Genomic DNA, 55396 nt, shown 5'->3' on the forward strand with positions numbered 1-55396 from the left:
GAGTACCGGGTCGGCGGCACCTGCGTGATCCGCGGCTGCGTGCCCAAGAAGCTGATGGTCTATGCCGGCCGCTTCGCGGACGAGTTCGAGGATGCGGCCGGCTTCGGCTGGAGCGTCGAGGCGCCGCGCTTCGACTGGTCGGTCCTGAAGGCGCGCCGCGACGCCGAGGTGACCCGGCTCGAGGGCATCTACGACGCCAACCTGATCCGTTCCGGCGTCGAGATCGTGCCGGAGCGCGCGGTAATCGAGGATGCGCAGACCGTGCGCCTCGTCGGCTCGGACCGGCGGGTGCGGGCCCGGTATATTCTCGTCGCGGTGGGCGCGATGCCGGTGAAGGAGCCGCTCATTCCCGGCGCGGAGCTCGCCATCACCTCGAACGAGGTGTTCGAATTGGAGACGCAGCCCGAGCGCATCCTCGTGGTCGGCGGCGGCTACATCGCCGTGGAATTCGCGGGCGTGTTCGCAGGTCTCGGCTCGAAGACCACGCTGCTCCACCGCGGCGACAGGCTCCTGCGCGGCTTCGACGACGAGATCCGTGACGCGCTGGGCCAGGCCTATGCCGAGCGCATGGACCTGCGCCTCGGGCGCACCGTGCAGCGCCTGGAGCGGGCAGGGGAGGGCATCCGGGCGCATCTCGACGACGGCGCCAGCCTCGATGTCGATCAGGTGCTGGTGGCGACCGGGCGGCGCCCGAACGTCGCGGGCCTCGGCTTGGAGGGCGTGGGTATCGCGCTCGACGGCGCGGGCGCGATTCCCGTCGACGCCTATTCCCAGACCGCGGTCCCCTCGATCTACGCGGTCGGCGACGTCACCAACCGGGCGAACCTGACCCCCGTCGCCATTCGCGAGGGCCACGCCTTCGCCGATACGGTGTTCGGCAAGAGGCCGGCCTGCGTCGATCACCGTCTGATCCCGACCGCGGTGTTCTCGACACCCGAGATCGGCGTCGTCGGCCACAACGAGGATGTGGCCCGGCAGGTCTACGGCGAGATCGACGTCTACAAGGCGGCCTTCCGCCCGATGAAGGCGACGCTCTCGGGCCGGAACGAGCGTACGCTGATGAAGGTCATCGTCGATTGCGCCAGCGACAAGGTGGTCGGTGTCCACGTCTTCGGCCACGATGCGGGCGAGATCATCCAGGCGGTCGGCATCGCGGTGACCATGGGCGCGACCAAGGCCGATTTCGACCGGACCATCGCGGTCCACCCGACCGCGTCGGAGGAACTGGTGACCATGCGCGTCCCCGCGGTCACCAAGGCGCCGGTCGGGGTTGGTTAGAGCTTCAGCGTCGGGGCTCGACGCGGCGCATCCTCGGTCCATATCAGGCACATGGGCAAGCGGGCATCAGGCAAGGGGCAGCCGGGGCGGGATGACGGCGCGCATGCGCGCCGGCAGGCCATCATCGACGGCATGCTGGCCGATGCCCTGCGCCCGGCCTTCAGCTACCGCCTGCCGAGCCAGGAGGCATTGCCCGCCGACATCCGGCGCGCGATCGACACGCTGCTCGCCAAGGCCGCGGCCCAGCGCAGCCGCTGCCTGACCTACGAGGACCTCGAGGAGGCCCTGCCGCCGCGCGACGTCTCGGCGGAGGATCTGGAGGCGATCTTCTGGATCCTGGCCGAGCACGGCATCGAGGTCGAGGACGGGGATCTCTGATCCGGCCCCCGCTGTCGGCGCTGCTTGCGCCGGTCGCAGGTCGGACCCGGCAAGGTCGCACTCGCGCGCGCCCGGAAAGCTCTCTATAAGCGCCGCTTCGCGCGATTCCGCGCGCGATGAAGCCGCAGAGAGGTGCGGGGAGTTTCGTGATGGCCGAGCGTTGGACACCGAAGACGTGGCGCAACCTGCCGATCCAGCAGGTCCCCGCCTATCCGGACGCTGCGGCCCTCCAGGCGGTCGAGGCGCAGATCACGAGCTTTCCACCGTTGGTCTTTGCAGGTGAGGCGCGCAAGCTGAAGGCGTCGCTCGCCCGCGTCGCCACCGGCGAGGCCTTCCTCCTGCAGGGCGGCGACTGCGCCGAGAGCTTCGACGAGCACTCCGCCGACAACATCCGCGACTTCTTCCGCGTCTTCCTGCAGATGGCGCTGGTGCTCACCTTCGCGGGCAGCTCGCCCGTGGTGAAGGTCGGCCGCATCGCGGGCCAGTTCGCCAAGCCCCGGTCCTCGCCGACCGAGACCCTCGACGGGGTCGCGCTGCCGAGCTACCGCGGCGACATCGTCAACGGCATCGGCTTCACGGAAGAGGCCCGCGTGCCTGATCCGCGCCGCCAGCTCGAGGCCTACCGGCAGTCGGCGGCGACGCTGAACCTGCTGCGCGCCTTCGCGACCGGCGGCTACGCCAATCTCGAGAACGCGCATCGCTGGATGCTGGGCTTCGTGAAGGACAGCCCCCAATCCTCGCGCTACCAGGACGTGGCCGGCCGCATGTCGGACGCGCTGCACTTCATGCGCGCCATCGGGATCAATCCCGAGACGCACCAGGAGGTGCGCACCACCGACTTCTACACCAGCCACGAGGCCCTGCTGCTCGGCTACGAGGAGGCGCTGACCCGCGTCGATTCGACGAGCGGCGACTGGTACGCCACCTCGGGCCACATGCTCTGGATCGGCGACCGCACCCGCCAGCCGGACCACGCGCATGTGGAATACGCCCGCGGCATCCGGAACCCGATCGGCCTCAAATGCGGGCCCTCGATGACGCCGGAGGGGCTGCTCGGCCTGATCGACCAGCTCAACCCGGAGAACGAGGCCGGGCGCCTGTCCCTGATCTGCCGCTTCGGCGCGGACAAGGTCGCCGAGCACCTGCCGAAGCTCGTCCGGGCGGTGAAGCGCGAGGGCCGCAGCGTGGTCTGGGTCTGCGACCCGATGCACGGCAACACCATCTCGGCCGGTCGCTACAAGACGCGTCCGTTCGAGCGGGTGATGCAGGAGATCGAGGGCTTCTTCGGCGTCCACCGCGCCGAGGGCACGATCGCCGGCGGCATCCATCTGGAGATGACCGGCAAGGACGTCACCGAGTGCACGGGCGGCGCCCGGGCGCTGACGGCGGACGACCTTCAGGACCGCTACCACACCTACTGCGACCCGCGCCTCAACGCGGAGCAGGCGCTGGAGGTGGCCTTCCTCACCGCCGAGCTGATCAAGCGCGAGCGCGCCGAGATCGAGCGCCCGCGCCTCGACGCGGCGGAGTGAGATCGAGACGGCGGCGGGACGGATCCGTCCCGCCGCCCCTTCCTCACCGCAGCCAGTTCGTGAAGAAGTAGATCAGCAGGATGATCGGCAGCGGAATGCCGATGAGCCAGAGCAGACCACCTTTGAGCATCGCGGAACTCCTACAACCGTAAGCGGCGTTGAAACCGCGCAGCTGACGGCATGGTTCCGGGGATTCTCAGGCGATCGCGCGCTCCGTGCCGTTCCACCGTTCGAGCACGCCCGCGACGTCGGAAGCCGGCACCGGGCGGCTGAACAGGTAGCCCTGAACCTCGTCGCAGCCCTCGGCGCGCAGCCGCGCCAATTGGGCGTCGGTCTCGACGCCCTCGGCCGTCACCGTCATGCCGAGGCTGCCCCCGAGCCCGATCACCGCGCGCACGATGAAGTCGGTGCCGTCCGGCTCGCCGAGATGGCGGACGAAGGACTGGTCGATCTTGATCTTGTCGAAGGGGAAGCTGCGCAGGTAGCTGAGCGACGAGTAGCCGGTGCCGAAATCGTCCATCGACACCCGCACCCCGAGCCCCTTGAGGCTGTGCAGGATCGCCGTGGTCGCGCCGGGATTGCCGACAAGCACGGATTCGGTGATCTCCAGTTCCAGCCGGTGGCCGGAGAGCCCGGTGGCGCGCAGGGTCTCGCGCACGGCGGTGACGAGGCTCGCCGAGGTGAACTGCACCGCCGAGACGTTGACGGCGATCTTCAGGTCGGCCGGCCAGCGGCTCGCCTCCTCGCAGGCCCGGCGCAGCACCCATTCGCCGAGCGGCACGATCAGGCCGATCTCCTCGGCGAGGGGGATGAACTCGGCGGGCGAGACCGGCCCGCGCACCGGGTGGAACCAGCGCAGCAGGGCCTCGAAGCCGCAGACGCGCTCGGTGGCGAGGTCGTAGATCGGCTGGTAGTGGACGTTGAAGGCGCCGGCCGCCAGGGCGTCGCGCAGGTCGCGCTCGAGCAGGCGCTTGGCCTGGATGCGCGCGTCCATCTCCGGCTCGAAGAAGCGGAACGCGCCCCGCGCCTCCGCCTTGGCGCGGTCGAGGGCCATGTCGGCGCTCTTCATGAGCCGTTCCCCGCTCATGCCGTCGCCGGGTGCCAGCGCGATGCCGGTGGTGACGCCGAGCGTGACGCGGTGGCTCGACAGGATGTAGGGCGCGCTGACCACTTCGCCGATGCGCTTGGCGAGGACGACGGCATCCTCCGCCCGCTCGACGCCGCGCTGGATGATGGCGAACTCGTCGGCGCCGAGGCGGGCGACGCAATCGACCTCCCGCACGCAGGCGCAGAGCCGGTTGGCCACCGCCTGCAGCACCTCGTCGCCGACGACCCGACCGAGGGTGTCGTTGATCGGGCGGAAGCCGTCGATGTCGATCGAGAGGAGCGCGAAGCCGCTGTCGCGCCCGGCCTGCGCGATCGCGCCCTCGATCTGCTCCGCGAATTTCAGGCGGTTCGGCAGGCCGGTGAGCACGTCGTGATGGGCGAGGAAGGCGATGCGCTCCTCGGCCTGGCGGCGCTCGGTCACGTCCTCGTAGGTCGCCACGAAGCCGCCATCGCCGGTGCCGCGGCCCATGATCGCGATGATGCGCCCGGTCTCCGTGGTCTGGAACAGCGTGTTGGCGAAGCCCTGGCCGAAGGCGGCCTGCGTCTCGCGCAGCAGATCCTCGACCTTGCGGCCCTGCATCGTGCCGCTCTCGACGTTGCGGGCCAGCACCTCCAGCGCGGTCATGCCGGGCGCCACGGCAGCGGGCGGAAGCCCGTAGATCTCGCCGTAGCGGCGGTTGACCACCATCAGGCGATGGTTGGCGTCATACAGGCAAAGGCCCTGCGACATGTTGTCGAGGGCCGCGTCGAGGCGCCGGTTGGTCTCCGTCAGGCGTTGCTCCTGCTCCATCAGCTGCGTGACGTCGCTGCACACGGCGACGAAGCCGCCGCCTTGGATCGGACTGCGACTGACCCGCAGCCAACGCCCGTCCGACAGGCGCCTCTTGCCGTCCTCGGCGAGCGCCCACCCGTATTCCGAGACCGGCTCCGCGCCGGGGCCGGGCATCGCGGCCGTGCCCGCTTCGACCGCCTCCCCGAGCCCCTTGAAGAAATGCACGGCCTGGGCGTTGGCGACCACGATCCGGCCGCCCGCATCGACGACGACGATTCCCTCGCGCGAGCTCTGGAGGGCGTCGGAGAGGAGCGCCTCCGCCGAGCGGCGCTGGCTCACCTCGCGCTCCATCATCGCGCGGATGTTGTCCCGCATGGTGGCCATCGCGGTGAGCAGGCGGCCGAGCTCGTCGCGGCGCCCGGTCGGGATCGCGTCGTCGAGGCGTCCGGCCGCGATGCGCTGCGCCACCGCCGAGGCGGCCGAGAGCGGGCCGATGATACGCCGATGCAGCAGCCATGCGACGATGGCGGCGAGCACCATGGCCGCGCCGACGGAGAGGGCGGTGAAGCGGATCTGATCGGCCACCACCGCGCGGGCCGATTGCCGGAAGGCGAAGCCGTCGCCGGCGGTGTAGTTCACGAGGAGGTCGATCTGGCCGTCGACCAGGGCGGCCTGGTGGTCGAGGGCGTCCCAGGCCTCGCTGCGAACCTCGGATTGCTCGGGATGGAAGCCCCGGCGCATCTCGTCCCAGGCGGTCACGCCGGCCTGCACCGACTCGGCGGCGCGACGGGCGCGGATCGACTGCGAGCGCTCGACCGCGATGGTGAGGTCCTCGGCGAGCGTCACGACGAGGTCGGCGATCTCCTGGTCGAGCTTGCCGATCACCGCGGCATTGCGCGACTCGACGCGGCGGGCGAAGGCGGAGCGCATCTTGGCGAAATCCGCCGCGGTCGCCCGGGCGTAATTGATCGACATGAGCGACTCGTCGTAGGTCCGGTGGACGAGGTCGCCGACCTGCTGGATGCCCCCGATCGCGTAGAGACCGAGCGCGCCGGTGATCAGGCTCATGGTCAGGAAGGCGAACAGGATCCGGCCGCGGATCGTGGAGACCGCGTCGGAGACGCTCCGCCCGAGCGCGCTTGCGCGCTGGCTCAGGGGGGCGATCGGCCCTGTCGTCCGATAAGGGGTCAAGTCAGGCTCTGTCGGTTGGGCCAGGTCCCATGAAAATCGACGCAAGACCTTAAGATGGAATTAGCCGCGCGGCCGCGCATTCGGCGCGATCCACTGCACGCAGGAGAACGTTTTTCGGTCCGCAACCTGAAAGAATTCGTCAACACATTGCATCCTAGTCATCGCATGCGCGCCCGATCAGGCGGGCGGACGAGGATTTCCATGCGCCTCACCGGCCCTCACACCCGTCCGGGCGGACTCGTCGCGCTGGCGGCCTGCTTCGCCGCGATCCTGGCCGCCGGCTCGCTCCTGGCGACCCGGCTCGAAGCCTCCGGATTCCTGGTCTCGCAGAAGGGGCGCGCCTTCCAGCCGGGCAGCCTCGTGATCGGCCGCGGCGACACGATCACCATCGTCAACGACGACAGCGACCTGATGCATCACGCCTATATCGAATCCGAGGCGTTCAGCTTCGATTCCGGCGATCAGGCACCCGGCAGCCGCACGGCGATCACCTTCCCGAAGAGCGGCAGCTTCCAGGTGCTCTGCGGCATCCACCCGAAGATGAAGTTGAACGTCCGCGTGAACTGAGCGGCTATTCGCGCGGGACCGAGCAGGCTCTCCAACCCGCCGATCCCTTCCATCCACCGCATCCTGAGGTGCCGCAGCGAAGCGAAGGCCTCGAAGGAGGCCTCAAGGGATCACGGAGCTTGCTGGAGGCCTCCTTCGAGGCTCGGCTGACGCCTCGCACCTCAGGATGAGGTGGATGGGTGGGACGAGCCGAATCTCCGCATGAGGATCGGTCGATTCCATTCAAATCAGGCTCCGAGCGCGGCTCGGGCCGGCGCCTTCCACTGCGGAGCCGGCAACCGGCTCGGCGGAAGCAATTCTACCGATTGGCGGCCTGCAACGGCCGCTCCTGGCCGGGATCGTCCCGGCGCTCGTAGGATTGGTTGTCGCGCAGGTCGGTCGGCGGGCTGAGCACGACGCGCTCCTGGCCCGAGAGCCCCTGGTCGAGCTCGATGGTCTGGCCGAAATCGCGCTTCACCCGGACGCTGCGCCACTCGACCCGGCCGTCCTCGTTCGCGACCACGACCTGGGTGCCGCGCTGGTTGAAGACCAGCGCCTCGGACGGGATCACCACCGCCGGCTCCACCCGCGGGATCTTGAGGCTGACATAGACGTAGAGGCCGGCCCGCAGCGCCCCGTCGGGATTGGGCACGTCGACCTGGGTGGTGAGCGTGCGCGAGGCGGTCAGCAGCGCCACCGAGGAGCGCTCGACCTGCCCGCGGAAGGTGCGGTCCGGCATCTGAGGAACCCGGATCGCCGCCTCGACGCCGGGCCGGACGCCGACGGCGGCGTTCTGCGGCACGTTCACGCTGATCCTCAGGACATCGTCGCGGTCCATGCTGAGGAGCGCGGTGCCGCCGCCATCCGCCTTGACGAGGTCGCCGACATCGACGCTGCGCGTCGTCACCACGCCGTCGAAGGGGGCGACCACGTCCTTGAAGCCCGTCAGCGCCTTGAGCCGGTCGACGGTGGCCTCCTGCGCCTTGAGATTCGCCTCGGCCACCTTCACGCCGGCTTCCGCCGCTGCGAGGTTGGCCGTCTGGCTCAGCACGCTCGCCTGAGAATTGTCCGCCGTCTGGCGCGAGGCCCAGCCCTGCGTCGCCAGCGTCGAGGTGCGGTTGTTCGTGAGGTTGGCGAGATTGACGGTGGCCCGGGCCTGATCGACCTGGGCCTTGGCCTGCAGCAGCTGCGCCCGGTTCTGGCCGACCTGCGCCTCCGCCTGGGCGAGCTGCTGGTCGAGGTCGGGGGCGGCGATGCGCAGCAGGATGTCGCCGGTCTTCACCCGCGAGCCGATGTCGACGCGGCGCTCGGCAATGTAGCCCGTGGCCCGGGCGGAGATCGCCGCGCGGGCGAAGGCCTGGGTCTCGCCGGGCAGCGTCAGGTCCACCGGCTTGTCCGTGCGCAGGGCGGCGGCGGTGCGCAGGCGCGGCACGAAGGTCTGGACCTTGCGCTGCGTCTCCGCCGCGTCGGCGCGCTGGCGCCAATGGCCGTAGCCGCCCCAGCCGACCAGCCCGAGGCCGACGAGGCCGACGAGGAGGAAGGGGGATTTTCCGGGCGGAGGCGGGATGTCGCTCGAGTCGCCGTGGGCCTTCATGATCCTGCGCCCTCAGCGGTAGCACGGGTGTACGGTATACCGGAGCAGACGACCCGAACAGGGCGCCGCAAGGACGCAGCCATCGGGGATGGGGACGGAGCTGGACTGTGCACCGGTGACGGATCGTCTCGCTGGGAGGGTCGGAGAGGCCGGCACCGGAGGGCGCGGGCCGAGCCTGCGCGGGACGGGTTAGCCGGCCGCGGTTTCCGGATTATGTCCGGCGCGGCCCGTGCATTCCATCGATGGTCGGGGAGATGGTGGACGGTGCAGGGATCGAACCTGCGACCTTTCCCGTGTGAAGGGAACGCACTACCGCTGTGCTAACCGTCCGTGCCGGCGCGGGTCAGCGCCGAGGCATTGCCCGCGGCGCTCGGCGCCCGGGACGGGGCCTTCTAGGGCGCGACGGGGCGCCGCGTCAAGGCTCCTGTTGGGCTTGCCCGCGCATGGTGGGCGGCGATCGGTCTCCGACACCCCCGGCGCGCTGCGTCGGGCGGTTGACAAGGCTCCGTGCACGGTGCGCCATGCCGACCATGGACGAGACGCCCGAGACCGCGCGCAAGCCGCGGATCGCCATCACCTACTGCACGCGGTGCAACTGGCTGTTGCGGTCGGCGTGGATGGCGCAGGAACTCCTGTCCACCTTCGGAGAGGATCTCGGCGCGGTCGCGCTGGTTCCCTCCAGCGGCGGGGCCTTCAGCATCGTGGTGGACGGGGAGACGATCTGGGAGCGGGTCCGCGACGGCGGCTTTCCCGACGTGAAGGCGCTGAAGCAGCGCGTGCGCGACCGCCTCGACCCGAACCGCGATCTCGGTCATATCGACCGACCATGAACCGACCGGCGATCACGGGGCGCGAGGAACCGGCAGGTCAGGCTGTGCCCGGAGCGATGCCCGGAGCGATGCCCGGGGCCGTGCCGGACGCCGTGCCGACCGAGCCGCCGGCCGAGGCGCGGGCGGCCGCGCAGTCCGGGGCGATCGGCGGCCGGAAGCCGGGCTGGCTCACGCGCCGCTTCGGGAGCAACGGGTTCTCCACGCAGGTCTACCTGGTCGCGCTCGTGATCGCGCTGATCGGGCCGGGCCTGCTGTTCACGGCGATCCTGCTGATGCGGTACGCCGCGGCCGAGCGCGCCCGGTTCGAGCAGGATGCCCGCGAGAACGTGCGCGGCATCGCCCTCTCGGTCGACCGCGACACGGCGGGCCTCGTCTCCGTGCTCCAGACGCTCGCGACGTCGCCGCGCCTGCGGGCCGGGGACTTCGACGCCTTCGATGCCCAGGCCCGGCTGGTGCGCGACGCCATCGACCTCGACATCATCCTTCGCAAGCCCGACGGGCAGCAGCTGGTGAATACCGGTGTCAAGCGCGGCGCGCCGCTGCCGGTGACCGCGCTTCCCTTCGACGCGGAGATCGCGGCCGGCACGCAGCGCGCCATGGTCTCCGGCTACGTGCCGGGCCCGATGCCGGACCAGGCGACCTATGCCGTCGCCGTCCCCGTCATGGTGGAGGGCGACGTGCCCTTCATCCTCAGCTTCAGTGCGCCCCTCAACCGGCTCCAGGGCATCCTCGCCCGCGAGGTCGTCGAGGGCTGGACCACGGGCATCTCCGACCGTGACCAGACGGTGCTCGCCCGGCTGCCCGATCCGGGAGCCGTGGTGGGGCGGCCCCGGCTCGGGACCTTGCGGCAGGTCCAGACCGCGACGCCGGGGGTCTGGGAGGGCAAGGACCGGCAGCGCCGGCCCGTGGTGGTGGTCGAGGCCCGCTCGCGGCTCACCGGCTGGACGGTGGGGGCGAGCATCCCGCAGACCCTGGTGGATGCCCGCCTGCGCCGCTGGACCTGGGCCTTCGGCGGCTTCGGCCTCCTCGTCCTCGCCACCTCGTCCGTGCTCGCCGTGAACCTGTGGTCGCGGGTCTCGCGGCCTCTGCGCCAGCTCGCGGCGTCCGGCCCGGCGCTCGCCCGCGGCGAGGCGATCCCCCGCATCGCCTCGCCGGTGCACGAGATCCGGCGCCTCGCCGACGTGCTCTCCGACGCCTCGCTGCGCCTGCGCACCCGCGAGGCCGAGCGCGACCGGGCGCTCGACGACGCCAAGCGCGGCCTCTCGGCCCTGCGCGAGAGCGAGGCGCGCTTCCGGCACATGGCCGATTCGGCCCCGGCGCTGATCTGGATGACGGACGAGAACGCCGAGGTCAGCTTCGTCAACATGCATTTCGACCATCTCTTCGGCATCCCGGCCGTCGAGCTGGCCAATTCCGGCTGGCGCCGGATCGTGCACCCCGATGATGTCGACGCCTTCTCCGATGCCTTCTCGGACGCTTTCGCGGCGCGCATCCCCTTCCGAACGGAAGTCCGCGTCATCGATCGCGGCGGCGCCGTGCGCTGGCTGCGCTGCGAGGGCGTGCACCGGCTCGACGATTCCGGGCGCTTCCTCGGCTATACGGGCTGCAACGTCGACATCACCGATGCGAAGTTCGCCGAGGAGCACCTGCTGCTCCTGATCCACGAGCTGAACCACCGCGTGAAGAACACGCTCGCCACGGTGCAGTCGATCGCCAACCAGTCCCTGCGCGGCCTCGACGGCGAAGCGGCGGACGCGGCCCGGGCCGCCTTCGAGGCGCGCCTGCTGGCGCTCGCCCGCGTCCACGACGTGCTCACCCGCGAGAGCTGGGAGGGAGCGGAGCTCGGCGCCGTGGTGGCCGACGCGATCCGCCCGCTCGAGGCCGGCGAGGCGGAGGCCTCGCGCTTCGCCGTGGAGGGTCCCTCGCTCCGCCTGCCGCCGCGCGTCGCTCTTTCCATCGCTATGGCCTTGCACGAATTGGGCACCAACGCGGTGAAGTACGGCGCTCTCTCCTGCGAAACTGGCCACGTCTCAATCACCTGGACGGTGCGCCGCGAGGAAGAGACACGCCTCACGCTCCGCTGGGCCGAGAGCGGCGGTCCGCTGGTGACGAAGCCGACGCGCACGGGATTCGGCTCGCGCCTGATCGAGCGTGGCCTCGCCCGGGAACTCGCCGGCGAGGTGCACCTCAACTACGAGCCGGCCGGCGTGGTCTGTACCATCGATGCGCCCGTGCCGCCGCCCGGCCTTCTGGAGCGCAAGGCCGGGATCGCGCCGCCCCGGATCGCGCCGCTCCCGTTGCCGGGCTGATCCACGGAAGGTGTTAGCCGGTGGTGACGGTCGGAATCACGTTCGGCTTCGTCGACTTGGCCGACCTGCGCATCCATCTTGCCGAGGCCGGCCCGTCCGATGGCGCGCCGACCATCCTGCTGCATGGCTTTCCTGAATTCTGGTTCGGCTGGCGTCACCAGATCGGCCCGCTCGCCGCATCCGGCCTGCGCCTCCTCGTGCCGGACCAGCGCGGCTACAACCTCAGTGGCAAGCCGAAGGGGATCGCGGCCTACCATCTCGACCGCCTCGCCGCCGACATCCCCGCGCTTGCCGATGCGCGCGGGATCGGTCGCTTCAACCTTATTGGACACGATTGGGGTGGCCTCGTCGCGTGGTGGATCGCCAGCTTCCACCCGGACAGGGTCGAGCGCCTCGCCATCCTCAACGCGCCGCATCCCGGCATCGCAGACGCCTATATGCGGCGTCATCCAGGGCAATGGGTGCGAAGCGCCTACGTCGCGCTGTTCCAGATCCCGCGCTGGCCCGAGGCGAGCCTGCTCGGCCGGGACTGCGCCGCCTTGCGCAATGCCCTAGCGGATACGAGCCGGCGAGGCATCTTCTCGGAGGCCGACCTCGACCGCTACGCCGCATCCTGGGTCCAGCCAGGCGCGATGACCGCGATGCTGAACTGGTATCGCGCCCTGGTCCGCCTTCCGCGCCGAGACGCGCCTCCGGTGCGGGCGCCGACCCTGGTGATCTGGGGCCGGCGCGACCACGCGCTGCAGTCCGGCCTCGCCGAGGCGAGCTTGGACCTCTGCAAGGACGGTCGCATCGTTTGGCTCCCTGAGGCGACCCATTGGGTCCAGCATGAGGAGGCTGCGCGTGTGAATGCGGTGCTCCTCGAAATCCTGGATCGACGCATCAATCCTGTGGCAGGTCCGGAGTGATGCCGAGGCGGTCGAGGCCCTCTTCCAGAAGATCGCTCGCATTCGGAACACCGAGCAGTTCGCGCGCCGCGCCTTCGCCCGCCGCCTCACGATCCCGGGCGAAGCGCACCGCGTCGGCCCATTCCTCCGGCTCCATGTCGCCGCGCCCGACATAGAGCAGGGCGAGGAGGTTCGCCCGCTCGTCGTCGTTGAGGCTCTCGATCGCGCCGCGGATCTCCCGCTCCGTCGCGTCGTCAGTTCCCGAGACCAGCACGTCGGTTGAGCCGTCATCGATCGGGTTCGAGCCCGAATCCGGGTCGGTGGCTCCTTCCTTCACCTCGACGGCGCGCAGTCGCAGGACAAATTCGGTGACCTTGTCGACGGCAATATCCATGAGACGCTCCAACTGATACGGGCCCGTTCGGCGAGCATGTCCGCTCTTGAACGGATCGACCGGGGATTCGATCCCAGGAAGGTCCGGGCCTCCGAGCCGGCAACCAGCGAGGACGCGGACGGTTCGCGCTCGTCGCGGTGCCCTGCATCCGGCGAATGCAAGGGCGCAGGGAGCGATTGCCGGGTTCCGCGCGTTCCGGGCGTGAAGCGAGGCCGTGGGGAACTGGCGGGGAGGACGATGATCGCCGGCATGAGGAGCGCCCACGAGACCGGAAGCTGGATGTCAGCCCTTATCGCGTGTGCCGGCTTCCTCGCCGCGCTGATGCTCGGCCTGCACGCGGCCGTTCCGGTTCCCGTGCGGGCGCAGGCGGATGCCTTGCCGCCGACATGCTTCCGGACTGGCGGCGGTACGCTGGAGATCTGCCGGGACGGGGCCGAGGCGGAGGGCGTCTTCTACGCACCGGATCCCTGCGCCTTCGCCCGCGGCGTGCAGGTTATGCGGCTCGCCACGAGCGACAGGCCGGGACCGCTTCAGGTGATCTATCACGGAGAGACGCCGCTGAACGAAGGACGCGGACAAAAGCCCTGCATCGAGCGCCGTGCCGTCGATCCGAGCGACAGCGGCGCGGTGCGGGCGGGCCGCGTGGTCGAGCAGCTCGCCACGTCGATGCCACCCAACGTGGCACGCTTGTGGGAGGATGTCCGACCCCCGGAGCGTCCGCACCGGGGCCGCGGCCGGACGGATGCCGCATCATCGTCCGCGACGGAAGTCGGCATCGGCCCACGCGACCCGATCGTCGTGGCGGGCCGCGACTGGGCCGGCGAGGAGTACTTCCACGTCTTCCTGATCGCTACGGCCGGTGAGGGCGACCAGGCAAGACGCGTTCAGATCCAGGCGCGGACCTACGATTTCGAGACCTTCGACGTCCGGAGCCGCACAGCGGACGGGTACGGCGTCGCCTGGACCCCTTTCACGAGCGCGCGCAATCGCGTCTCCACTGGGCCGGCGGCGGTCCTCGACGAGATGGGTCGACCGATCGTTGGCAATTGCTTGGGCGAAGGTACCGATGCGCCGGGGCTCAGAGGCTCGATCAGCGTCGTCGATCAGACTTACCACTACTTCTACACCGACGTGGTGCCGGAGGATTGCCGCGAGCCCGCCGCCCAGCGGCGTACCGCGCTCTACCTTCGCACCGCCCGCGATCTCAATGCTCCGCGCGTCTGGTCGGCGCCCCGCGCGCTCGTCCAGGGATTGCCGGCGGGAAGCTTCGTACGCGTCGCTAAGGCGAAGGGAATGGAGCGCTGGGTCGTCTCCTACGCCTGCCGCCGGCCGGCCAACGCCCCGGGTGGCCCCGTCCCGGACATCTGTTTGCAATACACTGCCGACCTCTCCCTCGACGGGATCGGCCAGCTCAAGCTCTACGCGGATCCGATCGCTGCGCAGCGCTCCCCAGCCTATCTCGGCCTGCGCTCGGGCGGCGACGGCAGCGGGCGCTACGACCGGACAGCGCATTCATGGATGACGGACCGCTACGGAAACCTCGAGACACCGAACACCTTTTCGCTCAAGGCGGGCTTCCTGACCTGGCTGGACCGGCTCGCGCCCCGCACCGATGGCGGCGAGGCTTCGAGCCTGTACGGACGTCCGACCTATTGGGCGACCTGGACTGTCCGCTCTGTCGCGCCACGATGAGAATTGCTATGCCGGCGAAGTGGTGACATCGCGGGCGCGAAATTCAATTGCGATCGCCAGTCACGATCCGGTTGAAGGAATAATTTAAGAAAGATCTCGATTTATGACGTGGCCGTATTTGAGGCTCCTCCTGTCGTAGCCCAGCGCTCGACCGGTGCAGCCCCAGCGTCTATACGCCCTCCTGTTGCGGGGCATCGATCCACCGAAATCCGCGATTGCGTCCTGCAGCGTCTACCACGATCGTGATCAGAGGGTGAGAAGCGAGCGATGCGCCTCGACGTCACGACCCTCCTGATCGTGACCTTCGCGCTGACCTTTCTGGTTGGCCTGCTGTTCCTGCTCTCGTGGCGCCAGTCGCGCGACATGCCGGCGCTTCTAGTCTGGGGCATCGCGCATCTTGCGGGTTCGGTCGCATCGGTTGGCCTCGCCCTTCGCGGGCAGGTTCCGGATGCCGTCTCGATCGGGCTCGCGAACACCGTGATGATCGCGGCCTACGGGCTAATCTGGAGCGGCATCCGCATGTTCGAGGGCCGCCCGTTCCGTCCAGTCGCGACCTTCACGGGCGCTGCTCTCTGGGCCGTACTGTGCCTCGTGCCGGCCTTCTACGATTCGATCGTGGCCCGGATCATCGTCGCCTCGGCCATCGCCGTCGCATATACCGGCCACGGGGCGGTGATGTTCTGGCGCGGGGGCCACGAGCCTCTGGCATCGCGCAGGCCGGCGGCTCTCCTGCTTGCCGCCTATGCGGCCTGCTACGTGGTCCGCATCCCCACTACGCTCCTGATGCCACCGACCGAGGTCCGCAACCCGCTCGCGTCGAGCTGGGTGACGGTATTGTGCCTCGCCTCAATGCTGTTCACGCTGGTCGTCGCCTTTCTGTTCACGGCATTGGCCAAGGAACGTGCTGAGCATCGCCAGCGCGTCGCTGCATCGACGGATCCGCTGACCGGCGTCGCCAATCGCCGCGCCTTCTTCGATCGCGCCGAGACCCTGGCGGCGAGCGGAAGGCCGCTGACGCTGGTCCTGTTCGACCTCGATCATTTCAAGGCGATCAACGACAGATTCGGCCATGCGATCGGCGACACGGTGCTCGTAGGATTCTGCGAGGTGGCGTGCACGTTACTGCCGCCCGGTTCGCTGTTCGGCCGGCTCGGCGGCGAAGAGTTCGGCTGCCTGCTTGTCGCTCGCGAGCCGGACGCGGTCGTCGCCCAGGTCGAGTGTGTGCGCCAGGCTTTCTCCGCCATCAGGGTCGCCGACCTTCCGGACCTGCGTCTCGGCGCGAGTGCGGGTGTGGCGTGCGGGACCGGTGCACGATTCGACGTGTTGATGCGGCGCGCGGATGCGGCGCTCTACGCAGCCAAGCGTGGTGGCCGCGATCGGGTCGCGGTAGCAGAACCCGTTTTGAAGGCGGCGTGACGAGGCGATGATGGAAGAGGTGAAGCGGCTGACGCGGCTGGAGATGCGCCTGACCGAGCACGATGCGACAATCGACGACCTTAATCGCATCGTCACCGAGCAGTGGCGTCTGATCGACCGGCTGACGCGCCAGATTTCCGCAATGCAGGAGCAGGTTGAAACGCTTGCGGAGCGCGCGGGCCCCCGCGCTCCTGAGCCGCCCCCGCCGCATTACTGATCGAATTCGAAGAACCTTATTTCGCCTGCTGCGGCGATTCGAGCTTCTTCCGTATCGAAGAGCACGAGTTGACGACGCTTCGATAGCCGATCGAAAGCCGATCCGCTATGTTTCGATAACTGGTTCCTTCCTTCATAAGGATGTAGATCTGAAGCTCGCGAGCATTCAGCGCACTATGTTTTTGCTGATCAAATGATTGATTGAGTGCTGCAATAGCCGTTGCAAGGGGGTGGGGGAGGTGGGGGTGGTTTTGGCGCACGCTGGCGAAGGCTTCGAGGAAATCCTGCACCGGCAGGTCCTTGAACATGAAGCCGCTGGCGCCCGCCTCAAGGCAGCGCGCGGCGATGACGGGGTCGCGATGCATGCTGAGGACGAGGATGCGCGCCTTCGCCTCGAGCGCGCGCATGCGGCGGATGAGCGAGAGCCCGGCGAGCCCGTTGCCCTCGAAGGCGAGGTCGACCACCGCGATGTCGGGCCGGATGCGGTGGAACAGGCGGTAGCCGGCGACCGGATCGCCCGCCTCGAACAGGCTCGCGACGCCGGCATCCTCCAGGATCCGCCGGATCCCCTGCCGCACGATCGGGTGGTCGTCCACGATCAGCACGCGCGTCCCGGGGGGAATGGTCGTCGGGCCCTTCATGGCCTGTCCTGTGCGGCGTAGCGCTCGCGCAGGCGCGCGAGGGCCGCGTCCCGGGCGAGGCCGGCGCGGCGGATGGTGACGTAGTGCTGGCACAACTCGCCGTAGAGCTGGCGGCGCCCGCTGGCGGCGGCCACCCCGGTGAGGTCGCCGATCAGGGCGGCCGGCCTCTCGGCGGCGCCGATCTCGGCGAGCATCGCCTCGAGCTGCGCCGTGCGGTTGGCGATCATGCGCGGATCCTCGACGAAGCTCTGCCGCGCGGCAGCGAGGCTCGCCCGGAGGCTCCCGAGGGCGCTCGGATCGACGCCGCCGCCGCCGGCCGCGCGCCGGGCGAGCCAGAGCGCCGGCTCGGTCGCGTCGGTCGGGCCGAGCCAGTCGGCATCGGAGGCGGGCCGGTCGCTGCGCGCGGCGACCGTTCCGGGCTCGCGCTCCCGGTCCTCCTCGCCGCAGCCGGCGAGCAGCAGCGCGGCGAGGCCGAGGGCGGCCAGCCGCCTCACCGCCCGGCCCCGCCCGGATCGGCCGGCAGCGCCAGGGCCGCGCGCGGGCCGCCGGGAACCTTGCGCCGCGCCACCTCGCGCATCTGCGTCAGGTCGATCACCGAGACGTCGTCCGAGAACCAGTTCGCCACGTAGGCGCGCCCGTCCGCCACCGCGATCCCCTCGGGATAGCGGCCCACCGGGATCGTCGCCGTGAGGGCGAGCTCCGCGTCGAGCACCGAGACCGTGCCGGATTCCTGGTTCGTCACCAGGATCCGGCCGTCCTCAACGGCCACGCCGTAGGGGCTGCGCCCGGCCGGCCGGGTCGCGAGCGCGCTCAGCGCGGCGGTGTCGATGGCGGTCAGGTCGTTGCTGCGGACGTTGCCGACATAGAGGCGGCGCCCGTCCGGCGACAGGGCCAGCGCGAAGGGGGCGCGGCCGACGCCGATGCGGGCGAGCCAGGCCATGGTGGCGCCGTCCACCACCGCGACGGAATCGCCCCCGCGCTCGGCCACGAACACGCGGCCGGCCCCGTCGCGCACCAGCCCCGCCGGCTCCGGCCCGAGCGCGACCTCCGCCTCGACGGCGCCGCTCCGCGCATCGATCCGGACGAGCCGGCCGCCCTGCCAGTCGCCGACGAAGAGCGCGCGCCCGTCCGGCGAGACGGCGATGCCGAAGGGCAGGCGCCGCAGAACGCGGCCCGTGCCGGCCTCGACGGCGCTGATCACGCTCCGGTCGGGATGCGTCAGGTAGAGCGTGCCGTCCAGCGCCGCCGCGAGTCCGGCCGGCCCGGCGCCCACGGGGGCCGCCTCCGCCGGCCGGTCGACCCGGGTCACCGCGCCGCCATCCTGGCTCGCCACATAGACCGCCGCCCCGGCCGGCAGAGGCGCCGAAAGGAGCCAAACCGCGAGCAGAGCCGCGAGCGCGGTGCGAGGCCCCCTCACGGCGCGCCCTTTCCTTCGAGCTTCGCCTTCAGCCCCCTCAGCCCGTCGCCGAAATAGCGCTCCATCGCGGCGCGCCCGGCGGCGTCGCTCAATTCCTCCGGCGGCTCGTTGCCGGTGTCGCCCCGGTAGAAGCGCCCGGCCCAGGAGACCTTCGAGCCCGCCCCCTCCGGCGTCACCGTGAGGGTGGCGGAATAGGAGGAGACCGGCAGCGCCTTCAGGTCGGGCTCGCCCATCCGGTAGGAATAGGTCATCGTCTCGGCCTTCCACTCGTCGAGCCCCTCGTCGAGGGTGCCGCCGCTCTTGAGCGTCACCTTCCGGCTCGCGCCCTCGCCGTCGCCGCCGGTCGCCTCCACCTTCGTCACGTCCGGATGCCAGGCGCCGATCCCGCCGAACGCGCCGACCGCCTTCCAGACCGCAGCCGGGGGCGCGGCGACGGTGATCGTCTGCTCGACCTTTTGCGGGGTCGGGCCGTGGGCGAGCGCCGCCGTGGCGGCGAGGGCGAACAGGAGGGTCGGAAGCCGTACAAGGTGGGTCAGGCGCATGCGGTGTCTCGAGCCTTTCGGAGGGTGAGGCGCCCGGTCCGGGCGCCGAGCGGCGCGGCCGCGAAGGCCGCGAGCACGAGGAGGAGGGCGGCCGTGCCGAGGAGCGGCCGCAGGTCGAGCCGGCCGGGCACGGGCCGGGCGGCCGCTGCGGCGCGCAAGGGAGTGTCGAGGGAGGCCGGCCCGTCGAGATGGGCGTAGGCGAGCCCGGTCCGGGCGGCGAGATCCTTGAGATGGTCCTCGCGCACCGAGGAGAGGTGCTCGCTGCCTTGCGCCGCGGCCGCGCCGAAGGGCGCGTTGCGCGGGTTGTAGCCGTCGCGGGATTCGGCATCGGCCGGGGGCGGCCCGAAGCGGTTCTCCTGCTGCACCTCGGTCTCGGCGTAGAAGCCGATCTCGCGCCCGCGATCGTTGAATTTCGGGATCGGCGAGAGGGCGTAGCCGCCCACCCCGACGATCAGGCCCCGCACCGCGCCGGGCCTGCCCTCGAAGGGCGGCGTCTGGCCGCGCGGCAGCGGCGGCGCCTCCTGGCCGTCCGTGACGAAGAGGAGATCGGTGCCGAGGTCCCCCGCCATCTCCACGGCGCGGTAGAGCCCGGCGGAGATCCGGCTGTCGGCCTCCCAGGCCATGCGCCAGTCGAGGGCGGCGAGCGCCCCGTCGATGGGGGCGAAGCCGTCGCAGACCTCGACCGGGGCGAAGAGCAGGAAGGGCCGGCGCTCGGTGAACAGGCCGAGCGCGAGGCGCGAGCCGCAGGGCAGGCCGGCGAGCAGGTGGCGCAAAGCCGCCTTCGCCGCCTCCAGCCGGCTCTGCGGCCGTCCGTCCGCGGAAGAGTCCCGCACGTTCATGCTGCCGGTGATGTCGATGACGGCGAGCACCTGCACGCCGTCGCGGGTCAGCGGCAGCGGTGGCACCGTGAGGGCCGCCAGCACGAGCAGGCCGGCCCCGGCGAGCAGCCGGAAGCGCCCGTCGCGGAGATTGCGCCGCCAGGGCAGGCCGATCCTCACGGTGCCCCCCGCGGCTGGCCGGGAATGTCGGTCCAGATCTTTTTCGGCTCAGCCTTCAACTCGTCGCCGACCTGGCGATCCATCTCGGGGAAGTCGCGGATCAGCCGGGAGGCGATGTCGAGGTTGAACTTGGCGTCCCAGAAATCCGGCCGCGCCTGGAGCGCGCGCCGGTATTCCTGGCGGGCGAGCACGATGAGCGGCCCGGCCGGGTCGAGCTGGCTGCGTTCGATGAGGTCGAGGGCACGGCGCAGGCGGGCATTGCCGAGGGCGTAGCGGGCGCGGGCCAGGAGCGCCGGCGCCTGCCGTCCTTCGAGGGCGACGACCAGGGGCTCCATCTCCTCGGTGGCGTCGCGATGGGCGAGGTGGAGCACCCGCGCGAGGAGGAGCGGCGCGGGGGCGTCAGGGGTCACCGGCCGGTCCCGGCCCGCTTCGAGGGCGGCGATCTCCCGGTTCACCGCCGCCGCCCGCCAGGACAGGACGGCCCCGGCGAGCGCGCCCGCGAGGAGCAGGGCGGGGAGGGCGATGAGGAGGCCCGGCCGGAGGCGGGGCCAGGCCGTGCGGAGGATGTCAGCGGGCATGGCGGCCTGCTGCTTCCAAAGAGGCGCGGGCATCCCCTCTCCCCGCCGGGCGGGGAGAGGCCCGCAGGCACCCTGTCGTGCCTGCGGGAAGCGCAGGCGAAGCCGGAGCGGCGGTGAGGGGGCGCCGCCGGAAGAGACTCCTCAGGAATCGCTCCCTCACCGTCGCCTGCCGCCTCGCCACGCGCCCCGGCAGGGGAGAGACGTGGCCCTCTCCCCGCAAGCGGGGAGAGGGGATGCGCGGCCTGTGAAGGGAGTTCGCGGTGAGGCACGTCACGCCGCCATCCTCCGCTCGGGCCCGCGGGCCGCCGGCGCCGGCTGCCCCCGGGCGAGATCCACCTCCGCCAGCTTGGCGAGGAGCAGCAGGGCGAGCCCGAAGGCGGCGGATCCGTAGGCCCAGCCCGTGAGGTCGCGCCGCGGGCGCAGCGCGACATAGGGGATCGGATCGCGCTCCAGCCCCTCGATCTCGCGGATCGCGGCGGCGACGGCCTCCGGGCCCTCCGCCTCGAAGGCGCGGTAGGGCACGCCGAGGCTCCTGAAGAACAGGTCGAGATGGCGCTCGGGCGCCGCCTGGGGCGTGTCCTCGCCGGCCGGCCGGTCGGCGATGCCGGGCGAGCCCTTGGTGCGCAGGAACAGCCAGTAGAGGTTCGGCCGGATCTTTGCGAAGGCGGCGCGCAGGGTTTCCTGCACGCGCGGGTCGATCACGGCGGCCCCGTCCGAGACCAGGAGCAGCACCCGCGAGGCATCGCCCGAGGCCGCGCCGAACTGGCCGAGCGCCAGGGCGAGGCCGCGGGCCACGTTGGTGTAGTCGAGGCCGGGCCGGTCGATCGCCGCGATCGCCGCCCGCACCGCCGCGTGCCGGTCGGTCATCGGCAGGACCAGCATCGGCGCCGTCGAGAAGGCGGTGACGGCGAAGAGGTCGTGCGCGCGGCTGCCGACGAAATCGCCGAGGATCCGGCGCGAGGCGGCGGCCTTGGATTCCTCGGCGCCCGAGGGCTGCCGCCCGGCGAAGGTCTCGTTCATGCTGCCCGAGCGGTCGATCAGCATCGAGACCTCGGCCCCGATCCCGGTCTGGGTGATGCGCTCGCCCGCCCGATAGGGGCCGCTGATGCCGACCACGAGCCCCGCCACCGCGAGGCAGCCGGCGGCGCTCAAGGCGGCTGCGAGCCCGCGCGAGAGCGCGTCCGGCGGCACGGCGGCGAGGGCTGCGAAAGGCGCCCGACGGCGCGGCGCGGCGAGGAGGGGGAGCAGGGCGAGCGGCAGCAGCCAGAGCAGCGCCGGCCGCTCGGCCCCGAACCGGGCGAGATCGGCGAGAAGCGCGCTCATGCGGCGCGCTCCACGGCGGCGAGGCGGCGGGCGGTGGCCTGCGCCTCGGCGAGCGGCAGGCGGGTCCGCGCCTCCGCCACCGCGCCGCCGAAGAAGGCGAGCCGCGAGGCCGCGAAGAAGCGGGCGAGGCTCTCGGCCTGCGGCCGGTAGGCCGGGTGGCGGGCGAGGAAGGCGTCGAGGTCGTCGGCGAGGAGCCGCCGGCCGGCCTTCGCGTCGAGGCCGCGATGGAGCGCCAGCAGCCCCTCGCGGTAGCCGGCCTCGGTCTCCGGACCGCGCGCCAGGGCCGCGAGGCGGCGCGCGGCCTCGGCGAAGGCGCGGGCCGGGCGCGGCCGTAACGGCCACCAGGCCCGGTCGCGGGCGAGCAGCAGCAGGGCGGGCAGGGCGAGGCCCGCCAGGACGAGCGCCGCGTCGCGGGGCGGGGCGGGGTCGAGGCGCGGCCCGGGCCCGTCGGGCCGGAGATATTCGGCCGGGTCGGCGCGGCGCGCCGGCTGCACCTCGCGCAGGGGCGAGAGGCCGAGGCTCCAGCCGGGCACCTGCACGGGCGCTGTGGTGGCGCCGTGCGCGTCGCCGCTGGTCAGCACCAGGGGAAAGCCCGGCACCTCCAGGGTCCGCGCGTCGATGGCGGCGTAGAAGGTCTGGTAGGTCAGGCGGAGGCGGTGGCGCGTCCCCGCGCTCTCGGTCTCGACGCTGCGCAGGTCGAGCCAGTAGGTCACCGGCCCGGGCCGGGGCAGGGAGGCGGCCTGGAGCGCGAAGCCCGGTTCCGCCTCGACCTCGACGGTGGCCTCGACGAGGTCACCGAGGAAATAGCCGAAGGTGCGCGGCACGCGCACCTCCACGGCGCCCGGCTGCGCCGCGGCGGGGGCGGCGAGCAGGATCAGCAGGCCGGCGAGCAGGGGGCGCACGCGTCAGCCTCCGAGCAGGTGGCGGCTCAGCGCCGCGGGATCGAAACCGGCCGCGAGGCGGAACGGGGCGCGGCCGTGGCGGCGGGCGAGCCGGCCGAGCGCGGCCATGCGCTCGGCCTCGCGGGCGAGCCAGCGCCGCCGCAGGGCCGGGCGCATCAGGACGAGGCGCGTGCCCGCGCCCTCCAGATCCTCCAGCTCGATCAGGCCCCAATCCGGCAGCGCCTCGGCCTCGGCCGGATCGGCGAGGAGGACGGGCACGAGATCGTGGAAGGCGAGCCCCGAGAAGACCTGCTCCATGAGGGGCGCGGGCCAGCGGAAATCCGAGACGAGGAAGACGAGCTTGGGCCGGCCGGCGATGCGGGCGGCCGCGGCGAGGAGCCCCGCGGCGCTCGGCCCCGACGGCACCGCCGCGCCGAGGCGGGACGCCGCCGCGGAAGCCGCGGCGCGGCGGCGGGTGGCGGGCCGGTAGAGCTCCTCGCGGATCCCGGAATCGCAGGCGATCAGGCCGAAGCCGTCGCCGATCCGCGTGGCCGAGGCCGCGAGGCTCTCGCAGAGCGCGCCGGCCAGCGCCATGCGGTCGCCGAGGCCGCGGAAGCGCATCGAGGCCGAGAGATCGACCAGCGCCCAGACCTCCATCGCGACGCGCGCCTCGAAGCGGCGGACATGGACGCCCTCGAAGGGGTCGCGCAGGGTGGCGCGGAGGTCGAGCCGGCGGGCGTCCGGCAGGCGCAGGAAGGAGACCTGGTCCTTGAAGGTGCCGGGGCCGCCGGCATCCCGGCCGCGATGCGCGCCCGGATGGCTCCCGCGCGCGCGCCAGCGCGGCAGGTAGACGATGTCCGCGCCCGTGCCTTCGCCTGCCGCCTCGTCCTCTCCGCTCACGGGGCCGGCACCGTCTCGAACACCGCCCGGCAGAGCGCGGGCACGATCTCGGCGCGGTCCAGCTCGTGGATCGGCTCCAGGAAGACGCGGTGGGCCATCACCGGGGCGAAGACGGCGCGGATGTCCTCCGGCACCAGCCAGTCCCGCTCCTCCATCCAGGCGCGGACGCGGGCGGCGCGCACCAGGGCCGCGACGCCGCGGGGCGAGGCGCCGCCCTGGACGAGGCCGGCCATGTCGTCGATGCCGGGAAGCCGGATGCCCGCCGCCTGCGGGCGCACCAGCGCCTCCCAGAGCGCGATCACGTAGGTCTCGATCGCCTCGCTCGCCCGCACCCCGTGCTGGATCGCCGCCGCGATGCCGGCGAGCGCCGCCGGGTCGAGGATCCCGGGCTCGATTCCCGCCACCAGCCGGTCGGTGTCGTGGAAGCGCGGATCGAAGGCGAGCGCCCGGCGGATGTCGGCCTCGCGCGGGGCCTCCATGCCGATCTCCATGAGGAAGCGGTCGCGCGCGGCGGCCGGCAGCTCGAAGGTCTCCTCGCGCTCGACCCGGTTGCGGTCGGCGAAGACCTGGAGGAGGGGGAAGCGGTACGCGCGGTTGAAGGCGGTGAGGCTGCGCTCGGCCATGAGGCGGAGCAGCAGGGCGTGGACCTGCGGCCGGGCCCGGTTGATCTCGTTGAAGAAGAAGATCGCGAGGTCGTCCGAGGCCGCGAGCACCGGGCCGGGCTCGATGCGCGGGCGCCCGTCCTCCCCGAGATAGGTGTGGTAGACGAGGTCCGTCGGCATCATGTCGACCGTGCCCTCGACGCGCTCGTAGGCGCCGCCCATCGCCCGGGCGACCGCGCGCAGCAGCGTGGTCTTGCCGACGCCGACATCGCCCTCCAGCAGCACGTGGCCGCGGGCGAAGACCGCGATCGTCACGAGCCGGATCACTGCCTCCTGCCCGAGCACCGCGCCGGCCAGGGCCGCCTCGAAGCGCCGCGCGGCGGCGCGCCAGTCGGTGAGCATCGCCTCGTCGCGGCGGATGTCGTTCATAAAAGCCTCGGATGTGGCGCGCCCGCGCGCGGCGGGCGCGCGTGCTGCTCAGTTCGAGATCTTGGCGACGTCGTACTCGAACTTGCCGGTCTTCCTGGCGTTCTCGACGCGGCGCTTGTTGCGCTCCTCCATCGCCTTGATCGACTCGGACTGCTTGTTGAGCTCCTTCGGATCGTGCTTGGGATCGTATTTCGAGCCGGCGATCTTCTCCGGGAAGCCGGGCTTCGGCTCCCAGCAATTGCCCGGCGCCCGGCACTTGGTGCCGTCATAGGCGAGCGCCGGCCCGGCGAGGACGAGGCTGGCGCCGAGGGTGAGGATCAGGGTGCGCATGGTTTCCTCCTTGTGCGTTCTTGTTGCGCGCCGGCGGCGCGCGGCTTCCCGACGGACCGCTAGTCCAGCGGCTTGCACTGGCCCTTGGCGTCCTGCGGGATCTTCTCGCCCTCCTTGTAGGGCGTGTAGGTCTTCTTCTGGTCGTCGTTGAGCCAGACGGCGTCGCGGACGGGTCCCGTGTAGAGATGCCGGATCCAGGCGATGGTCTGCAGCATCTCGTCCGGGGTCAGGTTCTCGTTGTGCGGGCCCATCATGCCGTTGGCGCCGCCGAAGATGGTCGAGAACAGGCCGACATCCTCGGTATTGGCCGGATAGGTCCAGTAATTGTCGTTGAGGCCGGGCCCGAGCTTTCCTTCGGCAAGATGCCCGTGGCAGCCCGAGCAGGAGGTGGCGAACAGGCTCTCGCCGTTCCGCAGGCAGGACTTGTCGTCGATGTAGAGATTCTTGCCGGTCTGGAGGAACGTCTTCACCGCCTCCGTGTCGCGGCCGCCCTCCTTGCCCTGGGAGGTGTCGAGGGCCTCGCCCGTCACGGTGTTGCGGAAGACGATTCCCGTCTGCGGGCCGCCGCTCGGCTGGGCGAGCGCCGCGAGGCCGGCGCCGGCGAAGGCGAGGCCGATGACGGCGGCGAGCATCTTCTTGGTATCGATCATCATATCGATCATGCGCGTGTTCCGGATCCCTCTCGTGCGGGGCGCTCAGTTGGACGGGGCGGTGGCCGGCACGCCTTCCTGCTTGAGGAGGGCGGCGATCTGCGGCCGGGCCTTCACCAGCGCCGCGTCGAGGGCGTCGCGCAGGGCCGTGTCGTCCCGGCGCACGCCCATCGACTGGTCGAAGCTCTGCCGCATGGGCTGGCCGTCGCTGCGCTTGGTGTCGTCGGGCACCGGGACCATGCGCAGCTTCACGCTGGAATCGCGCACGTAGCGGGCGATGTCGGGGGCGAAGGCGACGCCGACATCGGCCTTGCCGCTGGCGACCTCCGAGACCATCCGGGCCGGGTCGATCTGGGTGTACTGGTTGCGCGGCGCGCGGAAGTTCACCAGCGAGTAGAGGTAGGCCATGTCCTCCTCGTAGCGGCCGATATCCTTGAGCATCGCCTCGCCCGGCGTGCCGAAGCCGACCACCATGTGGCCGACCTGCCGGAGGCGCGGATCGGCCCAGGACCTCACGTCGAGGTCGCCGTCGGCCTTGGTGAGGAAGACGTAGCCCGAGCGGTAATAGGGCTTGGTGGCCAGCACCCGCGGGTCGTCGCTGTCGAGGCCGACGACCACGTCGCAGGTCTTCTTGTCGAGCCCGTCGCGGACCAAGTAGATCGCCGGCTTGCCGGACCAGACGAAGACGGGCTTCTTCCCCATCGCCTCGGCGACCGCGGCGGCGATCCTGTTCTCGAGCCCCGATCCGTCCTTCATCGAGAGCGGCGGCTGCTCGGCGGCGCAGATGCGCAGGGCGTTCGGGTCGGGGGCCGGCTCCGTGGCGGCCTGCTCCCTTGTCGTCTGCTCCTTGGCGGGCGCCGGCGGGGCGGCGGGCTCCTGCGCGGCGGCCGGGCCGCCGAGGCAGGCCAGGGCGATCAGGAGGGCGGCCGGGCGGGCCACGCAATGTCGTCCGGTGACGCGCGACATGTCTGGTGTTCCGTTTCCTCGGGGATTTTCTGATGCTCGCGCGGTCGCCGGGCATGGCGTGCCCGTCCTGCGTCGTCCCGCGCGTCTGGTGGGGTGACCCCGCCGGCACGCGGCCGGCGGGGTCGAACAGGCGCCTGACTTGCCGGCGCCTGACTCGCCGGCGCCTTACTTGGCGGCGTGCTGCGCGTACTCGCCGACATTCGGGTCGTCGTAGGGGCCCTTGCCGTCCAGCGAGAACACCACGACGCCGCCGCCCATCTGGGTGTAGTTGGCGAGCTTCTTGAAGGCGCCCACCGCGCCGAGGCCCGCGGTCGGGTCGGCGAGGTCGAACACCAGGCCGACGCCCGGCCAGCCGCCGACGCCGTAATAGATGGCGACGTATTGCGTGCCCTTGTGGCTGTAGGTGATCGGGTAGCCGATCGCGCCCGACGGCAGCTTGAACTTCCAGAGGAGGTCGCCGTTGTCGGAATCGCGCGCCTTGATGAAACCGTCGAGGGTTCCGTAGAGCACCACGTTGCCGGCGGTGGCTGTCGTGCCGCCCCAGACCGCGAAGCGCTCCATCTTCTCCCAGTTGAACTTGCCCGTGATCGCGTTGTAGCTCTTGATCTGGCCAAGTCCCTCGTAGTTCTGCCGGTCACCCTTCGGGCCCGGATACATGTTCAGCGTCGCGCCGACGAAGAACTGACCCGCCCGGTAGGGCAGCATGAAGGGCTCCCAATCCATGCAGATGTGGTTGATGCCCATGTAGAAGGCCTGACGCTTCGGATCGTACGAATCGTGGCCCTGGTTGTGGTAGCCCATCGCCGAGGGGCAGATGTCCTTGGCGAGGTGGTCCATCCGGGTGCCGTATTCCGGATCGCGCACCGGCTGGCCGCTCTTCAGGTCGACCGACTTGAAGACGTTGACGGTGTCGTCGATCTTGTTGGCCGAGACCAGCGAGCCGTCCGTGCGGTCGAGCGTGTAGACGATGCCGTTGCGGTCGGGATGGGTGAGGAGCTTCCTCATCTTCCCGTCCTTGTCCTTCTGCTCGGACAGCATCATCACGTTGACGCCGGCATAGTCCCACTCGTCGTGGGGCGTCTTCTGGTAGCCGAACTTGGCCTCGCCCGTGTCGACGTCGCGGCCGAAGATGGTCATCGTCCACTTGTTGTCGCCCGGCCGCATGGTCTCGTTCCACGGCGCCGGGTTGCCGGTGCCGAAATAGATCATGTTCGTGCCGGGGTCGTAGGCGTACCAGCCCCAGTTGGTGCCGCCGCCGATCTTCCAGGCGTCGCCCTCCCAGGTCGCGGTGCCGAGGCCCTTCTGGCCGTAATGGGCGTTCTTGATGTTGAAGTCGTCGGCGAGCAGCAGGTCCTTGTCTGGGCCGGTGGCGTAGGCGCGCCACTTCTGCTCGCCGGTCTTCACGTCGTAGGCGGTGAGATAGCCGCGCACGCCGAGCTCGGCGCCGGACGAGCCGATGATCACCTTGTCCTTCACCACGTAGGGGGCGATGGTGAGCGTCGAGCCGACCTTGATGTCGGAATTCTCGACCTTCCACACGGTCTCGCCGGTCTCGGCGTTCAGCGCCGCGACATGGCCGTCGAGCTGCGTCTTCAGGATCAGCGCCGGGGTCTTGCCGTCGCCCGGCCAGTAGGCGAGGCCGCGGTTGACGAGGTCGCAGCAGGCGACCGCGCGGGCGGCCGGGTTCTGCTTCGGCTTGTCCTGCCAGAGGATCCGGCCCGGATCGTCGAGATCGAGGGCGAAGGTGTTGTTCGGGAACGAGGTGTGGACGTACATCTTGTTGCCGACGACGAGCGGCGCGCCCTCGTGGCCGTTGAGCAGGCCGGTCGAGAAGGTCCACGACACCTTCAGGTTCTTGACGTTGTCCTTGTTGATCTGCGTCAGCTCGCTGTAATTGTTCGAGTCGTAGTTCTTGCCGGGCATCACCCAGTTGTCTTCGCTCTTCGCCATGTCGACGAGCTTGTCGTTGGCCTGCGCGCCTGTGGCGAGCGCCAGCGGCGCCACCGCCATCACGGCGAGCATCGAGACCGAGTTCAGAAGCCTACTCATGTGCGTCTCCTTGCCGTCTCGTTCCGTCTCTCGACCGAGCGGTCACGCGGAACCTTAAGCGTCGGAAGTCTGAAGCAGATTCGGGATCAATCCGAGTTCTGTGTAAGAAATAAGAAAAGAACCTCTAGTTCTCGTCTTATGAAACACTTATTACTGCCCCAGTCCCCAATATTTCTAGAGCGAACGGCCGGCAAATGTCTTTAGGGCATCGGTCATTTTTCACCGGGTACATTTGGCAATCCGGACGAGTACTTTGCGCATCGGTGGCGCGGTGCTTGACCGTGCCCATGGGGGTGTCGCAACACGGTGCGAACGGTGGGCGCTGATGCGCCGCGCCGGCATCGCGGGGGCGGAACGATGTGGGCAGTGCGCGTGCGCCGGCCGGCGTCCTGGTGTGGGGTCGGGCTCGCGCTGCTCGGCCAGCTCGCGCCCTTCGGTCCGATGCGGCCGGCCCGGGCCGACGCGCGCACCCGCGAGGCGGCGCTCTATCCGCGCGACGGGCGACACGAGATGAGCGGCGAGGACCACCGGCGCTTCCCCGGCGCGGGCGTGCTCTGGTGCCGGAGGCCGGACGGCGTGCCGCAGAAGGCGGCGGCGGCCTGGCTCGTCGGCGCGCCGGACCTCGTCGTCCTCAACGCCCACAACTTCCGCGACCGGCGCCTCGCGGTCACGCGTCCGGTCTCGGACTGCTACTTCCAGATCGGGGGCCGGAACTACGAGTTCGTCGCCTCATCGCTGCGGCTCGGCACCGCGCCGTCGGCGAAAGCCCTCCACATCACCGACGACTGGGCCCTCCTGCGCCTCGCCGGCCCGGTCGAGGGCGCGCCGCCCCAGCCCGTCCCGGAGGCGCCGGACCTGCCGACCGGCCCGGCGGCGCTGCCCGTCACGATGGTCTCGCCCGGAGGGCATGAGAACTATCGCGGCGGCAGCAGCCTCGAATCCTGCACGATCCGGCAGGTCGATAGCCCGAGCGAGGACGCGATCCGCCGCGTCCGGCACGATTGCAACGACGGCTATGGCGGCTCCGGCTCCGGGCTCTTCGACGAGGCCGGCCGGCTCGTCGCCCTGCAGAGCGCCTCCCTCTCGATGAATTCGCGCCGCCCCTTCGACGCCGAGTTCCACTACGGCTCCGCGCTCCTGTTCGAGGGCGAGCTGCTCGCGGCCATCCGGGCGGCGGTGTCGCGCTGAGCGCGGCGCCTTCCGATTCAGATCGGGCCAGCCCGATCTGGACAAGCAAGGGCAGATCTCGGGCAAGCCCGAGATCGGTGGGGAGGAGAGCCCCCTCTTGCTCGAACGGACCTACCGGATCCGGATCCGTGCCGGAGCGCATCGATTCTGATCCACGGCTGGGATCCGCGCGGCGGGATACCGACAGCTTCAAGACGATGTGAGCTGTCGGGGGAAAACCTGACAGCGCTGACAAAAGCCCGACGGTGCGCGCGCATAGCTCCTGTAGCTCGGGCATTAATTTTGCCTTAACCATCGAACACAGCGCGGTTAACAACGAGCCGATACAGCCAGTCTATCTGTAATCGCGCAGGTACTGACAAGAATAAAGGCAGGGCCCGCGTGCTGCCCCTGGCACCGCGTGGGCTGCTTCGTGATCTTGAGCCACCACGACGCGCTTCAGCGCCGGGGCTTCGTGCAAGCGTCGGCGGGTGACCAGGAGGCTTCCTTGCTCAGAAAACTGTCCGCGCAGACCTCGTCCACCGACGCTTCCGTTCCCCGGCTCCAGACCTTTACCGCACTCGACCCATCCCACGCGCTGCGCGTCAAGCGTGCGCTGGACCTCACGGTCGCCGTCACCGCCATGGTCGTCCTCGGCGTCCTGATCCTGATGATCGCGGCCGCGATCCTCGTGATGCAGGGGCGCCCCATCCTGATCCGCCACCCGCGCATCGGCCGCGGCGGCGCGACCTTCCCCTGCCTCAAGTTCCGCACCATGGTGAACGACGCCGACGCCGCCCTGAGCCGCCACCTCGCCGCCGACCCGGCCGCGATGCTGGAGTGGAAGGCGACCCACAAGCTCAGGGACGACCCGCGGGTGACCCCCCTCGGCCGCATCCTGCGCCAGACCAGCCTCGACGAGCTGCCGCAGTTCATCAACATCCTGCGCGGCGAGATGAGCCTCGTCGGGCCCCGCCCGATCGTCGCGGCGGAGATCCCGCGCTACGGCGGCGGCATCGTCGAGTACAAGTCCGTGCGGCCCGGCCTCACCGGCCTGTGGCAGTGCAGCGGACGCAACGACGTGAGCTACGAGCGCCGCGTCCTGCTCGACCGGGAATACGTGCGCACCTGGTCGCTCGCCGGCGACATCCGGATCATGCTCAAGACCGTGCCCGCGGTGCTGAATTCCCGGGGCGTCTACTGAGCGCGCTCACGCGGCAGGCCCCCGGGGTCCGGTCGTCCTGACCCCCAAGCCCGATTCTCCCCGGCAGCGACGGCGCCCCGCGCGCCGGGGCGCGCCGCCCGGGATCCGTCACCCATCCCGGCAGGTGCAGCATGCTTCAGGCGAACACGGCGCGCGTCCCGGCCCCGCAGGATGAGCGGGCTTCCGGCAGGGAGCTGAGCCTGCGCAGCCTGAGGACGGCCCTGCAGCGCTCCGTCACGACGATCGGCGTCACCGCCCTCGTCTGCCTCGTCGCGGCGGCCCTGTTCTGCTGGCTCAGCGTGCCGACCTACGTCTCGACGGTCCAGCTCCTGATCGAGCCGCAGAAGCAGCAGCAGCTCATCTGGTTCGAGCCCGGCATGCTCGACCTGACCCTCGACAACGCCCAGGTGGAGAGCCAGGTCGAGCTGCTCCGCTCCGAGCGCCTCGCCGCGGACGTGGTCGCCGGCCTCAACCTCCAGCAGGATCCGGAATTCGTCCCCCGGGACGCGCCGGCCAAGGATGAGGGCAAGGGGGAGACCAAGGCCGAGGGCGCTGCCGATCTCGGTGCCGACCCGGCCTCCGAGGCGACGCAGCGCCTGCGCGGCACCGTCGCGGCGCTCGGCAAGCGCGTCGGCGTGCGCCGCGTCGGCCAGTCCTACGTCATCGAGGTCACGGCCTGGGCCTACCGGCCGGAACTCGCCGCCGCCATCGCCAACGCCTATGCCGACGCCTACCTGCGCGACCAGTACTCGGCCAAGTCGAACGCGGCGCGCCAGGGCGTCGACTGGCTGCGCGCCCGCATCGTCGAGCTGCGCGGCACGCTGAACGAGGCCGCCCGCGCGGTCGAATCCTTCAAGACGCGCAACGACCTCATCACCGCTGGCGACAGCCTGCTGATCGAGCAGCAGCTCAGCGAGATGAACAGCCAGCTCGTCGCGGCGCGGGCCCAGACCATGCAGGCGGCGGCGCGGCTGGAGCGCGTCGGGGCGGTCGGGCGGGAGGCCGCCGGCAGCGCCTCGGTGGGCGAGGCCCTCAACAACCCGGTCATCACCAACCTGCGCCAGCGCCAGCAGGACGCGGTGCAGCGCGAGGCGGAGCTGCGCGAGCGCTACGGGCCGGACCACGAGGCCGTGGTCACCGCCCATCGCGAGGTCGTGCAGATCGAGGCCGAGGTCGCGACCGAGATGAAGCGCATCGGCCAGACCTATCTCAGCGACTACGAGGTCGCCCGCGGGCGCGAGCGCGCCCTGAAGACGGAGCTGCGCTCCCTCATCGGGGAGATCGAGCAGCGCCGCCAGGCCAAGGTCACCCTGTCGGAGCTCGAGGCCCAGGCCGAGAGCTACCGCAAGATGTACCAGAACCTGCTCGAGAAGCTCACCGAGACCGCGCAGAAGGAGACGCTGCCGGTCTCCAGCGCCCGGATCGTCACCAAGGCCATGGTGCCGCTCGACCGGAGCAGCCCGCGGACCAAGCTGATCCTCGCGCTTGGCGGCGCCTTCGGGCTGCTCGGCGGCCTGATGATCGCCGCGGCGCGCAGCCATCTCGACCGCAGCGTGCGCGACCCGTCCGACCTGGAGACCGAGGCCCGCATCGAGTGCCTCGGCCTCCTCCCCCTGGTGAAGGGCGCGGGCCCCGGCCCCCTCGGCTTCGAGGTGCTGGAGCGGCCCTTCTCGGCCTTCAGCCGGGCGCTGCGCGGCGTGAAGATCCGCATCGACACCTCCTGCGAGGGCCGCGTCACCCAGACCATCGGCGTCGCCTCGATCGCGACCGGCGAGGGCAAGAGCAGCGTCGCCCTGAACCTCGCGGCGCTCTACGCGCAGGCGAACTGCCGCACGCTGCTGATCGACGCCGATTTCCTCGACGCCTCCCTGACCCGCGCCCACGCCCCGACGGCGGCGGCGGGCTTCCTGGAGATGCTGCGCGAGGGCGGGGACATGACGCGGCCGACCGGGGTGCCGAACCTCGCGCTGCTCCCGCTCGTCGCCAAGACGCGCCTGCCGAATTCCAGCGACATCCTCGGCTCGCGGCAGATGCACGCGCTGCTCGCGGAGCTCGCCGCCTCCTACGACGTGGTGGTGATCGACCTCACCGCCATGCGCGAGGCGATGGACGTCCGCGCCGTCTGCCGGCTCCTCGACGGACTCGTCCTGGTGGCGGCCTGGGGCGAGACCGAGGCCGGCGCGCTGGCGGAGGCCGCCGCCTCCATCGACGGGGCGCAGGCCCATCTCTTCGGCGCGATCCTCAACAAGGCCCGCGACCTCGCCGCGGTCTCCCGCTCGATCTGACGGGGGATCGCCGCCATGCGCCTCGCCCGGACCCAGACGAGACGGAGAGCGGCGATCCCGCCCACCTCAGGGGGCGAGGCTGCTGAGCCGTCCGCCGACCCGCGGCTCGGCCGGCTGCTCCGCGTTGCGCCCCGTCTCGGCCTCGCCGTCGATCTTCACCACGTCGCCCGGCAGCAGCGCGTCGCCCTCGGCGGCGGCGATCTCGCGCGGGCCCTCCGCGGTCTGGCGCACGATCAGGAAGACGGCGCTGCGGCGGCGCGCGGTGCGGGCCTCGGCCATCATCCGCGGGGCGACCACCTCGCTGTCGTTGATGAGCCGCGTCAGGGTCTCGGCGCGCTCGTCGAGCTTGGCGAGCTTGGTCTGGGTCTCACGCAGGTCGCTCAGCACCGTGCTCTGGCGCTGGCTGCGCAGGTCGAGCAGCGTGCGGTCGTTCTTGGACAGGTCCTGCCGCGCCCGCGACATGGCGAGCACGTGGTCGAGCCGGGTGCTCTCCATCTGCGCGACGGTCTGCTCCAGGGCGAGCTGGCGCGGGCTGATCGAGAGCCCCTTCTGGACCAGGGCGACGATGCCCTCCAGTTCCTTGCGGGCGAGGCCGATCTGGCGGTCCTGCGAGACGATCTTCGCCTGCAGGGTCTCGATCTCCGCGGCGATGAGCAGCTTGGCCTGGTTGAGCGCCTCGGTCTGGGAGGTGAGCGCGGCGCGGCGGGCCTCGAACAGGGCCTGCTCCTCGCGCATGGCGTCGGCCGCCGCGGGCAGGGCGCGCTGGCTGGTCACGGCGTCGGGGAACCGGATCGCGGGCAGCTCCTTCATCTCGCTCTCGAGGCGGGCGCGGCGGGCGCCCTGCGCCACCTGCTCGACGCGGATGTCGGCGAGGTCGCCCCGGGCGGTCACCGATTCGCGGGCAAGGCGCTGCATGCCCATCTCCGGCGGCCGGTAGAACCCGCCCGCGAGGCCCACGGCCTGCAGGACGGTGAGCTGAGGCCGGTAGGGATAGGCGCCCGGCTTGTCGACCAGCCCGACCACGTAGACGGGGCGGAACTGCGACACCTCGACGGCGGCGTCGGGCCGCTGCAGCAGGCCGGCCTTGCGCTGCAGACGCTCGCCGATCTCGGCGGCGATGTCGTCGGTGGTGCGGCCCGCGGCCGACACGGCGCCGATGAAGGGAAGCGCCAGGCGCCCGGCCGAATCCACCGTGAACTCGCCGGTGAAGGCCTTCCACTCGTAGGTCTCGCCCTTGCCGGGACGCCACTCGTTCACCCGCAGGCGCACCCGGTCCTCGGCCCCGAGCCGGTACTCGTCCGCGGCGCGGGCGGGCGCGAGGCTCGCCGCCAGCGCGGAGGCCGCCACGGACGCCGCCAGCACCGCGCGCAGAACGGGGTTCCTCATCGATCCGACCTCCTGTCCCGATGCGGCGTCGCGCATCGCGTCGAGACGACAATCGGTGAATATGGGTAGTAAAGTCAATCGATATTCGGAATGATATTTGATTATTCCGAGATTTATTGTGTCGGTTGCTCGGATCTACGCTTGTATCTGGAGTCATGGGATGAACGACAACTTGCGTCCGCTCCCGGCCCCGGCCGCGCGCTACCCGGAGGAATGGGACGTCCTTCTCGGCGCGCTCGCCGCCGCCGCCGGCCGGGCCTGGATCTACGGGCTGATCGGCGGGGCGCAGGTCGCGGCCTGGATCGACGGGCTGCGCCCCAGCGCGGCCGTCGCGGAGCCCGGCGCCGCGGTCGCGCGGCGGCCCGGACGCCTGCGCCTGGCGATCGGGCTCGCCACCGCCGGGCGCCCCGCGGTGATGGGCGAGACCCTGGCCCGGATCGCGCGGCAGAGCCGCCTGCCCGATGCGGTGGTGGTCTGCGCTCCCGGTCTCGAGGACGTCGCTCCCGAGGCCGCCGGCCTCGGCGCCGAGATCGTGACCGGCCCGCGCGGCCTCACGCGCCAGCGCAACGCCATCCTCGACCGTCTGGAGGCATTCGACCTCGTCTGCTTCCTCGACGACGACTTCGTGATGGAGGCGGATTACCTCGCGGCGCTGGAGCGGGCCTTCCTGGCCGATCCCGGCCTCGTCGGAGCCACCGGCGCCGTGGTCGCCGACGGGATCACCGGGCCGGGGATCGGCTTCGCCGAGGCGGATCTGCGCCTCGCGGGCCTCGCGCCGGCCGAGGCCCGGAACCCGGTCCGGCCGGTCTACAACGCCTATGGCTGCAACATGGCCTTCCGCCTCGATGCGGTGCGGGCGGGGGCCCTGCGCTTCGACGAGAGCCTGCCGCGCTACGGCTGGCTGGAGGATGTCGATTTCAGCCGCCGCGCGGCCGCCTTCGGCCGGCTCGCCCGGATCGAGGGCGCGCGCGGCGTGCATCTCGGCGTCAAGGGCGGGCGCCAGTCCGGCCTGTGCTTCGGCTATTCCCAGATCGCCAACCCGGTGCACCTCGTGCGCAAGGGCAGCTTCGCGGCGGGGCGGGCGGCCTGGCTGATGGGCCGCAACGTGGCGATGAACCTGCTGAAGCTGCGCCGGCCCGAGCCGCATGTGGACCGGCGCGGGCGCGTCGCCGGCAACCTCGCCGCCCTCGGCGACCTGCTGCGCGGGCGGCTTCGCCCCGAGCGCATCGAGAGCCTGTCCTGACGCGCATCGCCGCGAAATACCAGCCGAGGAGCCGGGGATGATCGAGCGCGTGGTGGTGATCAGCGACGATGCCGTCGAGAGCGGCGGGGCGGCGGGCGTCGCGCTGCGCTCCGTGCGGATGCTGTGCGCGCGGGGCGTGCCGGTCACGCTGCTCAACGGCAGCATCGATTCCGGCCTCGACCTGCCCGGCCTGGAGATGCGCTCCCTCGGCGGTCGGGCGCTCCTCGAGGGCGGCCGCGGCGCGGCGGCCCTGCGCGGGCTCTACAGCCGCTCCGCGCGCCGCTTCGTCGAGGAATGGATCGCGCGGAACGACACGCCGGGCACGGTCTACCACCTGCACAACTGGCACAAGGTGCTCTCGCCCGCGGTCTTCACGGCCCTCGGCCGCGTGGCGGACCGGCTGGTGATGACGGCGCACGACTATTTCCTGGTCTGCCCGAACGGCGGCCAGTTCGATTTCCGCAACGGCGGCGTCTGCGAGCGGGTGCCGCTGTCGATGGGCTGCGTCGCGACCAATTGCGACCGGCGGCACTACGCGCACAAGCTCTGGCGGGTCGGGCGGCAGGCCATCCGCAGCGCGGCCATCGATCTGGCGCGCGGCCCCGCCACCGTGGTCGCCGTGCACGAGGGCATGCGGCCCTATCTCGCCCGCGGCGGCATCGGTGCCGACGGGGTCGCCGTCCTGCGCAACCCCGTCCTGCCCTGGCGCAGCGAGCGGGTGCGGGCCGAGGGCAACCGCGAGATCCTCTTCGTGGGCCGGCTGGAGCGCGACAAGGGGGTCGACGTGGTGGCGGCGGCCGCCCGCGAGGCGGGCCTGCCGCTGCGCATCGTCGGGGACGGGCCGCTGCGGGCCGAGCTCGCCCGCGACTATCCGGAGGCCAGCCTGATGGGCTGGCGCAGCCCCGCCGAGATCGCCGGCCTCGCGGAGGAGGCGCGCCTCCTCGTGGTGCCGACGCGCTGGCGCGAGACCTTCGGCCTCGTGACCCTGGAGGCGGTGATGAGCGGATTGCCGGTCCTCGTCTCGCGCCACGCCCTGATCGCGCAGGAGGTGGTGGATCTCGGTTGCGGCGAGGCCTGCGACCCGGACGACCGCGCGAGCCTCGCCGCCCAGATGCGGCGCCTCGCCGGGGACGACCTGCAGGTGCGCTGGATGAGCGAATCCGGCTTCTACCGCGCCCGCGACCTCGCGCCCCAGCCCGAGGCGTGGTGCGACAGCCTGCTCGCCCTCTATCGGGCCAAGCTCGCCGCCGCCCGGACGGCCCGGCCGCCGGCCGGGCAGAGTGCCGCATCCGAGGCGCTGGCAGCCGCGATGTCAGGAAAATCCTGACGCTGTCAGGTAGATCCCGATCGGCGTTTGGCTTGGCCGAAATGCTTGGATAACAAAAACTTAACTATTGCCTCTTCCTGCTCTCGGTAGGTCACGGGTCCGTCAGGATGGATGCATGCGGCGCGCATGCGGTCCGTCCGGCGGAGGGGCTGGAATATTGCCGCGGTGCGGCCGTTGCTGGGGAATTGCCGATGGTCGACCTGACGGGCTACCGCCTGACCTTCGACGACGAGTTCAATCAACTCAGCGTCTCCGCCACCGGCGGCGGCACCGTCTGGGCCAGCACGCGCCCGGGCTCGATCCTGCGGCCCGGCGTCGATATCGGCTTCGGGCAATCCGCCTTCGTCGATCCCTCGACCGGCGTGCAGCCCTTCCAGATCGTCAACGGGGCGCTCCAGATCCAGGCCGCGCCCGCCACCGGTGCGGTGGCCGACCTCGTCTATCCGGGCCTGTGGACCTCCGGCCTGCTCCAGGCCTCCAACAGCTTCTCGCAGACCTACGGCTACTTCGAGATGCGGGCCGAGCTGCCGGCCGAGACCGGCGCGTGGCCGGGCTTCTGGCTGCTCAACGCCGACGGGGTCTGGCCGCCGGAGATCGACATCGTCGAGGCCTATGGCGGGGACCCCACCGCGCTGACCAACACGATCCACACGGGCGAGACGGGCCAGCCCAGCTTCCATACGGTGTGGTCCAACCAGCCGACGCTCTCGGCCGGCTACCACACCTTCGGCGCACTCTGGACCGCGAGCACGATCACCTTCTACTACGACGGCAACCCGGTCGGTCAGGTGGCGACCCCGTCCGACATGCACGGGCCGATGTACCCGCTGATCGATCTCGCGATCTCGCGCGGCATCGCAGGCATCACCGACACCCCGAAGACGATGTCGGTGGATTATGTCCGCGTCTATTCCGCCGATCCGTCCGCGACGGCTGTGGCGCTCCAGACGGTGTCATCCCCGGATGGGGCCGATACGGGTGGCCTGAACGGGGCCTCGGCGGCCAACGTCGCGCCGGGGACGCCCGCGGCCAAGCCCGACACGCTGACGATCCGCATTTCCGGCGACAGCTGGAACGGGGCGCCGACATTCGTGCTGAGCGTCGACGGCACGCCGCTCGGCCAGGTCTTCAGCGTCGATGCCGACCACGCCGCCGGGCAGTGGCAGGACGTGACCGTGCAGGGCGATTTCGGCAGCGGCCCGCACCAGGTGGCGATCACCTACATCAATGACGGCAACGAGAACCCCTATTACGACAATGCGGCCAACAAGGTCTTCAACGACCGTAATCTCTTCGTCACCGGGATCGCGCTGAACGGCACGGCCTATGGCCTCGGCTCGGTGGTCTCGAACACGGCCGCGGTCGGATGGGACCTCCTCGACCCGAGCGCCGCCGTCATGGCCGCCAACGGGACGCTGATCTTCGGGACCCCGGCCGAGTCCGCCACGCCCACCGTTCCCACGACCCCGACCATCCCGACGACCCCGACCGTCCCGACGACGCCCACCACGCCGACCACACCGACGACGCCCGCCCCCGGGCAGGACACGCTGACGGTCCGCATCTCCGGCGACAGCTGGAACGGGGCGCCGAGATTCGTGCTGAGCGTCGACGGCAAGCAGGTCGGCGGGCCCTTCGACGTGACCGCCGACCATGCCTCCGGCCAGTGGCAGGACGTGAGCGTGCAGGGCGACTTCGGCAGCGGCCCGCACCAGGTGACGATCACCTATCTCAACGACGGCAACGAGAACCCGTACTACGACGCGGTGGCCAACAAGGTCTTCAACGACCGCAACCTGTTCGTCACCGGGATCGACCTGAACGGCACGGCCTACGGGCTCGGCTCGGTGGTCTCGAACGTGGCCGCGGCGGGCTGGGACCGGCTCGACCCGAACGCCGCCGTCATGGCCGCGAGCGGCAATCTGGTCTTCGGCACCGGCACCACGCTGCCGAGCACGCCGACGCCCACCACGCCCAATCCCACGACGCCAACCACACCGACGACGCCCGCCACCGGGTCGGACATGCTGACGGTCCATATCTCGGGCGACAGCTGGAACGGGGCGCCGACATTCGTGCTGAGCGTCGACGGCAAGCAGGTCGGCGGGCCCTTCGACGTGACCGCCGACCATGCCTCCGGCCAGTGGCAGGCCGTGAGCGTGCAGGGCGACTTCGGCAGCGGCCCGCACCAGGTGACGATCACCTACCTCAACGACGGCAACGAGAACCCGTACTACGACGCGGTGGCCAACAAGGTCTTCAACGACCGCAACCTCTTCGTCACCGGGATCGAGCTGAACGGCACCGCCTACGGGCTCGGCTCGGTGGTCTCGAACATGGCCGCGGCGGGCTGGGACCGGCTCGACCCGAACGCCGCCGTCATGGCCGCGAGCGGAACCCTGGTCTTCGGCACCGGCACCTGACGGGGCCGGTGCGCGGGGGCGCGGCGGCTCATACGACATCCGGGTGATCCCTTCGGGATGGCGGATGTCGCCTTCGCTCGAGCGCCGCGCGGTCTCAGGCCTTCCTGTACCACGCGTCCCACTGCGAATATTCGGGGAAGCGGCGGACATAGCCGCGCGCCTGCATCAGCGCGTCGAGGCCGGCCTCGTTCGAGGTGTTGTTGTGCTCGATTGAGAGCAGGCGCACGTCGTAGCGGTCGAAATCGAAGGCGCGCATGATCTCCAATTCGCTGCCTTCGGTGTCGACCGACATGTAGTCGATCCGCCGCGGCGCGCCGTGCTCCGCCAGGAGGTCGTTCAGCGAGAGGGTGTCCACCTTGATCCGCGGCGCCGTGCTGCGCACCGAGGCGAAGTGGTCGTTGGCGGCGCAGGTGGCGAGCGCGCTCAGTTCCGGATCGTCGGTGGCCAGGAACTCCACGGTCTCGCCGCTGCGGGCGGCGATGCAGCGGTGCTCGATGGCGCAGCCGCGGTTGCGCGCGAGGTCGGCGTGCCAGATCGGGTTCGGCTCGGCCAGGATCCCGGTCCAGCCGTAGCCGTCCTCGAGCAGGAAGGTGTTGCTGTTGGTGCGCCCGTTCGTGGCGCCGAACTCGACGAAGAAGCCGTCGCGCCGGCCCCCCGTCTCGAAGGTCACCCAGAGATCCTGCAGGATCTGCGCGTTGGCCTGGGGCAGGTTGAGGAAGACGTGGCCGAGGAAGCGGATCTCCTCCATCTCCTGCAGCCGCGCGACGTCGTCGGCCCGCTTGGCCATGGCGTTGAACAGGATCTGGCGCACGTAGCTCTTCTGCGCCGCGGTGTGGGAGATCCCGCCGATCACCTGTTTCACGTGGGGCTTCATCGCCTGGAGCATGCTGCAATCCCGTAACGAGAGGGGTGGATCCGAGGTCGGGCCGGGCGTGGACCCGGCCTGTTCTGTTCAGGCTCTCCGCGGTGCGAGCAGGGTGAGCAGGCCGGTCATCGGCCCGCGCACGAGGCCGGGGATGCGGCCGAGCAGGCTCTGCAGGCGGGCGATGTCGGATTCCGGCAGGGCGCCGAGCGCCCGCACGGCGGCGAGGTAGACGACGGCGCCGCTCGCCACCGCGAGCACGACGGCGGCGCGCGGATCGCGCACGAGATGGATGCAGAGGGAGGCCGCGCCCGCGCAGAGCAGGGCGGCGACGAGCAGCCGGCACAGCTCGCGCATCGGCATCGGGTAGCCGAAGCGCCGGGTGATGAACCACGCGCCGAGCCCCAGCATCACCGCGTGGATCGCCGTGCGCGCGACGGCCGCGCCCATCAGGCCGAAATGCGGGACCACGAGGAAGCCGGCCAGGATGGTCAGCGCGGCGCCGACGAGGCCGCTGGCGAAGATGAAGTCGCTGCGGTCATGCGCGTAGATCATCTGGGATCCGACCGAGCCGGTGGCGCCGATCGCCGCGCCCGCCACCAGCACGCAGGCGGTCGGCACGGCCGCCGCATAGGCCGGGCCGTAGACCAGCGGCAGCAGGGCCGGGAGGATCGCCGCGAGGCCGAAGCAGGCGGGCAGGAGCAGGAAGGCCATCAGCCGCGTCGCCGAGGCGTAGGCGTTGCGGATCTGGTCGGTGCGGCGCTGGCCGTAGCTCTCGGAGAAATAGGCGAGGAGGCCGCCGGTGAGGAGGAGCGGCCCCTGCGAGGCGAGGTTGGCGAAGGTGAAGCCCACCGTGAACAGGGCGACCGTCTCCGCGCCGAAATAGCGCTGCAGGAAGAAGATCTCGAGGCGCGACCAGACCATGGCCAGGGTGAGCGCGCCGGCCCAGGAGAACAGGGCGAAGCGCAGGACGCGGCGGCGCAGGGCGGGATCGACCGCGGGGCGCCGCGGCAAGGCCGCCAGGATCGCGCCGAGCGGCAGCAGGCTGCCGGCGCAGTAGCCGATCAGGGCGCCCTCGACGCCGTCGAGGAGGCAGCCGGCCGCGACCGCGGCGAGCTGCATCAGGAAGGACAGGACGGTGAGCTTGGCGGCGGTATCGAAGCGCTGCATCCCCCGGAGCAGGCCGAGGCCGAAGCTCGCGACGAATTGCAGCGTGAACAGCAGCCCGATCAGCCACCAGATCCGGCCCGGGCTGTCCGGCGTCGGGCCCGCCGCTTGGCTGCCGAGCCACGCGAACAGGGCCCCGCCGAGCACGGCGAGGGCGAGGTAGGGGCGCAGCAGCGCGGAGGCGAGGTTCCGGGCCGCGCTATCGTCGCCCTCGGCCGTCAGCTCGGGCAGGTAGCGCGTCAGCGTCTGGAAGATGCCGAGATCGGCGAAGGTGATCGACAGCGTGACGAGCCAGAGCGCGTAGGCGATCATGCCGGTGCCCGAGGGGCCGAGCAGCCGCGCGACGACCACCATGCTGAGGAAGCTGCCGAGCGCCGTGGCGAGGCCGGCGAGGGTGCTGAACAGGGAGTTGCGGGCGAAGCGCGAGGCCATCTCTCTATCCCCGGCTGCCGCTCGGAAGCGGGATCCCGGCGCCGCCCGCACCCTTCGGCAGGGCCGCGAGGGCGCGCCCGTAGACCTCGACGGTCTCGGCCGCCACGCGCCGCGCGTCGAGCCAGGCGAGGCCGGTGCGCGCGGCGGATCGCCAGTGCGCGAGCTTGTCGGGATCGTCGAGCAGGTCGCCGAGCGCCCGGGCCAGTGCCGGCGGGTCGGCAGGGGGGACGAGGATTCCGGCCCGACCGTCCTCGAGCACCTCGGGAATGCCGCCGACCGCGCTGCCGATCACCGCGCAACCCGCCTCGCGCGCCTCGGCGATGACGAGGCCGAACGGCTCGCTGTGCGAGGCCAGGACGAAGATGTCGGCGCCGCGATACCAGGGCCGCGGATCGCGCTGGAAACCGGCGAAGCGGATGCGCTCGCCGTAGCGGCCGGCGCGGGCCTGGGCCTCGAAGCGGGCGCGGTCGGGGCCGTCGCCGACGATGTGCAGGGTGGCGGTGGGGTGCCGCGCGGCCACGATCTCGAAGGCGGCGATCAGGTCGGCGATGCCCTTCCGCTCGTAGAGCCCGGCCACCGTTAGGATCGCGGGCCGCGCGAGGTCGAGGGTGGGGGCATCGCTGATGGCCGCCCGGCGCGGCGAGTCGAGCGGGCCGTTGCGGACGACATCGAGCTTGCGCGTGGGAATGCCCCGGGCGGCCATCCGCAGCGCCACCGCCTCGCTCACGGCGATCACGCGGTCGCCGACGCCCATCGCGTCGGCGCTGCGCTGCCACTCGTTGTGGACGGTGGTGACGATCCGCCAGGGCGCGCGGCCGCGGATCAGGCGGGCGAGAACCGCGCCCGTCATCATGTGGCCGTGGACGATGTCGGGCCGGACGGCGCCGACGATCCGGCGCAGGCCGATTGCGGTGCGGGGCAGGCTGAGCGGCGCGCGCCAGTTCTGGGGCAGGTGGTGGTGCTCCACCCCGTGCCGGGCGAGCAGCTCGACATAGGAGCCGCCCCCGCTCGCGAAGGCGACGGCGTGCCCGGCCTCCGCCTGCCGGCAGGCGATGTCGACCGCGACGTTCATGATGCCGTTGCCGATCTCGTGGCAATGGTTGGCGAGATGCAGGATCCGCATCACGGCGCTCCCTGGAGGGCGGGGCGCGCCGCGCGCCGCCGCAGGGCCGAGGCCTGCAGCCGCAGGGTGCGGGCGGCATGCGCGAGCTCGATCAGGACGAGCCCGGCGCGGCCGGCGCGCGGGAAGCGGCGCATCAGGGCGCCCTCCCGCCAGAGGCTGTCGCGGATCTGCGCGAGCGTGCCGCCGGGCGCCGCGAACTGTGCCACCTTCTCGAGCCGGCCGAAATCGCGGGAGCGGTCCGCCAGTTCGAGGGCGGCGACCATGCGCGCATCCGGCCAGACCACGGCGCGCTTGAAGGCGCGCCAGCCGCGCGCCGCCTCGGCCGGAACGCGGTGCAGGTCGTCCGGCCGGAGTGTCTCGACATGGGCCAGCGCGCCCGCGAACAGGCCGGGGCCCTCGGGTTCGATCCGCGCCTCCCAGCCCGCGACCTCCAGGTTGGCCCGCGGCGGGCCATCCCCGTCGGCGTCGGCGAACAGGCGCACGCTCGGCAGGTCCGGCTCCAGGGCCGCCTCGATCAGGTGCCAGAAGCGCAGCGCCGCGGTGCAGGTCTCCCATGGCCGGTAGCTGTCGCTCTCGACGCTGAGGCCGAGGGTGCGGGCGAAATGCGGCGTCGGCAGGCGCTTGTAGTTGCTGCGGGCGAACTGGAGGCCCGACCAGCGCATGGCCGGGATCCCGTCCTGCAGCAGGCGGACCGTGCTGCCGTAGAGCCCGGTATCGACGAGGAGGCCGTGCCGCCGGCCGCCGGTGCAGGCGTCGACATGCCGGCGGAAGCGGGCATCCTGCTCCGCGATCGCCCCGCGCAGGGCCGCCGCCGCGGGCTCGTCGGCGGCGAGCAGCGCCGCGAAGCGCCCGGCCGCGAAGGGCGCGTCCCAGGCCGCGGGCAGGGCGAGATCCTGGCGCTGGGCGAGGGCTGCCGCGACCTCGCTCATCGGCCGCCCCGAGAACTCGCGGCCGAGCTCGGACAGGACGCCCTCGCCCGGCGGCTCCAGGGCGGTGCGGGCCGCCACCAGCCGCGACACCATCAGCGCGGCGGCGGGCACGCGCGCCGGCAGGCCGGTGCGGGCCAGGAAGCGCTCGTAGAGGAGCTTCAGGCGCAGGCCGCCGCGGGCGCAGAACAGCAGGGTCGCGTCCTCGGCATCCGGCAGGAAGCGCTCGGTGAGCCAGAGCCGCAGGCAGAACTCGGCGAGGACCGGCCCCAGCGCCTCGCGCCCGAACCTGTCCGCGTCGGCTGCGGCGGGATCTGCGGGGGCCGCGCTCACGCGAAGCGGCTCCCCGGCCGGCCGTAGCGCGGGGGAGGGGCCAGCGCCGAGACGATGCGCGCCCGCAGGGCATCGGTGCGGCGGCGCAGGATCAGGTGGCGGGGGCGGACGACCTGCAGGGTGCGCAGGCCCAACGCCCGCGGTATGGCCACGTCGGCCCGGTGGTCGTCGCCGATATGCAGGATCTCGCCGGGGGCCGCGCCTTCCTCGCGCAGCACCGTGGCGAAGAGCGCACCCGTGCGCTTCGTCGCGTCGTGGTCGGCGCTCGTATAGATCCGCGCGACCGGGTGGCGGGGGCAGAGCGCGCCGAGGAGCAGGGCGATGGTGCCGGCCTCGTGGTAGATGTCGCTCACCGCGATCACCCGCGTTCCCGACCAGGCCTCCGCGGCGAGCCAGGCGAGCAGCGGCGCATTCGCCGAGAGCTGCGACCGCTCCACGGCGATCTCCGCCTCGTGCAGGATGGCGGCGGCCGGCCCCGCGAGGCCGAGGATCCGCGCCATGGCGTCGACCATGTCGGCGAAGCGCACGTCCCCGGTGGGCCGCGCGAGGTCGAGGGCGCGGTAGGCGTGGCGCTGCACCTCGGTGCGGGCCGTCCAGATCGCGGCGGGATCGCGCTGGATCCCGTGCTCGGCGGCGAGCCTTCGGGCCGCGAGGCCCGCGATGTCGCGGAAGCGCCGGCTTTCGGAACGGTGGTCCCGCAGGAGCAGCGTGTCGAACACGTCGCAGGAGACCACCCGTGCCGCGGATCTCTCTGGCAGAAGCATCGCGCCTCCTCTCCAGGCCGGAACCGGCCGGAACCCGGAGCCTGCACAGTTGCTGAGCAGGGGCCCGGCTCACACCCGGGAAAAGCGGCGCTCGATGTCGGGAAAAGACTGACGGATCCGCGGAAGCCGACTGACAGACCGGCCGGCGAGGCGGGGCCTAGCGTCCCGGCCCGAGATGTCCGCCAAGACATCCCCCAAGGTATCCGCCGTGCTGGAAAGGCCGAGCCGGAATGCGTGTCGCCATCGTCCATTACTGGCTTGTCGGCATGCGCGGCGGCGAGAAGGTCGTCGAATCCCTGCTCCGGATCTACCCGGAGGCCGATCTCTTCGTCCACGTCTACAAGCCCGAGGCGGTGAGCCCGCTGATCCGCAGCCGGCGCGTGGTCGAGAGCTTCATCGGCCGGCTGCCCTTCGCGGCCAAGCTCTACAAGAACTACCTGCCGCTGATGCCGATGGCGCTGGAGCAGCTCGACCTGCGCGGCTACGACCTGATCATCAGCAGCGAATCCGGGCCGGCCAAGGGCGTGGTGCCGCCGCCCGGCTCGGTGCATGTCTGCTACTGCCACTCGCCGATGCGCTACGTCTGGAACATGTTCCACGACTACCGCAGCGCGACCGGGGTGCTGAAGCGCCTCCTGATGCTGCCCGCGGCCCACTACATCCGGATGTGGGACGCGCTCTCGGCCCAGCGGGTCGACCATTTCGTCGCCAATTCGAGCACGGTCGCCCAGCGCATCGCCCGCTACTACCGGCGCGATGCGGAGGTGATCCCGCCGCCGGTCGCAGTGGACGACTTCTATATCGATCCGCAGGCCGGCCGGGACGGCACCTGGCTGATGGCGGGCGAGCTGGTGCCCTACAAGCGGCCCGACCTGGCCGTGCAGGCCTTCAACGCCATGGGCCGCCGCCTCGTCGTGGTGGGCGGCGGCGAGATGCTCGACGAGATCCGGCGGATCGCGGGCCCGACCGTCACCGTGCTCGGGCCGCAGCCCTTCGCGCGCCTGCGCCAGCTCTATGCCGAGTGCTTCGCCCTGGTCTTCCCGGGCGAGGAGGATTTCGGGATCGTGCCCGTCGAGGCGATGGCGAGCGGCCGGCCGGTCCTCGCCTTCGGCCGGGGCGGCGCCACCGAGACCGTGGTCGAGGGCGTCACCGGGCTGTTCTTCGACGAGCAGAGCGTCGCGGCGATCGTGGACGGCGTGGAGCGGATGCAGGCCCTGCCGCTCAACCCGCAGGCGATCCGCATCCATGCCGAGCGCTACGCCACCGCCGTCTTCGAGCGGCGCATGCGGGCCTTCGTGGATTCGGTCCTGGCCGCGCCCGAGCGGCGGCGCCCGGCCGTCCCGGCCCTCGTCTCGGTGGGCGGATGAGCCGCATCGTGGGCCGGCCGGCATGACGTTCGAGTGGATCGGCGTCGCGACCCTCGTCGCGGGCCTCCTGAGCCTGATCTGGGGCCGGCGCTTCGCCGTGACCGTCTGCATCCTGGCGACCCTGTTCGGCGCCGCCGCGGCCTCCGTGCTGACGGCGCTCGGCGGGTCGGGCCTGCCGCCCGCCTACGTCCTCCTCGGATTCCTCGTCCTCGTGAGCCTGCGCCGGGATTCCTGGCCCTACCTCCTGCGCAGCATCCGATGGCCCCAGCCGGGCCTGTGGCTGGTGCTCACGGCGGCCTATGCCTGCCTCGCCTCGGTGTTCATGCCGCGAATCTTCGCTGGCGCGACCTACGTCTTCACCATCGCCCGCACCGATGCCGGGACCGGCCTGCTGCTGACGCCCCTGGGGCCGGTGAGCGGCAACCTGACCCAGACCATCTACTTCGTCGGCGACGCTGTCTGCTTCGCGGTCTTCGCCGCCTTCGCGCGGGACAGGGCGGGCAAGCGCTGGATGACCGAGGCGCTGATCGCGGCCGGCTGCCTGAACCTCATCTTCGCGCTGCTCGACTACGCGACCTTCTTCACCGGCACGGCCGACGCGCTCGCCTTCATGCGGAACGCGCCCTACCGCATGCTCGACACCGCCGAGGTCATCGGCTTCAAGCGCCTCGTCGGCTCGTTTCCCGAAGCCTCGGCCTTCGCGAGCATGACGCTCGCGCTCTTCGCCTTCACCTTCAGCCTGTGGCTCAGCGGGTTCCGGACCCGCATCACCGGGCCGCTCGCCGGCCTGCTCTGCGCGGCCCTCGTCCTCTCGACCTCGACCACCGCCTATGCGGGCCTCGTGGCCTATCTCGGCCTCGTCTTCGCCGCGAGCCTCCTGCGCCTCGTGACCGGCCGCGCGACCGTGCCGCGCCTCGGCTTCCTGGTGATCGGCCCCCTCCTCGGCATCCTCGTGGTCTGCGCCGTGCTCCTCAACGACGCGCTCACCACCTCGATCACCGACATCCTGCAGCAGCTCATCTTCTCGAAGGGCAATTCCAGCTCGGCGATGGAGCGCGGCTCCTGGAACAGCCAGGCCCTGGTCAACTTCTTCGATAGCTACGGGCTCGGCGTCGGCGTCGGCAGCGCCCGGGCCTCGAACGTGGTGATCGCCGTCCTGGCCAATATCGGCATCCCGGGCGCGCTGACCTACGCCGCCTTCCTCGTCGCCTGCCTGCTCGCGCCGCGCACCGAGCCCGACCCCGAGATGCGCGTCATCCGCGAGGCGGCGGCCTCGTCCTGCCTCAGCCTGTTCATCGCCGGCTGCATGGCCGGGACGACGATCGATCTCGGCCTGCTGTTCTTCATCTGCGCCGCGCTCGCCGCGACGCCGACCGGGCTGCTGGCGGCGATGCGTCCGGCCCCGCGCGCCGTCCCGGCGCGCCCGTCCCTGCGGGCCTCCGGGGGGCCGAGGCCGATGCCGGCCTGAGATCTGCCCCGGCCGGTCCGGTCGATGTCCCGTGAAGCCGAAGCGCCCGAGCGGGCGCCGATCCTCGCCTAGGCGCCCGCTCGGGCGCTGACCGGAGCTCCTCGATGTCGTCCACGCCACCCGCTTCCGCCTCGCTTCCGCGCGCCCGCGCCGCCCTGGCGGTCCTCGGCCTCGTCCTCGTCGCGATCCTCGCCTCCGCCGGGCCCGATCTCGCGCAGGCGCCGACACCGGAATCGTCCGCGTCGGAGCCGCCCTTCGCGCTCCAGCTCCTCAGCCCCGGCCCGACCAGCGTCGCGACGCACAATCAGAAGCAGAAGCCCGAGGCCTATACCGCCAGCATTCCGGACGCGGCGATGCGGGTGCGGGCGGGGCCCCTGGAGGTCACCGGCCTCGCCCGCGGCCTGCGCAGCGTGGCGCTCGTGGTCAACGGCACCTGGACGAGCGCGGTGCCGGGGCCCGATAGCCGCTTCACCACGCAGCTCGACCTCTCCGGCGCCGTGAACGGCCCGCTCGTCCTCGACGTCTACGGTTGGGACACGCCGCCCGACAACCACGACTTCAAGACGGCCTTGAACCTGCGCGTCCACCTGTTCGTGGAGGGCGGGCGCGACGCCTCGCCGGCGGCCGAGCGGCCGCCCGGCCATCCCGCGCACGGCCGCACCCTGGTCTGGAGCGAGAGCTTCGACACGCTCTCCCGCAAGGTCTGGCATGCGGGCCCCAAGCCCGACGGCCAGGAATACGGCGCGGCCTCCTTCCTCGGCTACGACGACCCGACCTTCGACCCCTACACGATCATGGGCGGCTTCCTGCGGATCCGCAGCCAGAACCGGCCCGGCTGGGCGGATCCGGCCGGCTACGGCCGGACCTGGCTCACCGGGCATCTATCCACAGGATTTCCGGACGGGTCCGTCAGCGGGGCGTTCCGCAAGGGCTATTTCGAGGCGCGCATGCTGCTGCCCGCCGGGCCCGGCGCCTGGCCCTCCTTCTGGCTCCTCGACCAGCACGGCATCCGCAACAGCGTCGCGGACGGCGCCGTGGAGATCGACGTGATCGAGGGCTACGGCCACGCGACGACCTCCTACGTGGCGACCGAGCACGACTGGCCGCCGCCGTCGAGCCGCATGGAAGGCTATCGGCGCGCCCAGAAGAACCTCACCGGCCTGCCGGACTATTCGCTCGCCTTCCACGATTACGGGGTCGAGATCACCGACGACGACGTGGTGTTCTACTTCGACGGCATCGAGAAGTTCCGCGCGCCGCTCTACCGCAAGGCGACGGTGTCGCCGTTCTTCATGATGCTGACCCTCGCCATGAGCCAGGATTGGCCGATCACGGTCCCGCCGGCCGGCTACTACGACCTGTGGATCGATCACGTTCGCGTCTACCGCTGAGATTGCGCCGCGGGCGCTCGGGCGACCGCCTCAGGCTTAGCCTTGAGCCGTCCGCAGCCTTGTGCGCTGCGGGAATGAGCCGGCTGCATTCCGCGTGCGCCACCGCACTCATCAATCGAGCCCGGCGCTGGAGCAGTCCCCGGATTGCGTTCTCCAGGGCGTTCTGAGCATGAATCGGTCTGTAAGGAAAAAATTCACGCAACGTGCACTGCACAATGACGATTTGATCACTGGTGAAAATGTGTTATCACAATGATGAACGAAGAATTACTTAGAGTGGTCAAGTAGGCGGCAAATTCGGGTGATTTGATTAAATAGTTCCATCTCCCGATGAATTTTTAGACACATCAAAGGCTTGAAGCGGTTTGCAACTCGAATCGGAGTCGTGCGGGCGATGTCAGCTGCTATCGACACATCCCTGAAGCTTCTGATTGCCGACAACCATCCCATGTGCCTCCGCGGCGTTCGGGCCATCGTCGCGAACGTCGCCGGATACGAGATCGTGCAGGAGGCGGCCTCCGGGCCCGAAGCGCTACGCCTGATCGCGGCCGTCCGGCCCGACATCGCCCTCCTCGACATCGCGATGCCCGGCATGCACGGGCTCTCGATCCTGCGCCAGATCCACGCGGCCTCGCCCGAGACCCGGGTGATCATCTTCAGCGGCTACGAGGACAGCAATTTCGTGCGCGAGACGGTGGCGGCCGGCGTGCGCGGCTACGTCCTGAAGCGCTCGGCGCCGGAATGCCTGCTCCAGGCCCTCGACGCCGTGCGCGGCGGCGGCCTCTATCTCGATCCGACGGTGGCCGCGCACATCGTCACCGGGGGCGCCAGCACGTCGAGCCGGATCAGCCTGCGCGGGCCGCGCGGAGCGATCCCGCTGACCGAGCGCGAGCGCGAGGTGTTCCGCCTGATCGCCCTCGGCTTCACCAACAAGGAGGTCGCAGGCAAGCTCGGCGTCACCGCCAAGTCCATCGAGACCTACAAGAGCCGGGCGAGCGAGAAGCTCGACATCCGCAGCCGGGCGAAGATCGTGCAGTACGCGATGCTTCAGGGGTGGTTCAACGGCCCGCCGTCGTGAGAGCGGCGCAGGCGCTGCGGCATCGCCTCGGGCGCCTCCACATAGGCCGCGGGCTGATCCCGCTCCGCGCGCTCGTCGGCGCGGCGACCGAGGACGGCACGCAGGATGACGCCGAGGCCGTAGCCCACTTGTAGGGCGATCACGGCGACGACGAGCGTCAGCGACAGGCCGTAGCCGGTGCCGAGCGCCGGGCTCAGCACGGCGGCGGACAGGATGGCCACGACGAGGCCGGCCAGGACCAGGATGAGGCCGTGCACGCGCGTCAGGAGGCTGAGGACCGCCCCCGCCGCGATAAGACTGGCCGTGAATGCCGCCATCGGCCCCTCTCCGCTGGCACCACCGGGTGCCGACACCATGTTCCGGAACCTGGGGTCCGGCGAATACAACGTCGGGAACGGCGTCCGGTGTCCTCGCCGGCCGCGAGCCTCCCGGGGAGGCGCCGCGGCGCGCAGGTCGGATCGGTGCCGTTCTGGTCCCCCCTCGGACTGCGCGCGACCGCTCCGCGACCGGGCTCAGCCCTGCCTGAGAATCACAAGTCCCAGGAGACAACGGTCGGGTGAAGATTTCGCCACTTCCGTGGCGATCCCGTGCGGAAATCGGTACGATTCGAAGGCCGAGTCCGGCGCGGCCGGCCGGTCGCCGCCAAGCGGCCGAGCCGTGCTATCGGGAGGGCGCTATCACTTCGCTGCGGGAGGCGACCATGCACGGCGAGTCGGAATCCGTTGCGACGCGGATGTGGCGCGATCGGATCCAGGTCCGGGAACAGGAGCGCAACGAGGCGCTGGCCCGCGCGCGGATCGCCGAGGAGAAGGTCGCCCTGCTGGAGGCCGAGAACGCGCGCCTCGCCACCGAGATCGCCCGCCTGCGCGCCCTGCTCGAGCCGGATGCGGGCCGGGTCCGCGCCGAGACGGAGGCGCAGATGGAGGCGCTGCGCCTCGCGCTCCTGCCGATGCTCGCCGGTTCCGAGGCCTGATCGGCCGAGACCACGTCAGCCCCCGCCGTCGAGCCGCCGCTCCACGGTTGGCAGCGCGGCGATCAGGTCGCGCAGGAAGGCCTGCACCGCGTGCGGCAGGCGCCGGTCGCGCATGGTCTGGACCTGGATGCCGCGCATCAGGCTGCTCCGCGCCCGCACCGGGATCTGGACCAGCTCGCCCAGGCGCACCGGCGTCTGCACGGACAGCGCCGACATCAGCGCGAGACCCTTCGTGCGCCGCACGAAGGGCAGGAGCGCCGAGAGGATGTTCGAGGTGAGCACCGGCTCGACCGTGACGTTCTCGGCGAAGCACGCCGCCTCGAAGACGAGCCGGGCCGTGGTGTCCCGGGTGGGGAGCGCGAGCGGATAGGCGGTCAGGTCCGCGAGCTGGATCAGGGGCGCTCCGACGAGCGGATGGTCCGGCGCGCACACGCCGATCATCTCGACCTGCGCCTCGTAGGCGACCGCGACGGGCACCGTCGAGGCCATCGAGAAGGTGACGCCGATATCGGCCTCTCCGGCGGCCACGACCTGCGTCACCTGCGCGGGCGGCAGCATGGTCACCTCGAAGCGGATCCCCGGATAGCGGGCGTGGAAATCCGCGATGACGTTCGGCACGAGGTCGAGCGCGAAGCCCTCCGAGCAGGCGATCCGGATCAGCCCCCGGGCGAGGCCCTGCAATTCGCGGATCTCGGCGGCGACCTGATCGGCCCGCAGCAGCACGTGGTGAGCGTGCTGGGCCAGCAACTCGCCCGCAGGGCTGGGCACCATGCCGCGCGGCCGGCGTTCAAAGAGAACGCAGTCGAGCATGGCCTCGAGATTGGCGATCTGCCGGCTGATCGCCGAGGCGGCGACGTTCAGCTGCGCGGAGGCCGCCGCGATCGAGCCTGTGCGGGCGACGGCCAGGAAATAACGCAGGCTGGTGGTCTGCATGCATCGCTTCGCCGGATTGCCTTGCCGAAACGGCAATGATGGGATCGCCAAATTCTACTTGTTGCGATCGTTTCTGCACAACATCCTGGCAAGGCGAAAAAAGCGGCATGAGCGGAACCAGGGGGTTCAGGCGCGGCCGCGCCTCGGAGGTCGAACGGACATGCTGAGACAGACGCTTGCGGCCCTGCTCCTCACCGCGACGGCGCTGCCCGCCCTTGCCGGCAAGGCCAACGACACCCTGATCTATGCCTCCGACAGCGAGCCGGAGAACGTCAGCCCCTACCACAACAGCGCGCGCGAGGGCGTCATCCTCGCCCGCAACGCCTGGGACACGCTGATCTACCGCGACCCGGACAGCGGCGAATACAAGCCGATGCTGGCGACCGCCTGGACATGGATCGATCCCGTCACCCTGGACCTGACGATTCGGGAGGGTGTGACCTTCCACAACGGCGACGCGTTCTCGCCCGAGGACGTGGCCTTCACCTTCAACTACGTGCTGACGCCGGAGGCCCGCACGGTCACCAAGGGCAATGTCGACTGGATGAAGTCGACCGAGGTGACCGGCCCGCACACGGTGCGCATCCACCTCAAGGCGCCGTTCCCGGCCGCGCTCGAATACCTCGCCGGCCCGACCCCGATCTTCCCGGCCGCCTACTTCAAGAAGGTGGGGCTCGACGGCTTCGCCAAGGCCCCGGTCGGCACCGGCCCCTACAAGATCGTCAGCGTGGACAGCGGCCGGGGCGTGAAGCTCGCCCGCTTCGAGCAGTACTGGACCAGCAGCCCGATCGCGAAGCCGAAGATCGGCAAGGTCGAGTTCCGCGTCATCCCGGACGGCGACAGCCGCATGGCCGAGCTCGTCACCGGCGGCATCGACTGGATCTGGCGCGTGCCGAGCGACCAAGCCGACCAGTTGAAGAGCGCGCCGGGCATCACCGTGCTCTCGGCCGAGACCATGCGCGTCGGCTTCCTGCAATTCGACGCCCTAGGCCGGGCGATGGAGAAGTCGCCCCTCAAGGATCCGCGCGTGCGGCAGGCGATCTCCTATGCGATCGACCGGAAGGCGATGGTCGACAACATCGTGCGCGGCGGCTCGCGGGTGATGAACGCGGCCTGCTTCATCGGCCAGGTCGGCTGCGTCGACACCGGCGTGACGCGCTACGCCTACGATCCGGCCAAGGCCAAGGCGCTCCTCAAGGAGGCGGGCTACCCGGACGGGTTCGACATCGACCTCGCCGCCTATCGCGAGCGCGACTATGCCGAGGCGGTGATCGGCTACCTGCGCGCGGTCGGCATCAAGGCGCGGCTCAACTACCTGCGCTACGCCGCCTTCCGCGACGCGCTGCGGGCCGGCAAGGTCTCGATCGGTTTCCAGACCTGGGGCTCGTTCTCGATCAACGACGTCTCGGCCTTCACGGGCGTCTATTTCCGTGGCGGCGAGGAGGATTTGGCCAAGGATCCGCAGGTGATCGCGGCGCTCCAGGCCGGCGATACCGGCATCGACCCGGAGGCGCGCAAGGCGAAGTACAACGAGGCGCTGAAGCGCATCGCGGCCGAGGCCTACGCGCTGCCGATGTTCTCCTACCCGTCGAACTACGCCTTCACGCAGGACCTGAACTTCACCGCGCAGCCCGACGAGGTGCCGCGCTTCTACGCCGCCTCCTGGAAGTGAGGCCGCCATGCTGAGCTTCGCGCTCCGGCGCATTCTCGTGGCGCTCGCGGTGGCGGTGACCGTCTCGGTGGCGAGCTTCATGCTCCTCCACCTGTCAGGGGATCTCGCCACCGCCATCGCCGGGCCCGAGGCCACCGGCGAGCAGATCGCCGCGATCCGCGTGCAGCACGGGCTGGACCAGCCGCTCCTGGCCCAGTTCCTCGCCTGGGCCGGCAAGGCGCTCCAGCTCGATTTCGGCAACTCGTTCTACTTCCGCGAGCGGGTCTCCGACCTGATCCTGGCACGCCTGCCCGTCACGCTCACGCTGGGCGTGGTGGCGCTCTGCGTCGCGCTCTTCGTGGCGATCCCCCTCGGCGTGCTCGCGGCCGTCCGCCGCGACACCTGGATCGACCGGCTGGCGCTCGCCGTCTCCGTGCTCGGCCAGGCGATGCCGAGCTTCTGGTTCGGGCTCACCCTGATCATGGTCTTCGCGGTGAACCTGCGCTGGCTGCCGGTCTCGGGCAACGCCACCTGGAAGCACTTCGTGCTGCCCGCGGTGGCGCTCGGCTACTACGCCATGCCCGCCGTGATGCGGTTGACCCGCAACGGCATGCTGGAGGTGCTGGCCTCGGACTACGTCCGCACCGCCCGCGCCAAGGGCCTGCCGCCGCGCAAGGTCCTGATCCGCCACGCGCTCCGCAACGCGGTGATCCCGGTGATCGCGCTCGCCGCCGTGCAGTTCGGCTTCATGCTCGGCGGCTCCATCGTGATCGAGGCGGTGTTCTCCCTCCAGGGGCTCGGGCAGCTCGCCTGGGAATCCATCGCCCGCAACGACTTCCCCGTGGTCCAGGCCATCGTGCTGGTCCTGGCGATGATCTACATCGCCCTGACGCTGGCGGCGGACCTGCTCAACGCCCTCCTCGATCCCCGCCTGCGCTCATGAGCCTCCAGCCGACACTCCCCCCGGCCGCTCCCGGCCTCGCGACCGCCCCGGTCCTGGCGCAGCCCGTCACCGAGGCGAGCAAGCTCGCCCCGGCCCGCTCGCCCACGATGATCGCGCTGCGGCGCGGCCTCACCCATGGTGGCTTCCTGATCGGCGCCTCCGTGCTCGGCCTGATCGTCCTCGCGGCGCTCGCCGCCCCGCTGATCGCGCCGCACGACCCCTACGCCCAGGACGTGTCCCGCCGGCTGATCCCGCCGGTCTGGCACGCCAAGGGAAGCTGGGAGCACGTGCTCGGCACGGACAAGCTCGGCCGCGACTATCTCAGCCGCCTGATCTACGGCAGCCAGATCTCGCTGCTGATCGGCCTCTCGGCGGCGCTGATCTCGGGCGCGATCGGCACCACGCTCGGCATCGTCGCCGGCTATTTCGGCGGCCGGGTCGATGCGCTGGTGAGCTACGTCGTCACCACGCGGCTCGCCATGCCGGTGGTGCTGGTGGCCCT

At 71.1% G+C, this 55396-nt stretch carries 49 protein-coding genes and 1 tRNA gene (2 of these 50 cut by a window edge); 24 read left to right on the top strand and 26 right to left on the bottom strand.

Annotation, left to right across the window (positions count from 1 at the left end; translation table 11 throughout):
• The 3 genes from gor to MTDSW087_RS11180 form a co-directional block, all read left to right on the top strand.
• On the top strand, nt 1-1278 hold the 3' portion of the coding sequence (gene gor / locus MTDSW087_RS11170) for a glutathione-disulfide reductase (protein WP_144763791.1). Its footprint begins 108 nt before the window's first position; only the last 1278 of its 1386 coding nucleotides appear in the window; its start codon lies off the left edge, out of view; its stop codon occupies nt 1276-1278.
• A 51-nt stretch (nt 1279-1329) separates the two neighbouring features.
• Nucleotides 1330-1656, top strand: coding sequence for an RNA polymerase sigma factor region1.1 domain-containing protein (locus MTDSW087_RS11175; RefSeq protein WP_144763793.1), 327 nt, complete (start codon nt 1330-1332; stop codon nt 1654-1656).
• Between the two features lie 149 nt (nt 1657-1805).
• Nucleotides 1806-3188, top strand: a complete 1383-nt coding sequence (locus MTDSW087_RS11180; RefSeq protein WP_144763795.1) for a class II 3-deoxy-7-phosphoheptulonate synthase — start codon at nt 1806-1808, stop codon at nt 3186-3188.
• 196 nt (nt 3189-3384) lie between these two features.
• Here the strand turns inward: MTDSW087_RS11180 and MTDSW087_RS11185 are convergent, their stop codons facing one another.
• Nucleotides 3385-6258: an EAL domain-containing protein gene (locus MTDSW087_RS11185; RefSeq protein WP_306421682.1), complete on the bottom strand. Its 2874-nt coding sequence runs from the start codon at nt 6256-6258 to the stop codon at nt 3385-3387.
• Nucleotides 6259-6459: 201 nt separating this feature from the next.
• Between MTDSW087_RS11185 and MTDSW087_RS11190 the strand changes: the two genes are divergently transcribed.
• Nucleotides 6460-6825 (top strand): cupredoxin domain-containing protein, encoded by a 366-nt coding sequence (locus MTDSW087_RS11190; protein WP_186383807.1) that lies wholly within the window; start codon nt 6460-6462, stop codon nt 6823-6825.
• 298 nt (nt 6826-7123) lie between these two features.
• Here the strand turns inward: MTDSW087_RS11190 and MTDSW087_RS11195 are convergent, their stop codons facing one another.
• Both MTDSW087_RS11195 and MTDSW087_RS11200 read right to left on the bottom strand, forming a co-directional pair.
• Entirely contained in the window at nt 7124-8398 is a 1275-nt protein-coding gene (locus MTDSW087_RS11195) for an efflux RND transporter periplasmic adaptor subunit (protein ID WP_144763798.1), read from the bottom strand.
• A 255-nt stretch (nt 8399-8653) separates the two neighbouring features.
• Nucleotides 8654-8728: transfer RNA gene (locus MTDSW087_RS11200), tRNA-Val, on the bottom strand.
• A gap of 200 nt (nt 8729-8928) precedes the next feature.
• Here MTDSW087_RS11200 and MTDSW087_RS11205 point away from each other — a divergent pair.
• From MTDSW087_RS11205 to MTDSW087_RS11215, 3 genes are read left to right on the top strand one after another with little or no spacing between them, the layout of a single operon-like run.
• Nucleotides 8929-9228: an Rdx family protein gene (locus tag MTDSW087_RS11205; RefSeq protein ID WP_144763923.1), complete on the top strand. Its 300-nt coding sequence runs from the start codon at nt 8929-8931 to the stop codon at nt 9226-9228.
• Between the two features lie 56 nt (nt 9229-9284).
• On the top strand, nt 9285-11537 hold the full coding sequence (locus tag MTDSW087_RS11210) for a sensor histidine kinase (RefSeq protein WP_238178887.1): 2253 nt from the start codon (nt 9285-9287) through the stop codon (nt 11535-11537).
• 23 nt (nt 11538-11560) lie between these two features.
• Nucleotides 11561-12445 carry an alpha/beta fold hydrolase gene (locus MTDSW087_RS11215; protein WP_373321938.1) on the top strand — a complete coding sequence of 295 codons (885 nt, stop codon included), beginning with the start codon at nt 11561-11563 and terminating at the stop codon, nt 12443-12445.
• Here MTDSW087_RS11215 and MTDSW087_RS11220 read toward each other — a convergent pair.
• A complete protein-coding gene (locus MTDSW087_RS11220; RefSeq protein ID WP_144763802.1) occupies nt 12420-12818 on the bottom strand; it encodes a DUF3775 domain-containing protein in 399 nt (132 codons plus the stop codon). The two genes, MTDSW087_RS11215 and MTDSW087_RS11220, sit on opposite strands and share 26 nt — an antisense overlap.
• A gap of 237 nt (nt 12819-13055) precedes the next feature.
• Here MTDSW087_RS11220 and MTDSW087_RS11225 point away from each other — a divergent pair, with 237 nt between their 5' ends.
• From MTDSW087_RS11225 to MTDSW087_RS11235, 3 genes are all read left to right on the top strand, one after another.
• Nucleotides 13056-14510 carry a hypothetical protein gene (locus tag MTDSW087_RS11225; RefSeq protein ID WP_238178885.1) on the top strand — a complete coding sequence of 485 codons (1455 nt, stop codon included), beginning with the start codon at nt 13056-13058 and terminating at the stop codon, nt 14508-14510.
• Nucleotides 14511-14777: 267 nt separating this feature from the next.
• Nucleotides 14778-15926 (top strand): GGDEF domain-containing protein, encoded by a 1149-nt coding sequence (locus tag MTDSW087_RS11230; protein ID WP_144763804.1) that lies wholly within the window; start codon nt 14778-14780, stop codon nt 15924-15926.
• Between the two features lie 10 nt (nt 15927-15936).
• The gene (locus MTDSW087_RS11235; RefSeq protein WP_144763806.1) at nt 15937-16143 is read left to right on the top strand and encodes a SlyX family protein; all 207 of its coding nucleotides are present in this window, start codon (nt 15937-15939) and stop codon (nt 16141-16143) included.
• 16 nt (nt 16144-16159) lie between these two features.
• Here MTDSW087_RS11235 and MTDSW087_RS11240 read toward each other — a convergent pair whose 3' ends face one another.
• The 14 genes from MTDSW087_RS11240 to MTDSW087_RS11305 all read right to left on the bottom strand — a co-directional run bounded on the left by MTDSW087_RS11240 (nt 16160) and on the right by MTDSW087_RS11305 (nt 28448).
• Nucleotides 16160-16783: a response regulator transcription factor gene (locus tag MTDSW087_RS11240; RefSeq protein ID WP_144763808.1), complete on the bottom strand. Its 624-nt coding sequence runs from the start codon at nt 16781-16783 to the stop codon at nt 16160-16162.
• Nucleotides 16780-17277 (bottom strand): hypothetical protein, encoded by a 498-nt coding sequence (locus MTDSW087_RS11245; protein WP_144763810.1) that lies wholly within the window; start codon nt 17275-17277, stop codon nt 16780-16782. The genes MTDSW087_RS11240 and MTDSW087_RS11245 overlap by 4 nt, the downstream gene beginning before the upstream one ends.
• On the bottom strand, nt 17274-18200 hold the full coding sequence (locus MTDSW087_RS11250) for a YncE family protein (protein ID WP_144763811.1): 927 nt from the start codon (nt 18198-18200) through the stop codon (nt 17274-17276). Before MTDSW087_RS11250 ends, MTDSW087_RS11245 begins: the two co-directional genes overlap by 4 nt.
• Nucleotides 18197-18742, bottom strand: coding sequence for an SRPBCC family protein (locus tag MTDSW087_RS11255; protein WP_144763813.1), 546 nt, complete (start codon nt 18740-18742; stop codon nt 18197-18199). Before MTDSW087_RS11255 ends, MTDSW087_RS11250 begins: the two co-directional genes overlap by 4 nt.
• Complete coding sequence (locus MTDSW087_RS11260; protein ID WP_144763815.1) at nt 18733-19740, bottom strand: vWA domain-containing protein; 1008 nt, start codon at nt 19738-19740, stop codon at nt 18733-18735. The genes MTDSW087_RS11255 and MTDSW087_RS11260 overlap by 10 nt, the downstream gene beginning before the upstream one ends.
• A complete protein-coding gene (locus tag MTDSW087_RS11265; protein ID WP_373321937.1) occupies nt 19737-20318 on the bottom strand; it encodes an MxaK protein in 582 nt (193 codons plus the stop codon). Before MTDSW087_RS11265 ends, MTDSW087_RS11260 begins: the two co-directional genes overlap by 4 nt.
• Nucleotides 20319-20588: 270 nt before the next feature.
• A complete protein-coding gene (locus tag MTDSW087_RS11270) occupies nt 20589-21641 on the bottom strand; it encodes a vWA domain-containing protein (RefSeq protein WP_144763819.1) in 1053 nt (350 codons plus the stop codon).
• A complete protein-coding gene (locus MTDSW087_RS11275) occupies nt 21638-22543 on the bottom strand; it encodes a nonribosomal peptide synthetase MxaA (RefSeq protein ID WP_144763821.1) in 906 nt (301 codons plus the stop codon). Before MTDSW087_RS11275 ends, MTDSW087_RS11270 begins: the two co-directional genes overlap by 4 nt.
• Before the next feature lie 3 nt (nt 22544-22546).
• Complete coding sequence (locus MTDSW087_RS11280) at nt 22547-23422, bottom strand: DUF58 domain-containing protein (protein WP_144763823.1); 876 nt, start codon at nt 23420-23422, stop codon at nt 22547-22549.
• On the bottom strand, nt 23419-24453 hold the full coding sequence (locus tag MTDSW087_RS11285; RefSeq protein WP_144763825.1) for an AAA family ATPase: 1035 nt from the start codon (nt 24451-24453) through the stop codon (nt 23419-23421). The genes MTDSW087_RS11280 and MTDSW087_RS11285 overlap by 4 nt, the downstream gene beginning before the upstream one ends.
• Nucleotides 24454-24501: 48 nt before the next feature.
• Nucleotides 24502-24783, bottom strand: coding sequence for a methanol dehydrogenase [cytochrome c] subunit (locus tag MTDSW087_RS11290; RefSeq protein WP_144763827.1), 282 nt, complete (start codon nt 24781-24783; stop codon nt 24502-24504).
• A gap of 59 nt (nt 24784-24842) precedes the next feature.
• Nucleotides 24843-25415, bottom strand: a complete 573-nt coding sequence (gene moxG / locus MTDSW087_RS11295; RefSeq protein ID WP_373321939.1) for a cytochrome c(L), periplasmic — start codon at nt 25413-25415, stop codon at nt 24843-24845.
• Nucleotides 25416-25478: 63 nt separating this feature from the next.
• On the bottom strand, nt 25479-26399 hold the full coding sequence (gene moxJ, locus MTDSW087_RS11300) for a methanol oxidation system protein MoxJ (protein WP_144763829.1): 921 nt from the start codon (nt 26397-26399) through the stop codon (nt 25479-25481).
• Nucleotides 26400-26564: 165 nt separating this feature from the next.
• Nucleotides 26565-28448, bottom strand: a complete 1884-nt coding sequence (locus MTDSW087_RS11305) for a methanol/ethanol family PQQ-dependent dehydrogenase (protein ID WP_144763831.1) — start codon at nt 28446-28448, stop codon at nt 26565-26567.
• 357 nt (nt 28449-28805) lie between these two features.
• Here MTDSW087_RS11305 and MTDSW087_RS11310 point away from each other — a divergent pair, with 357 nt between their 5' ends.
• The 3 genes from MTDSW087_RS11310 (at nt 28806) to MTDSW087_RS11320 (ending at nt 33104) form a co-directional block, all read left to right on the top strand.
• Complete coding sequence (locus MTDSW087_RS11310; protein ID WP_144763833.1) at nt 28806-29636, top strand: trypsin-like serine peptidase; 831 nt, start codon at nt 28806-28808, stop codon at nt 29634-29636.
• A 487-nt stretch (nt 29637-30123) separates the two neighbouring features.
• Complete coding sequence (locus tag MTDSW087_RS11315) at nt 30124-30819, top strand: sugar transferase (RefSeq protein ID WP_238178643.1); 696 nt, start codon at nt 30124-30126, stop codon at nt 30817-30819.
• A 131-nt stretch (nt 30820-30950) separates the two neighbouring features.
• Nucleotides 30951-33104, top strand: a complete 2154-nt coding sequence (locus tag MTDSW087_RS11320) for a GumC family protein (RefSeq protein WP_144763835.1) — start codon at nt 30951-30953, stop codon at nt 33102-33104.
• Between the two features lie 66 nt (nt 33105-33170).
• On the opposite strand, the gene MTDSW087_RS11325 is transcribed toward MTDSW087_RS11320, so the two are convergent.
• Nucleotides 33171-34490: a polysaccharide biosynthesis/export family protein gene (locus tag MTDSW087_RS11325; protein WP_186383808.1), complete on the bottom strand. Its 1320-nt coding sequence runs from the start codon at nt 34488-34490 to the stop codon at nt 33171-33173.
• 160 nt (nt 34491-34650) lie between these two features.
• Here MTDSW087_RS11325 and MTDSW087_RS11330 point away from each other — a divergent pair, with 160 nt between their 5' ends.
• The 3 genes from MTDSW087_RS11330 to MTDSW087_RS30105 all read left to right on the top strand — a co-directional run bounded on the left by MTDSW087_RS11330 (nt 34651) and on the right by MTDSW087_RS30105 (nt 39483).
• Nucleotides 34651-35733 (top strand): glycosyltransferase family 2 protein, encoded by a 1083-nt coding sequence (locus MTDSW087_RS11330; protein ID WP_186383809.1) that lies wholly within the window; start codon nt 34651-34653, stop codon nt 35731-35733.
• 37 nt (nt 35734-35770) lie between these two features.
• Nucleotides 35771-37060, top strand: coding sequence for a glycosyltransferase family 4 protein (locus MTDSW087_RS11335; RefSeq protein ID WP_186383810.1), 1290 nt, complete (start codon nt 35771-35773; stop codon nt 37058-37060).
• A gap of 191 nt (nt 37061-37251) precedes the next feature.
• Nucleotides 37252-39483 carry a carbohydrate-binding domain-containing protein gene (locus MTDSW087_RS30105; RefSeq protein WP_186383811.1) on the top strand — a complete coding sequence of 744 codons (2232 nt, stop codon included), beginning with the start codon at nt 37252-37254 and terminating at the stop codon, nt 39481-39483.
• 94 nt (nt 39484-39577) lie between these two features.
• On the opposite strand, the gene MTDSW087_RS11355 is transcribed toward MTDSW087_RS30105, so the two are convergent.
• From MTDSW087_RS11355 to MTDSW087_RS11375, 5 genes are all read right to left on the bottom strand, one after another.
• Nucleotides 39578-40369: an FkbM family methyltransferase gene (locus tag MTDSW087_RS11355; protein ID WP_144763843.1), complete on the bottom strand. Its 792-nt coding sequence runs from the start codon at nt 40367-40369 to the stop codon at nt 39578-39580.
• Between the two features lie 66 nt (nt 40370-40435).
• A complete protein-coding gene (locus MTDSW087_RS11360) occupies nt 40436-41944 on the bottom strand; it encodes a lipopolysaccharide biosynthesis protein (RefSeq protein ID WP_144763845.1) in 1509 nt (502 codons plus the stop codon).
• A 4-nt stretch (nt 41945-41948) separates the two neighbouring features.
• Complete coding sequence (locus MTDSW087_RS11365) at nt 41949-43067, bottom strand: glycosyltransferase family 4 protein (RefSeq protein ID WP_144763847.1); 1119 nt, start codon at nt 43065-43067, stop codon at nt 41949-41951.
• Nucleotides 43067-44326, bottom strand: coding sequence for a glycosyltransferase (locus MTDSW087_RS11370; RefSeq protein WP_144763849.1), 1260 nt, complete (start codon nt 44324-44326; stop codon nt 43067-43069). Before MTDSW087_RS11370 ends, MTDSW087_RS11365 begins: the two co-directional genes overlap by 1 nt.
• Nucleotides 44323-45090 carry a hydrolase gene (locus MTDSW087_RS11375; RefSeq protein ID WP_144763851.1) on the bottom strand — a complete coding sequence of 256 codons (768 nt, stop codon included), beginning with the start codon at nt 45088-45090 and terminating at the stop codon, nt 44323-44325. Before MTDSW087_RS11375 ends, MTDSW087_RS11370 begins: the two co-directional genes overlap by 4 nt.
• Nucleotides 45091-45320: 230 nt before the next feature.
• On the opposite strand from MTDSW087_RS11375, the gene MTDSW087_RS11380 reads away from it, so the two are divergent.
• The 4 genes from MTDSW087_RS11380 to MTDSW087_RS11395 all read left to right on the top strand — a co-directional run bounded on the left by MTDSW087_RS11380 (nt 45321) and on the right by MTDSW087_RS11395 (nt 50394).
• The gene (locus MTDSW087_RS11380) at nt 45321-46457 is read left to right on the top strand and encodes a glycosyltransferase (RefSeq protein WP_144763853.1); all 1137 of its coding nucleotides are present in this window, start codon (nt 45321-45323) and stop codon (nt 46455-46457) included.
• A 22-nt stretch (nt 46458-46479) separates the two neighbouring features.
• Nucleotides 46480-47925, top strand: coding sequence for a hypothetical protein (locus MTDSW087_RS11385; RefSeq protein WP_144763855.1), 1446 nt, complete (start codon nt 46480-46482; stop codon nt 47923-47925).
• Between the two features lie 104 nt (nt 47926-48029).
• Complete coding sequence (locus tag MTDSW087_RS11390; protein ID WP_144763857.1) at nt 48030-49316, top strand: glycoside hydrolase family 16 protein; 1287 nt, start codon at nt 48030-48032, stop codon at nt 49314-49316.
• A 394-nt stretch (nt 49317-49710) separates the two neighbouring features.
• Nucleotides 49711-50394: a response regulator gene (locus tag MTDSW087_RS11395; RefSeq protein WP_144763859.1), complete on the top strand. Its 684-nt coding sequence runs from the start codon at nt 49711-49713 to the stop codon at nt 50392-50394.
• Here the strand turns inward: MTDSW087_RS11395 and MTDSW087_RS11400 are convergent.
• Complete coding sequence (locus MTDSW087_RS11400; protein WP_144763861.1) at nt 50364-50711, bottom strand: hypothetical protein; 348 nt, start codon at nt 50709-50711, stop codon at nt 50364-50366. The genes MTDSW087_RS11395 and MTDSW087_RS11400 overlap by 31 nt on opposite strands.
• Nucleotides 50712-51094: 383 nt before the next feature.
• On the opposite strand from MTDSW087_RS11400, the gene MTDSW087_RS11405 reads away from it, so the two are divergent.
• Nucleotides 51095-51367, top strand: coding sequence for a hypothetical protein (locus MTDSW087_RS11405; RefSeq protein WP_144763863.1), 273 nt, complete (start codon nt 51095-51097; stop codon nt 51365-51367).
• A gap of 15 nt (nt 51368-51382) precedes the next feature.
• On the opposite strand, the gene MTDSW087_RS11410 is transcribed toward MTDSW087_RS11405, so the two are convergent.
• Nucleotides 51383-52300 (bottom strand): LysR family transcriptional regulator, encoded by a 918-nt coding sequence (locus tag MTDSW087_RS11410; RefSeq protein ID WP_144763865.1) that lies wholly within the window; start codon nt 52298-52300, stop codon nt 51383-51385.
• A gap of 160 nt (nt 52301-52460) precedes the next feature.
• Here MTDSW087_RS11410 and MTDSW087_RS11415 point away from each other — a divergent pair, with 160 nt between their 5' ends.
• The 3 genes in view from MTDSW087_RS11415 to MTDSW087_RS11425 are tightly spaced (at most 7 nt apart) and all read left to right on the top strand, a layout consistent with a single transcriptional unit that may run on beyond the window.
• The gene (locus MTDSW087_RS11415) at nt 52461-53972 is read left to right on the top strand and encodes an ABC transporter substrate-binding protein (RefSeq protein WP_144763867.1); all 1512 of its coding nucleotides are present in this window, start codon (nt 52461-52463) and stop codon (nt 53970-53972) included.
• A gap of 7 nt (nt 53973-53979) precedes the next feature.
• On the top strand, nt 53980-54894 hold the full coding sequence (locus tag MTDSW087_RS11420) for an ABC transporter permease (protein WP_144763869.1): 915 nt from the start codon (nt 53980-53982) through the stop codon (nt 54892-54894).
• A protein-coding gene (locus MTDSW087_RS11425) for an ABC transporter permease (protein WP_144763871.1) crosses the window boundary here: on the top strand, nt 54891-55396 show its 5' portion. 451 nt of this gene lie beyond the right edge of the window; the window shows 506 of its 957 coding nt (coding positions 1-506); it begins with the start codon at nt 54891-54893; its stop codon lies off the right edge, out of view. The genes MTDSW087_RS11420 and MTDSW087_RS11425 overlap by 4 nt, the downstream gene beginning before the upstream one ends.

The sequence above is a fragment of the Methylobacterium dankookense genome (assembly GCF_902141855.1).
GTDB classification, from domain to species: domain Bacteria; phylum Pseudomonadota; class Alphaproteobacteria; order Rhizobiales; family Beijerinckiaceae; genus Methylobacterium; species Methylobacterium dankookense.

What these genes read in the sequence shown, in the direction of transcription:
- MTDSW087_RS11175 (WP_144763793.1), top strand. Translation starts at nt 1,330, where the DNA reads ATGGGCAAGCGGGCATCAGGCAAGGGGCAGCCGGGGCGGGATGACGGC.
- MTDSW087_RS11180 (WP_144763795.1), top strand. Translation starts at nt 1,806, where the DNA reads ATGGCCGAGCGTTGGACACCGAAGACGTGGCGCAACCTGCCGATCCAG.
- MTDSW087_RS11190 (WP_186383807.1), top strand. Translation starts at nt 6,460, where the DNA reads ATGCGCCTCACCGGCCCTCACACCCGTCCGGGCGGACTCGTCGCGCTG.
- MTDSW087_RS11195 (WP_144763798.1), bottom strand. Translation starts at nt 8,398, where the DNA reads ATGAAGGCCCACGGCGACTCGAGCGACATCCCGCCTCCGCCCGGAAAA.
- MTDSW087_RS11205 (WP_144763923.1), top strand. Translation starts at nt 8,929, where the DNA reads ATGGACGAGACGCCCGAGACCGCGCGCAAGCCGCGGATCGCCATCACC.
- MTDSW087_RS11210 (WP_238178887.1), top strand. Translation starts at nt 9,285, where the DNA reads ATGCCCGGAGCGATGCCCGGGGCCGTGCCGGACGCCGTGCCGACCGAG.
- MTDSW087_RS11220 (WP_144763802.1), bottom strand. Translation starts at nt 12,818, where the DNA reads ATGGATATTGCCGTCGACAAGGTCACCGAATTTGTCCTGCGACTGCGC.
- MTDSW087_RS11225 (WP_238178885.1), top strand. Translation starts at nt 13,056, where the DNA reads ATGATCGCCGGCATGAGGAGCGCCCACGAGACCGGAAGCTGGATGTCA.
- MTDSW087_RS11230 (WP_144763804.1), top strand. Translation starts at nt 14,778, where the DNA reads ATGCGCCTCGACGTCACGACCCTCCTGATCGTGACCTTCGCGCTGACC.
- MTDSW087_RS11235 (WP_144763806.1), top strand. Translation starts at nt 15,937, where the DNA reads ATGGAAGAGGTGAAGCGGCTGACGCGGCTGGAGATGCGCCTGACCGAG.
- MTDSW087_RS11240 (WP_144763808.1), bottom strand. Translation starts at nt 16,783, where the DNA reads ATGAAGGGCCCGACGACCATTCCCCCCGGGACGCGCGTGCTGATCGTG.
- MTDSW087_RS11255 (WP_144763813.1), bottom strand. Translation starts at nt 18,742, where the DNA reads ATGCGCCTGACCCACCTTGTACGGCTTCCGACCCTCCTGTTCGCCCTC.
- MTDSW087_RS11265 (WP_373321937.1), bottom strand. Translation starts at nt 20,318, where the DNA reads ATGCCCGCTGACATCCTCCGCACGGCCTGGCCCCGCCTCCGGCCGGGC.
- MTDSW087_RS11270 (WP_144763819.1), bottom strand. Translation starts at nt 21,641, where the DNA reads ATGAGCGCGCTTCTCGCCGATCTCGCCCGGTTCGGGGCCGAGCGGCCG.
- MTDSW087_RS11285 (WP_144763825.1), bottom strand. Translation starts at nt 24,453, where the DNA reads ATGAACGACATCCGCCGCGACGAGGCGATGCTCACCGACTGGCGCGCC.
- MTDSW087_RS11290 (WP_144763827.1), bottom strand. Translation starts at nt 24,783, where the DNA reads ATGCGCACCCTGATCCTCACCCTCGGCGCCAGCCTCGTCCTCGCCGGG.
- moxG (WP_373321939.1), bottom strand. Translation starts at nt 25,415, where the DNA reads ATGCTCGCCGCCGTCATCGGCCTCGCCTTCGCCGGCGCCGGCCTCGCG.
- moxJ (WP_144763829.1), bottom strand. Translation starts at nt 26,399, where the DNA reads ATGTCGCGCGTCACCGGACGACATTGCGTGGCCCGCCCGGCCGCCCTC.
- MTDSW087_RS11305 (WP_144763831.1), bottom strand. Translation starts at nt 28,448, where the DNA reads ATGAGTAGGCTTCTGAACTCGGTCTCGATGCTCGCCGTGATGGCGGTG.
- MTDSW087_RS11310 (WP_144763833.1), top strand. Translation starts at nt 28,806, where the DNA reads ATGTGGGCAGTGCGCGTGCGCCGGCCGGCGTCCTGGTGTGGGGTCGGG.
- MTDSW087_RS11320 (WP_144763835.1), top strand. Translation starts at nt 30,951, where the DNA reads ATGCTTCAGGCGAACACGGCGCGCGTCCCGGCCCCGCAGGATGAGCGG.
- MTDSW087_RS11325 (WP_186383808.1), bottom strand. Translation starts at nt 34,490, where the DNA reads ATGAGGAACCCCGTTCTGCGCGCGGTGCTGGCGGCGTCCGTGGCGGCC.
- MTDSW087_RS11330 (WP_186383809.1), top strand. Translation starts at nt 34,651, where the DNA reads ATGAACGACAACTTGCGTCCGCTCCCGGCCCCGGCCGCGCGCTACCCG.
- MTDSW087_RS11335 (WP_186383810.1), top strand. Translation starts at nt 35,771, where the DNA reads ATGATCGAGCGCGTGGTGGTGATCAGCGACGATGCCGTCGAGAGCGGC.
- MTDSW087_RS30105 (WP_186383811.1), top strand. Translation starts at nt 37,252, where the DNA reads ATGGTCGACCTGACGGGCTACCGCCTGACCTTCGACGACGAGTTCAAT.
- MTDSW087_RS11355 (WP_144763843.1), bottom strand. Translation starts at nt 40,369, where the DNA reads ATGCTCCAGGCGATGAAGCCCCACGTGAAACAGGTGATCGGCGGGATC.
- MTDSW087_RS11360 (WP_144763845.1), bottom strand. Translation starts at nt 41,944, where the DNA reads ATGGCCTCGCGCTTCGCCCGCAACTCCCTGTTCAGCACCCTCGCCGGC.
- MTDSW087_RS11365 (WP_144763847.1), bottom strand. Translation starts at nt 43,067, where the DNA reads ATGCGGATCCTGCATCTCGCCAACCATTGCCACGAGATCGGCAACGGC.
- MTDSW087_RS11375 (WP_144763851.1), bottom strand. Translation starts at nt 45,090, where the DNA reads ATGCTTCTGCCAGAGAGATCCGCGGCACGGGTGGTCTCCTGCGACGTG.
- MTDSW087_RS11380 (WP_144763853.1), top strand. Translation starts at nt 45,321, where the DNA reads ATGCGTGTCGCCATCGTCCATTACTGGCTTGTCGGCATGCGCGGCGGC.
- MTDSW087_RS11385 (WP_144763855.1), top strand. Translation starts at nt 46,480, where the DNA reads ATGACGTTCGAGTGGATCGGCGTCGCGACCCTCGTCGCGGGCCTCCTG.
- MTDSW087_RS11390 (WP_144763857.1), top strand. Translation starts at nt 48,030, where the DNA reads ATGTCGTCCACGCCACCCGCTTCCGCCTCGCTTCCGCGCGCCCGCGCC.
- MTDSW087_RS11395 (WP_144763859.1), top strand. Translation starts at nt 49,711, where the DNA reads ATGTCAGCTGCTATCGACACATCCCTGAAGCTTCTGATTGCCGACAAC.
- MTDSW087_RS11400 (WP_144763861.1), bottom strand. Translation starts at nt 50,711, where the DNA reads ATGGCGGCATTCACGGCCAGTCTTATCGCGGCGGGGGCGGTCCTCAGC.
- MTDSW087_RS11405 (WP_144763863.1), top strand. Translation starts at nt 51,095, where the DNA reads ATGCACGGCGAGTCGGAATCCGTTGCGACGCGGATGTGGCGCGATCGG.
- MTDSW087_RS11410 (WP_144763865.1), bottom strand. Translation starts at nt 52,300, where the DNA reads ATGCAGACCACCAGCCTGCGTTATTTCCTGGCCGTCGCCCGCACAGGC.
- MTDSW087_RS11415 (WP_144763867.1), top strand. Translation starts at nt 52,461, where the DNA reads ATGCTGAGACAGACGCTTGCGGCCCTGCTCCTCACCGCGACGGCGCTG.
- MTDSW087_RS11420 (WP_144763869.1), top strand. Translation starts at nt 53,980, where the DNA reads ATGCTGAGCTTCGCGCTCCGGCGCATTCTCGTGGCGCTCGCGGTGGCG.